The organism is Nonomuraea sp. NPDC050691 (assembly GCF_040654455.1).
Taxonomy (GTDB): domain Bacteria; phylum Actinomycetota; class Actinomycetes; order Streptosporangiales; family Streptosporangiaceae; genus Nonomuraea.
In genome coordinates, this window is record NZ_JBFAIA010000057.1 from 1 (window position 1) to 44,800 (window position 44,800).

A 44,800-nucleotide genomic window follows, 5' to 3' on the forward strand; every position below is an offset into this window, starting at 1 on the left:
GCCGGCACGGGCGTGGCGCGGCTGCTGGCCGCGCCCAAGCCGGCCGCCGCGCAGGACATCGCCTACTCCTGCCAGGAGTGGCCCATCACCGTCTGCCTCCACCCGGCCATGCGAGCCGGCCTGACCGAGCTGGGGGCGGCCTTCACCAAGATCGCCTCCCGGCTGGCGGGCACCCCGGCGGCGTTCACGCGAGTGGAGCAGCGGCCGCTGGAGGACGATCTGCGCCCGACGCCCGGGCTCGCGCCCATCCACGTGCGCGACCTGTCGGCGGGGTTCGCGGACGAGGCGTCGTACGAGTACGTCGAGTCGCTGGCGGCCAAGTGCCCCGGCACCTTGGCCGACGGCTACCGGGAGATCGTTATGGCGTGGCTGCGGGGCGAGCCGCTGCCCGGCGGGCCGCTGCCGGAGCACGAGTACGCGGCGGCGTGGTTCTCCGGGCTGAGCGAGCACCAGCGGCGCGAGTGGCTGCGCATGTTCTTCAGCGACTTCCAGTCGTGCCGGCTGTCGAGCACCCACTTCGGCGGCGGCCCCGGCGGGGGCGCGCGGCGCCGCTCGGGCGCGGCCCGGATCACCGCCACCGCGGGCTCGCCCCAGCAGGTGTACCCGGTCTATCCGGACGCGGGCGACGCGACCGTGACCGACTGGAGACCATAGGTCTCGCGAGCGGGGACCGCCGGATTGACCAGGCAGGGGATTCGTTTCCCTGATACCGTCCTCCCGCGCTCCTGAGGAGTGGCGGTCAGAGCTTGACCGTCGCCTCCTCCGGCCATCACAGCCGGAGAAAGCGAGAAGCCGCTCCCTTTCAGGTAGCAGAGGAGTCACAGATGTCACCAAACGGCTGGCAATGGTGATCGACATCCGGGTAGGCACCACGGTATGACGACATCCCGTACGGCGCCCGCCGCGGTCTCACCGGGGCGGCGCCGCAGGTGGCGATACGTGGCCGGGCTGCTGGTCCTCGTGGTTCTGCTCGTGGTCGGCGGCCGGCTGGCGTGGACGTGGCTGGACCCGACCGGCGAGCAGGCGATCGACCGCAGCCAGCCCGTCCTGCTCCAGTCCATCAAGGACCTCAGCCGTTTCGAGGCGGCGACCGGCAGCTTCCAGGTCGTCGTCGACCTGGAGAAGGACGCCAACTTCCTGCCCGACGCGGTCAAGGGCACCCGCACGCTGTTCGTCGGGGCGGGCGGCGTCGACGCGTACGTGGACTTCTCGGGCCTCGGGGCGAACGCCGTGACGGTGTCGCCGGACCGCACCCAGGTGACGGTCCGCCTGCCGCGCGCCCAGCTGGAGAAGCCCAACCTGGACAACAGCCGCTCGTACGTCTTCGCCCAGCAGCGCGGGCTGCTCGACCGGGTGCAGGACTTCCTGTCGTCCTCGCCGGGCGACCAGAGGGAGGTGTACGTGCTGGCCGAGAAGAAGATCGCCGAGGCGGCGGCCTCCAGCGACCTGCGCGCCCGGGCCGACACCAACACCAAGGCCATGTTGGAGGGGCTGCTGAAGTCGCTCGGCTTCACGAAGGTCGTGGTGAAGTTCAGCGACGAGCCATGACCTAGGTACCTCAGACGCGGCCGTCCCTCCCTAGGTATCCGGTCCGGGTGATTGTTTAGGGCATCCGCCCGATGTGGCCGGGCGGGCCTTAGGACGAATCTTGAGAGTGCAGGAACCAAGCACCTCAAGAACCTGGAGCGATTCGGATGAACGCCGAACTCGAGTACCTCGTCATGCGGAACCGCGCCGAGGAGCTGCAGCGCACCGCCGCCCGCCACCGCCTCGCCCGCGAGGCGTCCGGGCGTCGCCGCTCGTTCGTCGCGAAGCTGTTCTCGTGAGTGTCTGTTACGGCACCGCTGGTTTTTCTTCTTCTGTTACGGCACCGCCTGGCAGGCCCCAGTCGCCGCACGCGGCTGAGGGCCTCCAGGGAGACGGCCTCTGACCGGATGACGGCGGGCCGCCGTTACGGCGCCCCCTTGACCATGCCTTCCGTCAGAACCGGTCAGCGGCGTCGTGTTCACGGTCGAGTGTCGCGCCGGCACCCCCAGTGGGTGAGCGCGTCCTCGACGATCGCGTCCGGGTCCTCAGACCTCGTGCTGCCGCGGGACTCTGATGATCAGGGCGTCGCCCTGGCCGCCGCCGCCGCACAGGCCCGCGGCGCCCAGGCCGCCGCCGCGGCGGCGCAGCTCGTGGGCGAGCGTGAGCACGATGCGGGCGCCCGAGGCGCCGATCGGGTGGCCGAGCGCGATGCCGCCCCCGTTGACGTTGACCTTGTCCAGCGGCAGGTCCAGCTCCTTGGCCGACTGGTGCACCACGCTGGCGAACGCCTCGTTGATCTCGACCAGGTCGAGGTCGGCGACCGTGAGGTTCTGCTTGAGCAGGGCCTGCTTGATGGCGTTGGCCGGCTGCGACTGGAGCGAGGCGTCGGGCCCGGCCACGTTGCCGTGGCGGCCGATCTCCGCCAGCCACGGCAGACCCAGCTCCTCGGCCTTGGCGCGGGACATGACGACGACCGCGCAGGCGCCGTCGGAGATCTGCGAGGACGAGCCGGCCGTGATCGTGCCGTCGGCCGCGAAGGCCGGCCGCAGCTTGGCCAGCGTCTCCGCCGTGGTGTCGCCGCGCACGCCCTCGTCGTCCTTGACCACCAGCGGCTCACCGCGCCGCTGCGGCACCTCCACGGGCACGATCTCGTCCTCGAAGACGCCGTTCTTGATGGCCGCGGCGGCGAGCTGGTGGGAGCGGGCCGACAGGGAGTCCTGCTCCTCGCGGCCGATGCCGAGGCTGGAGTTGTACCGCTCGGTGGACTCGCCCATCGCGCACTGGTCGAACGCGCAGAACAGGCCGTCGTGGGCCATCGAGTCGACGATCTCGGCGCCGCCGTACTTGACGCCCTTGCGCAGGCCCGGCAGCAGGTGCGGCGCGTTGCTCATCGACTCCATGCCGCCCGCCACGACGATGTCGAACTCGCCCGCGCGGATGAGCTGGTCGGCCAGCGCGATCGCGTCGAGGCCGGACAGGCAGACCTTGTTGATGGTGATCGAGGGGACGGTCATCGGGATGCCGGCCTTGACGGCGGCCTGGCGGGAGGGGATCTGGCCGGCGCCCGCCTGGAGCACCTGGCCCATGATCACGTACTCGACGTCCTCGGGCGCCACGCCGGCCCGCTCCAGCGCCGCCTTGATGGCGATGCCGCCCAGCTCCACGGCCGGGAGCCCGGACAGCGCGCCCAGCAGCCTGCCGATCGGGGTGCGCGCTCCGGCGACGATGACGGAACCAGACATGGCGGTGGCCTCCTGTGCGGGCGAGGGGTTCTTTGACACCATACCCACGGGTAGACGCTCGACGGCTATGGAGGCTGGCCACACATGTTCATGCGGATCGACCACATCGGGATCGCCTGTCACGACCTGGAGGAGAAGATCGCGCTCTTCTCGCAGACGTTCGAGCTCACCGTGGTCGCGCGGGAGGTCAACGAGGAGCAGGGCGTCAAGGAGGCCATGCTCCACATCGCCGACGGCGAGGGCGGCGGCTCCTACATCCAGCTGCTCGAACCGCTGTCCCAGGACTCCCCGGTGGGCAAGTTCCTCGCCCGGCGGGGCGAGGGTGTGCATCATGTGGCATTCGGGGTTCCTGATGTGGCTGAGGCGATCGATAGAATCGGCGGTAAAGGCGTACGTGTCCTGGACGAGCGCCCGCGGCACGGGTCCATGGGCTCGCAGATCGCGTTTCTGCATCCGAAGGACGTGGGAGGAATGCTGACGGAGCTGGTCCAGGCGACCAGGCCGTAACAAACGCAAGAAACGTTCATATGTAACTAGTCGCGCAGAAAATTGGACGGGGCTTCAGACTCGGCACCAGCGGAGTACTCTGGCCTTCCACCGGACATGGAGCCTGCCGAGAGGCACAGGCTCCCGGCTCGGCTGCCCCCGAACCCCCCGTCCGGCCCGTGTAGCCGTCTCGACAACCCAGGATCGAGCCTCCATGCAGTCCGACATCGACGCCCAGCTCAACAACTTCTTCGAGGACGCCCCCGCCCGCGAGTTCGACGTGGTCCTCCGTGGCTATGACCGTCACCAGGTCCACGACCACCTGAAGCAGCTCGACGGCGAGCTGCGTCAGGCCCGCGAGCAGGTCTCCAACCTGCAGCGCGATCTGTCCGACTCCCAGCGTCAGCTGCAGGAGCAGGAGCGCCCGACCTACTCCGGTCTCGGCGCCCGCATCGAGCAGTTGCTCCGGCTGGCCGAGGAGCAGGCCACCGAGCTGGTCCAGGCCGCGAGATCCGAGGCTAACGAGATCAAGGCCGCCGCCAAGGTGGAGGCGGCCGACATGCGGGCCGCCGCCGAGGCCGAGGCCGCCGAGAAGCGCGCGCAGGCCACCCGCGAGAGCGACGAGATGCGCACCACCGCGGAGCGGGACGCCGAGGACATCCGCTCGACCGCGCGCCGCGAGGCCGACGAGCTGACCAGCACCACCGAGCGCGAGGTCGCCAAGCTGCGGGCCACCGCCGACCACGAGGTGGCCGAGAAGCGGGCCGACGCCGAGCGCGAGATCGCCAAGCTGCGCACCACCACCGAGCGGGAGGTCGCCCAGCTGCGGGCCTCCACCAAGCGTGAGCGCGACGAGGTGCTGACCACCGCCAAGCGGCAGGCCGACGAGATGCGGGCGCAGGCGCAGCGGGTCCTGGAGGAGTCCGAGGCCAAGCGGGCCCAGGACGAGGCGGAGTTCGAGATCCAGCTGGCGTCCCGGCGCGAGGAGGCGGAGCGCCAGGAGGCGGAGCGCCACGCCACCGCGCAGGCCGCGACGCAGAAGCTGGTCGCCGAGGCCGAGCAGCGCGCCGCGACGGCCGAGTCCCGGGCCACCAAGGCCACCCAGCAGGCCGAGCAGACCCGCCGCGAGGCCGACCTGCACGCCAAGCAGCTGGTCGCCAACGCCCGCAAGAACGCCGACCAGGTCGTGGCCGAGGCGAAGTCGAGCGCCGAGACCATCGTCACCGAGGCGAAGAACGAGGCCGAGCGCACCCGCACCGCGATGCAGCGCCAGGTCGACGAGCTCACCCGCCAGCGCGACAGCATCACCAGCCACCTGGCGCAGCTGCGCCAGCTGCTGGGCGGCGCCGCCCTGCCGGGCATGGACCCGGAGCCCGCGGTCACGGCGGCCCCGCCGAAGCCCGCGATCCCGGCGCCGGCCGCCGAGAAGCCGCTGACGCCCGCCCCGGCCGCCAAGCCGGAGGCCAAGGCCGAGGACGACGCGGAGTGGTGGCAGGAGTAGCCGCCCGCACGGGGGCCTGAGTGACGGCACGGGGAGAGCCTGGCGACCATGAGGTCGCTAGGCTCTCTTTCTGTTGCCGGGCCCCCTTCGCGGCGCCGGCGCCTGGTCCGCCCCCGACCTCCAGGAGCCTCGCTTGTCCGCCGACGTCACCCGTGACACCCCCCAGGACTCCACCGACGCCCCGTCCCCCGCCTCCTCCCCCTCTGACGCCCCGCCGGGCGCGGCCCGGGAGAACGCCTCATCCTCTGACGCCCCGCCGGGCGCGGTCCGGGGGGACGCCTCATCGGACCCGGCTCGGGGCGACGCCCGGCCGGGGAGAGCGGAGACGGCGGGGACGGCGGCGTACGGGATGCCGGGGCGGCCGTTCGGGCGCGGGCCGTTCCTGTTCGGGCTGGTCGGCGGGCTCGGCGTGCTCACGGCGATCGCCATCGCGCAGATGGTCGTCGCCTCCCTCAGCGTGATCATCCTCGTCGTGGTCGCGATGTTCCTGGCCGTGGGGCTGAACCCGGCGGTCGAGGCGCTGCAGCGGGCCGGGGTGGCCCGGCGCGGGGCGATCTCGATCGTGTTCGCCGGCGTCATCGTGTGCTTCGTGCTGTTCGGGCTGGCCGTCGTGCCGCCGGTGAGCAAGGAGCTGGCCGAGTTCGTCGCGGCCGCGCCCGGCTACGTCAAGGAACTGAGCAACCACCCCACCCTGCGCAGTCTCGACGCCGACTACCAGATCCTGCCGAAGCTGGCCGGTTTCGTCACGGGCACGCTCGCGCCGTCGCTGGCCAGCGGTGTCCTGGGGGCGGGGCTCGTCGTGCTGGACGGGCTGTTCACCACGGTGACGCTGCTCGTGCTCATGCTGTACTTCCTCGGCTCGCTGCACACGATCAAGGCGTACCTGCTCAGACTGGTGCCGGCCTCGCGGCGGGAGCGCACGGCGGCGCTGTCGGAGCAGATCCTGAGCGGCATCGGCGGCTACGTGGCCGGCAACGTGCTCATCTCGGTCATCGCTGGCGTGGTGGCGTGGATCTTCCTGTCGGTGCTCGGCGTGCGGTACGCGCTGGCGCTGGCGCTGGTGGTGGCGCTGACGGACCTGATCCCGCTGGTCGGCGCCACCATCGGCGCCGTGCTGGTCACCGGGGTGGCGCTGCTCCAGTCGCTGCCTCTGGGCATCGCGTGCGCGGCGTTCTTCCTCGTGTACCAGCAGATCGAGAACTACCTCATCTACCCGAGGGTGATGAAGCGCTCGGTGGACGTGACGCCCGCGGTGACGGTGATCGCGGCGCTGGTCGGCGGCGCGCTGCTCGGGATCGTCGGCGCGCTGCTGGCCATCCCGGTCGCCGCGGCCATCGCGTTGATCATCCGGGAGATCGTCCTGCCTCGCCAAGCTCAGTCCTGAGGAACTCCGCGACCGCCGCGTTGAACGCCTCCGGCTGCTCGACCGCGCTCAGGTGACCGGCCTTGGGGATGACCTCCAGCCGTCCCCCGGGTACGGCCCGCGCCATGGCCTCGGCCTCGGCGGGCGGCGCGAGCTGGTCCTCCTCGCCCACGATGACGAGGAGCGGCACCTTGAGGGCGGCCAGGGTGGCGGCGGAGTCGGGGCGGGCCGCCATGGCGCGCTGCGCCCAGGCCACCGCGCCCGGCGGCGCCGACTGGACGAGCCCCTTGACCCGGCCCACGACCATGGCCCGGCGCTCCTTGGTGGTCGTCCCGACGAGGCCGGGCAGCACGTCGGTGACGAGCACGTCGGTGTCGCCGGACAGCACCGCCCGGGCGATGCGCTCGCGGTTGTCGCGGGCCGGCTGCGGGTCGGGGGTCGCCTTGGTGTCGGCCAGGATGACGCCGAGGACGCGGTCGGGGTGACGCCGGCAGAAGGCCATCGTCACGTAGCCGCCCATCGACAGGCCGCCGATCACGGCGCGGTCGATGTCCTCCTGGTCGAGCAGCCGGGCCACGTCGTCGGCCATCACGTCGACGGACGGCTCGTCCTCGCCCAGCCGCGAACCTCCGAAGCCGCGCAGGTCAGGTGTGATGACGCGGCACGTGGCGGCCAGTCCCTCGCGTTGCGCCAGCCACATGGCCGAGGAGAGGGGGAAGGCGTGGAGCAGTACGACCGGCAGGCCGGTTCCCGCTGATCTTGTGTAGAGCTGCACGATCACACGGTAGACCGGTTCCCTGAGACAATCACTTCACGTCGTATACCGCGATACCGATATACCCCGATAAAGTCGTCCGCTTTCCGGTGGCCCACGCTCCGCGAACTCTCTGCCTGCGCCTTCCCGCCGTCCGGGGTTTCCGGAAGCCTGCCGCGTCGGGGGTCAGCTCAGGCCGATGGCCGTGGCGCCGCCGTCCACGAAGAGGACCTGGCCCGTGATGTACGCCGACGCGTCGCCCGCCAGGAACACCGCCGGGTGCGCCATCTCCTCCGGCGTGCCCCAGCGGCGCATCGGGACGCTCGCGACCGTGGCCCGGCTCGCCGTCTCGTCCTCCCACAGGTTGCGGTTGAGCTCCGTGGCCGTCCAGCCCGGGCACAGGGCGTTGACCCGGACACCCGTCCGCGCCCACTCCACCGCGAGGGTCTTGGTCAGCGCCACCAGGCCGGCCTTCGCCGCCGCGTACCCGGCGAGGAAGGGCGCGCCCAGCGCCGCCACCGACGCGACGTTGATCACCGAGCCGCTGCCCCGTTCGAGCAGGTGGGGAGCGATCGCGTGGCACACGACCATGGCCGAGTCGAGGTTGAGCCGCATGAGCTTGTCCCACCCGGACAGCCGCAGATCCTTGAACTCCACCATGAAGTTCGAGCCGCCGGCGTTGTTGACGACGATGTCGACGTGCCCGAGGCCCTCGACGGCCTGCCGGACGGCGTCGGCGGCGGCGTCGCGGTCCGTGAGGTCGGCCGGGATCACCAGGGCCCGGCCGCCCCGCGCCTCGACCTCCTTGGCGACCTCGGCCAGGGAGTCGGCCGAGCGGGACACGAGCGCCACGTCCGCCCCCGCCTCCGCGTAGGCGAGCGCGATGGCCCGCCCGATCCCCTTCGACGCCCCGGTGACCAGAGCCTGCTTACCGCTGAGATCGAACGCGCCCACACTTCCTCCTCAAGTCAGTACCGAACATGATTCTAGGGATATGGCGCCCATGAACGCCACCGGCGCGGGCCCCGCGAAGGGTCCCGCGCCGGTGTCCTGGTTCAGGGGAGAAGGGGCGTCAGCCGCCGCCGCCCAGTCCCCAGAGGATGATCTCGATCGCGTCGGCCAGTCCGCTCTTGTCCATGTAGCCGGTCACCCTGGCGCCGGTCTCGGCGACCGTGCCCGTCCTCGTGTTCTCCGGCTCGACCTTCTCCGGCCGGAAGATCTGCCGCTGGCCCTGGCCGGAGCCGGAGCCGATGGGCTGGTTGGGGGGCGGCGGTCCGTCCGGGTAGGTCCGGCCGTTGCGGTAGACGGTGTAAGACTGGGTCGGCTGCGTCGAGCCGTCGTTGCGGTAGACCTGGCTCGGCCGTGGCTGCATCGGCTGCCGGCTGTCCCTGGGCGGGGACTGCCGCTGCGTGGCCCGGTGGCTGGTCGGCCGCTGCGCCGGACGCTGCCGGGCCCGCTGGATCCCGCTGGGGAGCTTGCCGGCCCGCCGGTTGCGCGTCCTGGCCGCCGCGGACGCCCGCCGCTTGGCCGCCTGATCGGCCTCTTTCCTCTTGGCCTCTCTTCTCGCCTGGGCCGCGGCCCGCCGCTTGGCCCGTGCCGTCTCCGCCTTCCTGGCCCTCTCCTGGGCCTTCTTCTTCGCCTGTTCCTGGAGCTTCTTCCTGGCCGCGGCCGCGGCCCTCTTCTTCTCGATCTCCAGGGCCCGCCTCCGGGCCTCCGCGGCTCGCTTCTTCGCCTCCGCCAGGGCCCGGCGCCGTGCCGCGATGGCGGCCCGCCTGGCCGCCGCACGCGCCGCCGCGATGGCGGCCCGCCTGGCCGCGGCCGCCGCCAGCCTCCTGGCGATGATCTGCGCCGAGACCCGGATCACGACGGCCGCGACGAACCAGAACAGCTGGCCGTCGGGGTCGCTCATGGTGACGGGACTGTTGTTGGCGTAGGCGTAGGCGTTGAGCTGCTGCGGGTTGTGCTCCTCCAGGACGGGGTCGACCGACAGGAAGCGCCCGAGCTTGGGGTCGTACTCGCGGGCGCCGAGGTGGACCAGCCCGGTGGTGGCGTCCTGCGTGCCGCCCACGAATCCGCGCTGCCCCGGCCAGAACGCCGGCGGCGATCCCCGGTTCTCGCCGAACGGCGTCGTCCTCCGTACGGCCAGCTCGCCGGTCGCGGCGTTCACCGCCGCCTGCGAGGTGCCCTGGTGGTCGTTGGCCAGGAAGTAGACCTGGTTGTCGGGCGTGCGCACCGCGATGGGCTCGCCGCCGATGGTGTAGTAGCGGGTCTGCTCGACGGCGTCCTTGGCGAAGTCGAAGCGCAGCTCCATGTCGTCGACGAAGAGCGTGGCGTCGGTCGGCGTCTTGCGGATCAGCCGGTCGCCGTCCGCGCTGTAGACGAAGGACGTCGTCTTGCCCGCCTCCGTCACCGACTCCAGGTTGCCCTCGGCGTCCCAGACCAGGCTCTGGTCGGAGTTGCCGACCTTGCGCCTGGTGGTGTTGCCCGCGGCGTCGTACTCGAACAGGTCCTGCCCGACGCTCTGCAGCGCGTGCGGCTGCTTGCCGCCGGCGGCCGGGTAGGTGTAGTCGCGCGTGCTCTCACCCGCGCCACCCCAGGCGTGCTTGGTCTCCTTGGTCCGGTTGCCGGTGGAGTCGTAGGCGTAGCTGACCGCGTACGGGGCCACGCCGCCGATCTTGTCCGACTGCGGGCTGCCGCCGGCGCAGTCGTCGGTGGCGGTCCACGCCGAGGTCAGCCGGCGCAGGTGGTCGTACTTGAAGCACTGGGTGTCCTGGCCGTTCGCGCCCTTGTCGGCGATCTTGGTGATGTTGCCGACCGCGTCGTAGCTGTAGTTGAGGTCCAGGTCGGACGCCGCGGCGCCTTCCCTGTCCACCCGCATCCTGGACATCCTGCGGGTGCCCTCGTCGTGGGTGTAGGTCAGCCAGGTGCGCTTGCTTCCCGAGCCGAGCTCGTACTGCAGGGTCTCGCCGAGCTTGGAGTAGCGGGTCGCGCTCACGTACGCCGACAGGCCGGTGACCTTGACCGGCTGGCTGAGCTCGTCGTAGGTGTAGACGACCGATTCCTCGGCGAGCCCGCCGGCCGCCGGGAAGCTCACCGACTGCACCTGGTCGTCGATCGTGTAGCGGGTGTTGAGCACGTACGAGCCCGCCAGCTTGCCCTCCCGCTCGGGGACGGTGACGGTCTCGCGCAGCGGACGGTAGTCGGAGTCGATCGCGTTGATCTCGGTCTTGTACGCCTGCCCGCCCGCGTAGCGGATGCTGGCGTTCAGGTGGCCCTTGGCCAGCGCGTCGTACTTCCACTCGGCCAGCAGCGTGCCCGTCGCGGAGCCCTCGCGCAGCTCCTTCTTGCGGCCCAGCTCGTCGTAGACGTAGTACAACGTCTTGCCGCGCGAGTCAGTGGTGCTGAGCAGCTCGTCGGCGTCGTTGTACGTCATCGTCGTGACGCCCTTGTCGGGGTCCTCGGTCTTGATCTCGCGGCCGCGCATGTCGTAGTGGTGACGCCACACGTTGCCCGCCGAGTCGGTCACCGTGGACAGCCGTCCGGCGTGGTCGTAGGTGTACTTGGTGGCCTCGTACTCGCCCGTCGGGGTGGCGCCCTTGTACTGACGCAGCTCGATGAGCCGGTCGTCGGCGTCGCCGATGCGGGTCGTGGCCGTGCCTCCGGGCGGCGGGGTCACGTGGACCCGGTCGCCCTGCTGCGTGGTGGTGACCCGGAACTTCTCCTGGCCCTTCGTCCTGAGGATCTGGGCGTTGGCGTCGCCGGTGCCGTCGAACATCGTCACGACCTGGTTGGGCACGTCCGTGTCGGCCACGGCCAGCAGGTCGGTCGAGGGCGCCCCGGTGGCGAAGTAGCCGGTGTTGGACTTGGCCGCCTCGCCCAGCGAGTTGTAGAGGGTGTCGGTGATCGTGCGCCCGTCGCGCAGCGCCGGGTCCTGCGTCTGGTCGTCGCGCGGCGCGGGCTCCTGGGTCTGCCGCTTGCGCATCAGGCCGTCGTACAGCTCGTGGCTGGCGCTGTAGGTGCCGTCCGCGTTCAGCGTCCTGGTGGTGACGAAGCTGGGCCCGTCGGTGCGCATGGTGTAGGAGTACTCGGTGCTGGGCGACTGGCCCGCGGCCTTGTTCCGGTCGGCCTGCCACACCTTGACGAGGCGGCCGAGCGCGTCGTACTCCATGTCGACGCGGTGGTTGTTCGCGTCGATCTCGGCGTACGGCTCGCCCCAGGCGGGTTCGAGCAGGGTGCGCTCGACGTAGCCGAGCTGGTTGACCTCCTTGATCTCGGTCGGGGGCGCGCCGGCCGCCGGGCTGTAGGTGGTGGTGGACTTGGCGCCGAGCGCGTCGGTCTCGCTGGTCTCGCGGCCGTAGGCGTCGTAGGTGTGGGTGCTCTCGACGATCGTCGCGCCGTCCCCGGTGACGGTGTGCTCGACCGTGGTCACGTCGCCCTTGCTCGGCGCCTGGCCGTACGCCTTGTTGTCGTACTGGACCTTCTGGTCGGAGATGATCTCACCGGCGGCCAGCTTGGACACGGCGGTGCCGCAACCGGCGGCGACCTTCTGGATCCGGCTCGTGTAGTCGAGCATCCAGGCCGTGTCGTTGCGGGCGTAGGTGTAGCGGGTGCACTGGTCGTCGTCCGTGGTGGCCAGGTCGCCCTTCTCCTCCACCTGGGTGAGCAGGCCCTTGGTGTCGTACGCGCGCTCCTCGCCGGTACGCCGCCACTTGCCCCCTTCCAGCGCGGTGCGGGTGACCATGGACTTGGGCTCGACCACGTACGCGGCCTTGGTGACGCCGCCCTGCGTGGACTCGGCGGTCTTGAGGGACCAGGGCTCCTCGAGCGTGGCGGTCATGATGGCTCCGCCGTCGCCGTCGTAGAGGATCTCCTCGCGCTCGAAGCCCGCGAGCTGGTCGAGGTCGTCGAGCTTGACGCCCTCGGAGTCCGTGACCTGCGCGCTGCGCTTGGAGCCGTCGGCCTGCTTGTCGCCGTGCATGCCGCGGAAGTAGCGGAACTCCGTCAGCGTGCGCTTGGTGTCCTGCCCGTCGCCCTGGCGCACCCGCACCCGGCCGAATCCCCGGTAGTCGGACCATGTGCGGTGCGCGGGCTTGACCAGGTTGGTGTCGGCGTAGTGCCAGGCGGCGCCGTCGAGGTACTCGTAGTCGGTGATGACGTTCGGCGCGCCGCCGATCCGGTCCACCTCCATGGTCTGCGTGACCACGTACTTGTGGAACCAGTCGGTGACCTCGGCCTCGTTCGGCGGCGCCCAGCGCTGCGGGAAGCAGCGCCTGGTGTTCTTGTCGGCGGCGGGCACGTCGCCGGGCTTGCAGTCGGCGGCCGAGTAGTTGACGCGCAGCTCGCCGCCGGACTCGTTGTTGACGGCCTGCACACGCCACTTGACCAGCGGGGCGCGGCCCTCATTGGCGTCCACCCGGTTGGCGAGCTGGACGCCGGTGAACGTGATCTTCGGCAGGGTGATCGTGCCGCCCACGTGGCCGCTCTGCTGGATCGACGCCAGCCACAGCGCCGGGCTCATGCCGTCACCCGAGGCGGGGAACTGGTGCGTCAGGGTCCAGGAGTCGACCGGGTTGTACCCGCCCGTGGCGTTGAGGATCTGCGTGGTCACCTTGGCCAGGCGCTTGCGGGTGAAGAACGTCGGCGCGAGCCGGTCGGTGCACTTCACGCCGGCGTCGCAGATCTGGTCGAACGGGACGTCCGGCCAGTGGCTCGCGGTCTCCTTCTTGAGCTGGTCGGCGGCGCAGGTGATCGTGCCGCTGGGCAGGCACCGCTCGGCCGTCTCGAAGACGATCCGGGCGGCCGGCGCCTTGGTGAACAGCTCGTTCTGCAGGTAGCCGTAGTCGATGCGGGTGAGGTAGCCGGCGCGGTCGTACACGGTGCCCTGCTCGGGCTTCATGTTCCGGCCGTAGTAGTTCTTCTCCTGGGCGTACCAGTAGGTGGTGGCGTTGCCGTGGGTGTCCACCGCGTAGTCCAGGTTCCACCGGTACGCCTGCTGGCACCAGGCGTTGGCCGGGGTGCTGTTGTAGCAGGGCTCCCCGCTGTTGTTGCCGAACACCGGCACCGTCTGCACCGACCTGGTCTCCGGCTTGCCGGTGGCCCAGCCGGGCAGGCGGTTCAGGCCGAAGGTGTACTGGGTGCCGTCGGCGCTGGTGACGCGCCAGTACTCACCGTTGTTGTCGCCGTTGGTGGCCCCGGTGAGGTACTCGATCCGGGTGCCGTCGTCGCGCTTGGGCCGCCACTGCTTGGTCGTGGCGTCCTTGACCAGCTCGACCGCCGAGTTGCCGAGCGCCAGGGTGACGTTCTCCCCGTCCCAGCACAGGTCGCCGGTCTTCTTGCCGTCGATCATGCAGGACTTGTAGCGGCGCTCGACGTAGCCGCTGGGGTTGAGCTCGAAGCCCTCACCGACCCAGGACGGCTGGTTGTTGGTGGAGGCGGTGCGGCCGTCCACGCTCTGCGAGGAGTAGTCGATGGACAGCTCCGGCTCGTCGCCGCCGAGGGCCGGCGGCGAGCGCAGGTCGTAGTCCCAGTTGAAGTCACCGGACTGGGCGCCGACGCTCCAGCTCGCCGAGGGGGCGAGCGAGGTGGCGGCGTGGTCGCCCGCCGGGCCCGACGCCGCGGCCGTGACCGCGTACAGGGCGGAGGTGTCGAAGTCGGCGGTGAGCGTGCCGGACTTGGTGTCGTTCTCGGACGGCACCGGCTCCGGCAGTGGGCACGCCGCGCCGGCCGCGGTCCCCGTGGTGGGGGCCAGGGCGCAGTCCTGCAGCTTCACCACGCGCAGGCGGGAGCCGTAGTCGCCGCCGGACGCGTAGCGGAAACCCGAGTAGTCGATCTGGAGCCGGGCCTTGCCGGCCTTGGCCGCCACGCCCTGCCCGGGCGACACCCGCAGGGCGACGCCGAGCAGGCCGGCGCGCTGCACCTGCGCGGGGTCGAGCAGCTCGACGCGTACGGGACCGGATTCGGCCGCCTTGGCGGTCTTGGCGTCACCGCCCTTGGGCGCGGCCAGCCGTACGGGGAAAGAGGCGTCGGCCGCCTTGAGCTGGGCGGCGCCGCCCAGCTCGGCGGTCTGCGGTTTGGGCCAGGTCACCCCTGGTGGCGCCTTCCACGCCTGTTTCTCGGTCGGGTCGGGGAGTTCGGGCAGCACCGGCACGGGCTTGCCGGTGACGGGCTTCTCCTTCTGCACCGAGGGCGCCGAGCGGGGCGCGGCGCTCGCGGGCAGGGCGGGCACGAGCGGGGCGACGACGACGACGGCCAGGACGGCCGCCAGCCTGCGCGGCCACGCCGACTCGCGCATCGCGCCCTGAAAACGATTCCAGTAGGACTCTGGCAGATCTAACTCGGACGGTGTGTCCATGAAACACCCAATCTGTAGGGGGGATTATTGGGCGGCTTATGGCGAGATCTGAGTGGTCGTGGAAGGTCCCGGGGGCCCCGCGCCGAGGCCCCCGGGAAGATTCATTGGGCGGCGAGCTGAGCGATCTGCTCGGCGCTCAGGGGACCGTCGTAAAGGCGGACGTCGTCCACCGCCCCGGGCCAGTGACCGGTGTAGGCGCCCGCGCTCCTGGTCCGGCCGAGCTGGAGCGCGCCCACCGCGTTCCACGCGCTCACGTGGCTGGTGACGGTGGTCTCGGCGAGCCGGCCGTTGACGTAGACGCTGAGCTCACCCCGCACGGCGTCGTAGACGCCGGCCACGTGGGTCCACTCCAGCGGCACGGCGACGGCGTCCGAGCGGGTGCGCACCAGGGCGGCGGTGTCGGCGTCGGAGGCCGCCATGCCCAGCGTCCAGCGCGACTGCTCCTTGTCGAAACCGAGCTGGAACCCGGCCGCCCGGGTGCCCGGCTGGGCGACGGCCGAGGCGTCGCGGGTGGGCAGGTAGTCGAGCTGGGTCCAGGCGGCGACCGTGAACCCGGCCTTGGTGTTGACCGCCGGCGCGGTGGTCTGGGCGTACCCGCCCACGCCGTCGAGCGCCAGCGCGCCGTCCAGCCAGCCCGCGGTCCAGGAGGCGCCGCCGGTGAGCGTCGCCACCGTGCCCCGGCCGGAGGAGTCGGCGGCGCTCGTGCCGGATTCCTCGTCCAGCTTCCAGTGGCCCACCAGCGTGGCGGCGCTGTTGACCAGGTCCGCCACCTCCTCCTCGAACATGGCCCGGCCGTAGACGCGGACCTCGTCCACGTCGCCCGTCCAGGACTCGGCCGCGGCGCCGTTGACCTTGCCGCGGCCGATGGTGAGCGGCCCGGTGGCGTTCCACGGCTGGGTGAAGGCGACGGCGGACTGCAGCCTGCCGTTGACGTAGAGCGAGATCCGGCCCGCCGCGGAGTCGTAGACGCCGGCCAGGTGGGTCCACTCGTTCAGTCTCGGGGCCGCCGCGGACAGCGCGCGGACCACCGGGGCGCCGTCGGCGTCCGCGCCCGCGCGGGCCAGCGCCCAGCGGTCGTCGGACTTCGAGTACTGCAGCGAGAAGCCGCCGGTCCTCGCGCCCTCCTGGGTGACGAGGGTGGCGGTGGCGGTGTTGCCCGTAAGCCGGGCCCAGGCGGTGATGGTGAAGTTGCGGCTCGTGTCGGCGACGGGGCCCGAGGTCTGCGCGTAGGCGCCGGCCAGGCGCAGCCCCGTGCCGGTCTTGCCGCTCGTCCACGTGGCGCCGTTCAGCGTCGCGGGGTGGGCCTTCGCCGAGTCGCCGGCGACGGTGCCCTGGCCCTCGTCCATGGCCCAGTGGCCGCTGGGCGCCGTGCCGGCGTTGACGTTGAAGACGTACGTGCGGATCGGGCCGAGCTGGCCGGCGCGGTCCTTGCTGCGCACCGCCAGGACGTTGGGTCCGTCGTGGCGCGGGGTGAGCGCGATCGTGGCCCTGCCGTCGGCTTCCGGGGCGACCTCGGTCTTCGGCGTGGTGTCGAGCCCGTAGACGTACGCGGCGACGTCGGTGACGCCGTTGGGGTCGAACGTGAACGTGCCCGCCAGGCCGAGCCCGTCGCTCCAGGCGTTCTCGGTGTACTGGGGCGAGGTGACGACCGGTTCCCTGCCGGGGGCCGTGGCGTCCACGGTGGCCTCGCACCAGGGACTCCAGGCGCTGGTCGCCTTGCCGTCCTCGGCGCGGACGCGCCAGCGGATGAGTGCTCCGTCGGCGTACACGGCCGCCGGGATCGTCGCGTAGTAGGCGCTTCCCGACGAGCCCGTCGCGGTGACGTACTCACCGGTCTTGGTCCCGGCGGCGTTGTACCACTCGAAGCGGCCCTTGACCGAGTTGTCGGCGTCCTTCAGCTTGGCCCACAGCTTCGGCGTGGCGGTGCTGATCACGGGCCGCTCCTCGCCGGAGACGCAGGCGCCTCCCGGGTCGGACCACGCGTCGGCGGCCACGGGGGCTGACGGGATCGAGTTGTACTCGATGACGGCAGTCGGGTTGTTCTTGAACTTCTTCCACGCGTAGACATCGGTCTCGCTGGTGGCGTACAGGCCGATGGTCATGCTGTTCCACTTCTTGGCGGCGGCGTCGGCGGCCCATGACGTGACGTCGAACTCCACGCCGCCGGGAAGACAGGACGCCCCCCAGCCCTTGGCCACGTTCACCGTGGAGAGCAGCCTGGTCTTCGCCGGCGGGTTGCTCCACGTGGTGCTCTTGCTGATGGCTCCGGTCCCCCAGGCCTCCACCTTGCGGGCGCTGCACGAGTACGACCATGTCTCGTAGGTGCGCAGCGTCGCCTTGATGATCTGCTTGCCGTGGATGGCGGAACCGGTGGCCATCTGGAAGAACGAGCGGTTCGTCTGCCCCGAGACGTGGCCCACCCGGGCGACATCGCTGGAGTTGAGGTAGTTGGAGTTGGGCCAGTTGCTCCAGACCGCCGTCCACGACCCGCGCGCTGCCGAGAAGTACGGGTCCAGGTAGACCGGGAAGCGGGTCCTGGAGTCGGCCAGCATCTTCCGGTCCGGCGTGAGCCGGAGCTGCCGGCCGGCCAGCTCGACGCCCATCGTGGCCTGCCTGGCCTCCGGAGTGCGGCCTTCCTTGAACGCCTGCTGACTCGTGCTGCCCTCGGAGTCCCACATCTTCGGGGTCGGCGCGATGAAGATCGTGCCGCCGCCGCTGTCGCGGGCCTCCAGGTTGCCCGCCTTGTCCGCCTTCAGCGTCAGGCCGCGGGTGGCGAGCGGGTACGTCGGGTCCGGCAGGTTCGCCGCCGCCTGCCGCGACTTGACGACCAGGAGGTGCGAGAAGCCGTCCACGTCGGCGGTCACCTGGAGGTCCACTCCCGGCATGACCTCGGCGTAGGTGGCGGTGTCGCCGTTCAGCGTGGGCTTGGGGAGGGTGCCCTGCCAGCCGAGCTCCAGGGTCTTGGCGCCGCGTGACAGCCGGGCCAGCGGGCCGCTGCCGCCGCCGGAGAACGTGAGCCCGGCCGCCGTCGCGACCGGCTCGACCGCGCCGTCGGGGCGCAGGCGCAACGTGGTGTCCACGGGGACCCAGCCGCCGTCCTTGCGCACGCGGACCGGGCGGACGTTCTGCTCCAGGGTGAAGGTGCCGTCGGGCTTGGCCCAGACCTGGCGGGTCTCGGTGCGCAGCGCCTCGACCTCGACCTGCTTGCCGTCGCGGCGGGCGAGCGCCAGAGCGGCGTTCTCGGCCGGGTCGGCGCCGGGCCGGCCGCCGCCCGGTTCGATGAAGGCGCCCGGTTCGCGAAGCGCGTCGTCGGCGGCGCGGGCCGGCTGTTGTCGTACGCCGGCGACCGCGGCGGGTTCCTCCAGGGGCGCCGCCGCGACCGCCCCTGCCAGCATGACCACGATCAGCCCACGACCAACGCGCATCCGCCCTCGCAAGCGCCGAGGCGGGACGCCCCGCGGGTCAGACCCGCGCGGCGCCTCCACGATCTTCAGTTGCCGATCGGATTCTCATTCAGGACCGGCGTTCCGTCTAGATCCCCTGACAGATTTCATCAGAATTGAGTTCGGAGTGAAGAAAATTGCCACAAGATCGATACGGGGGCCTGGTTAGACATGCGTCGGCAGCGGGTACGCGGCCGGGTTGACCCGCTTGACGATCTCGTCCAGCGCGATGCGGACGTACGGCTCCCCCACCCACAGGTGCTTGGCCCCGTCCACCCCGATGACCTCTGCCTGCGGCACCCGCGCGAACCGCTCCCGCGCCTCCTCCGGCCGCAGGTAGTCGTCGAACTCCGGCACCAGCACGGTAAGCGGCCGGCCGAAACCCGCCCACGCGTCAAGGTCGTCGTCCGTCGCGCGGTGCAGCGGCGGCGAGAGCAGGATCGCGCCCTCCACCAGCGGGTCGTGCGCCCACTTCAGCGCCAGCTCCGTGCCGAACGACCAGCCGACCACCCACACGCGGGGCAGGTCGTGGTACTCGGCGTACTCCAGGGCGGCGGCCACGTCGAAGCGCTCGCCCTCCCCGCCGTCGAACGCCCCCTGCGACGTGCCGCGCTCGGACGACGTGCCGCGCGTGTTGAAGCGCAGCACCGCGAGGTCGGCCAGCGCGGGCAGCCGGTTGGCGGCCTTCTTGTAGACGTGACTGTCCATGAAGCCGCCGTGGGTGGGCAGCGGGTGCAGGGTGACCAGCGTGGCCACCGGGGGGCGGTCGAGGGGCTGGGCCAGCTCCCCCACCAGGGTCAGGCCGTCGCCGGTGTGCAGCTCGATCGGCTCCCGCCGGGCCGGCAGCTCGGTGCCCGCGCGAATTTCCACCTTGGTCCCTTCGAGTGTTCATGAGCAGGGGGCTGGGGGTGAGGGGGCTGGGGGTCAGTAGCGGCTGCGGCCGGGGCCGCGGTCGAGCCGCTTGCGCCAGCAGGCCGTGTGCCAGTGCCGCCGCTCCTCGTCGCCGCCCGGCCAGTTGGGCCAGGTCACCACGTGCGGCTTGCCGCCGGCGATCTCCTGGTCGCAGCCCGGGCAGCGGTAGCTCTTGGCGGAGGAGGCGCCCGTGAGGGCGCGCACCTTCCACTCGCCGTCGGGCCACTGCTCGACGTGGTCCATGCCCCGGGGGAAGCCGGCAGGGCGGGGCGGGGGCTCCCTGCGGCGGGCGCGGCGCGGGCTCATCTCGTCCCGGCCGCCACCCTGGGGAGGACCTCGGCTCCCACACTGTCGAACGCCATGCGTCCAGTTTTCCAGAGCCGATAGGGTGGACCGTCATGCGGTTGGTCATCGCGCGATGCAGCGTGGATTACATCGGACGGCTCACGGCGCACCTGCCGATGGCTCCCAGACTCGTTCTCATCAAGGCGGACGGCAGCGTCTCCATCCACGCCGACGACCGGGCCTTCAAGCCCCTCAACTGGATGAACCCGCCGTGCAAGCTCAAGGAGGACGGCGGCACGTGGACGGTCACCCATGGCAAGACCGGCGAGAAGCTGGTCCTGACCATGGAGGAGATCCTCCACGACTCCAGTCACGAGCTGGGCGTCGACCCGGGCCTGATCAAGGACGGCGTCGAGGCTCACCTGCAGGAGCTGCTGGCCGAGCACATCACGACGCTGGGCGACGGCTACACCCTCATCCGCCGCGAGTACATGACGGCGATCGGCCCGGTCGACATCCTCTGCCGTGACTCGGGCGGCGCGACCGTCGCGGTCGAGATCAAGCGGCGCGGCGAGATCGACGGCGTCGAGCAGCTCACCCGCTACCTGGAGCTGCTCAACCGCGACCCGCTGCTCGCCCCGGTGCGCGGCGTGTTCGCCGCCCAGGAGATCAAGCCGCAGGCGCGCGTGCTGGCCACCGACCGGGGCATCGACTGCGTCACCCTCGACTACGACACGCTTCGCGGCATCGAGCCGGAGAACCCCACCCTGTTCTGAGCGCTTCCGGGGCCGCCCGTGGTAAGCACCGGCTTACCGGTCTATCGTGACGCCATGACGACGCTGACGTTCGACTCCCTGAACCCGGCCACCGGCGAGGTCGTCGGCACCCACCCGAAACAGGGCGCCACGGCGGTCCGCGAGGTTGTGGGCCAGGCTGAGGAGGCGGCCGTCTGGTGGGCCGCGCTCGGCCCGGCCGAGCGCCGGCGGCGGCTGCTCGACTACAAGGCCGTGCTGGCCGGCCGGCTGCGCGAGCTGGCCGCGCTCGTCCACGAGGAGACGGGCAAGCCGGTCGGCGACGCCGCCCTGGAGCTGGTGCTGACGATCACGCATCTCGACTGGGCCGCGCGCAACGCCGACAAGGTGCTGCGCCGCCGCCGGGTCCGCACCGGCATGATCGGCGTCAACCTGGAGGCCACCCTCGAGTACCTGCCGCTCGGCGTCGTCGGCGTGATCGGGCCGTGGAACTACCCCGTCTTCACGCCGATGGGCTCGATCGCGTACGCGCTGGCCGCGGGCAACGCCGTCGTCTTCAAGCCGTCCGAGCTGACCCCGGGCATCGGCGTGCGGATGGCCGAGCTGTTCGCCGAGTCGGTGCCCGAGCGGCCGGTGTTCCAGGCGGTGACCGGGCTGGCCGAGACGGGCGCGGCCCTCGCCTCCGACCCGCGGGTCAAGAAGATCGCCTTCACCGGCTCGACGGCCACGGCCAAGCGGGTGATGGCGGCCTGCGCGGAGAACCTCACGCCGATCGTGGCCGAGTGCGGCGGCAAGGACGCGTTCATCGTGGACGCCGACGCGGACGTGCGGGCCGCCGCCGACGCCTGCCTGTGGGGGGCGCTGTCCAACGCCGGGCAGACGTGCGTGGGCGTGGAGCGGGTGTACGTGGTGGACGCCGTCTACGAGCCGTTCATGCGGGAGCTGGCCGAGCGCGTCGCCTCGGTGAAGGCCGGCCAGGACTACGGGCCGATCACCATGCCGGGGCAGCTCGACATCATCAAGCGGCACATCGACGACGCCGTCAAGTCCGGCCGGACCGTCACCGGCGGCCGGGAGTCGGTCCGGGCGCCGTACGTGGACCCGGTGATCGTCGAGGACGTGCCCGAGGACTCCCCCGCGGTGCGCGAGGAGACGTTCGGGCCGACCATCACCGTACGGCGCACCCGTGACGCCCAGGAGGCGCTGCAACTCGCCAACGCCTCCGCCTACGGCCTGGCCGGGACGGTGTTCTCGCGCAACACGCGCCGGGCCATGGAACTGGCCCGCCTCATGCGCAGCGGCATGACCGCGATCAACTCGGTGATCTCGTTCGCCGCGGTGCCCTCGCTGCCGTTCGGCGGCGTCGGCGACTCCGGGTTCGGCCGCATCCACGGCGCGGACGGGCTGCGCGAGTTCGCCCGGCCGAAGGCGATCGCGCGGCAGCGATTCGCGCTGCCGGGCATGAACCTCACCTCGTTCACCCGCAAGCCGGAGGAGCTTGAGCGACTGATCAGGATTGTCACGTTCTTGCACGGGCGACGTAGAAGGTAATCTTCGCGCCCTTTCCCAAAGCGGATCATCCGTCCATAATTGTGTGCTCTGGGGGCCACGATCATGTTGGACGGGTGGAATGTGAACCGGTCTTACCGGGGAATGTCAGCCGAGCAAAGGCTGGCGGACAGACGCGAGCGGCTGATGACAGCCGCCTACACGCTATACGCGAAGCCGGGTTTCGCGGCGACGACCATCGAAAGGCTGTGCTCGGAGGCGCGGATCTCCAACCGCGCCTTCTACGAATGTTTCGGGGGACGCGAGGAGCTGCTTCAGGCGTTACACGAGAGGTGCGTCGAGGAAAGCCTCGCCCACGTGGCCAAGGCCCTGCAGGAGGCCCCGCACAGCCTGGAGGGCAAGGTCGAGGCGGGGATTCGCGCGTACATCGAGTTCGCCACGGCCGACTGGCGGCGGGCCCGCATCATGCATCTCGAGGTGCGCAGGTCGGGCGACGTCCTGACGACCTCACGGCAGCGCGCGGTGGACGCGTTCGCCCGGCTGATCGAGGAGGCGGCGGCCGAATTCCCGGTGGCCGGACCGGTCAATCGCCGCCTGGTGGCGCTCGGCGCAATTGGAGCGCTACAAGAGTTGCTCATCGAATGGATCCTCGGCAGTCCGACGCCCGGCATCGACGAACTCGTCGATGTGGCGTCGCACATCTTCCGCAGGGCCCTCACCGGAGCGCGCTGATTACGGATTGTGCTTACTCTGCGGTGCGATACCAGGATAAAACACCCCCACTAATCGCCTTTTTGGTTGATGTTTTTCGGCGGACGTGCTCACGGTTTCCGGACACGAAGAGAGCGGGCGACGGCTGATCATCGCCCGCTCCGATATGTCGCGGCACGCGGCGGGTCCCCCGCCCGCCGCTGCCCCGTCAGGCCACCGCGGCCTCCTGCGCCTCGACGTTCAGGACCCGATTCAGCCGGGTCACCGCGAGAACGCGCATGATCCGCGGCGGCACCCCCCGGAGGACGAGGCGGCGCTCCCCACCTGACGCGCGCCGATGCGTGCCCACGAGAACTCCCAGACCGGTGGCGTCGATCATCTCCAGTTCGGACAGGTCGAGGATCAGATCACCTTCGCCGGAGTCCACCGCGTCGTGCAGCTGGGAACGGATCCCGGCCGACGTGCCCGCGTCGAGCCGGGCGCCGATCTGCACCACCTGGGCTTTCGGATTGCCCCGGACTCGCATGCCACCTCCTCATTCACACCACGCGACCTCACGCGGTGCCGTCGTACCCTGTGGCAGGGCGTTCGGGAGGGCCGAAAACTCCCTCCGATCTGTTTCCTCTACCCAGGAATCGGCAGTGACACGACCGCTTCAAGGATGAACTGCCCGTCTGCCCCATGACGGACCGTGACATCGCCGCCCACGGCGGCCATCCGCTCCCGCATCCCGTCCAGGCCGCTTCCCGCGTCGCCGTCCCGCTCACCGGCCGGGGCCCGGGGCGGCGCGCCGTCGTTGCGCACCTCCAGCTCCGCCCGCTCGGCGGTGAAGCTCAGGGTGATCGCGCAGAACGTGGCCACGCTGTGCTTGAGCACGTTCGTGACGGCCTCGCGCACGGCGTAGGCGAACACCGGCGCCACCTCCTCCGGCGGCTCCCGGTACGGCAGGCGCAGCTCGCACCGGACGCCGGCCGCCTCCAGCACCCCGCGCACGCTGGCCAGCTCGGCTCCGAGGTCGAGCCGCCGGTAGCCGCGCACGGCCTCCCGCAGCTCCCGCAGGGCCGTGCGGGTCAGCCCGTTCACGGAGGCCATCTCGTCGCGGGCCGCCCGCGGGTCGCCGTCCGACAGCCGCACGGCCAGCGCGGTCTTCACGGCGATGGCCGACAGCCGGTGCCCGACGAGGTCGTGCAGGTCGCGGGCGAAGCGCAGGCGCTCCTCCGCGACGGCCAGCCGGGCGTGCGCCTCCATGCCCTCGTGGGCCCGCACGGCCAGCCGGTAGATCCACACCCAGAGCCGGTTGGACACGACCGAGGCCAGCCCCAGCAGCGCGTACATGACGGTGTTCGCGACGGCCAGGGCGCCGAGCCACCCGGGTCCGTGCGCGTCCGGCATGTCCAGCAGGTGCCACCACCCGCTCGCCGCCGCGGCGACGCTCAACGCGACGCCCAGGAGCGTCGTGCCCGCCCCCAGCGCGAACGCCCGCCGACGCGAGACGCCGACGGCGACGACGGCCAGCCAGACCACCAGCGCCAGTCCCGCGCCGAACGGCTGCGCCCCGCCCGTCGCCGCCACCACCACCGCCAGGACCCCGCTCGCCACGATCTGCCGCACCGGGTGCCTCGCCTCGATCACCGCGTTCACCAGGCGCGGGTAGAGCGCCGTGAACCCGGCGGCGACGACCACGGACACGACCGGCAGCGGCCACGGCTGAACGCCCCGGCCGACCTCGGCCAGGGCGCTCAGCGCCATCCCGCCCCACAGCAACCCGAGGAACGAGGTCAGCATCCACCAGCACAGGCGACGTGCCCGCGCGATCTCCCCCACCTACGTCCCGCTACTTCGCGCGCAACACGTCGCCGAGCCGCACCCGCGCGCCGGTGCGCAGGACGGCCCGCTCGTAGACCTTCGCGCCGAGCGAGAGCACGGCCACCACGGCCCCCGCCATGAGCGCGAACGCCAGCCCGACCTCCCACAGCGGCACCTCCGCGGCGGCCATGCGCACCGGCATGACCATCGAGGAGAACGGCGGGATCATCGACATCACGGTGGCCAGCGTGCCGGTCGGCTCGGAGGTCACGTAGAAGGCGACGAAGTAGGTGATCATGATGAGCATGGTCAGCGGCGACAGCACGTTGCCGACCTCCTCCTGGCGGGAGACCAGCGAGGCGAGCATCGCCGCCAGCGTCGCGAAGAACGCATAGCCGAGGACGAACCAGACGACCACGCCGGCCACGATGCCCGGCATCCCCGGCGGGAAGTCGGTCGCCAGACCGGAGCCGACGGATGCACCGACGCCCACCGCGAGGATCGCCACCAGGTTGACCAGCCCGAGAGCGCCCAGGCCGACGATCTTGCCGCCGAGGAGCTGCCAGGGTCGGATCGAGGAGAGCAGGATCTCCACGATCCGGCTGCCCTTCTCCTCGACCACGCCCATCGCGACCATCGTCGCCTGGCCGATGAGCAGCATGAACAGCACGAGCACCAGCACCACGGCGATGCCCGTACGGGCAGCCTGGTAACGGGTGTCGGCGCCGACCGACTCGATCCGCAGCGGCTCGATCCGCACCCCGGAGGCGCCGAGCTTCACCTCGCGGTTGGTGCTCTGCAGGAGCACGCCGAGCTCCTGGTTGATCTTGCCGTCGGTCAGCACCTTGGCGTCGCCGACGAGCACCGCGTCCGCCTCACCGTCGAGCAGCGCCTTCTTGGCCGCCGCCTCGTCGGGGAACGCCTTCCAGCTGAACGTGATGTCGGGCGCCGCCGCCTCCAGCGGCAGCCGCTGCGCGTTCACGGTGCCCACCGTGTACTCGTCGGGGCCGTCGAACACTTTCGGCGCGAACGCCGCGGCGCCCACCAGCAGGACGGTCACCAGCAGGCTGACGATGAACGCCTTGGTCCGGATCCGGGTGCTGATCTCCCGGCGCGCCACCAGTACCAGCGCGTTCATGCCACGGCCTCCTTGAAGATCTCGGTGAGGGTCGGCTGCTCGACCCCGAAGTGCTCGACGTGTCCGGCCTTCATGGCCCGGCGCAGGATCTCCTGGTCGTCGCCGGCGGCGTCCACCAGCAGGACCTGCCGGCCGTCCTCGGCGTTCAGCTCACCGGGCAGGCCCTCCGCCCAGCCGGGAGCCGGGTCCCGCACCACGACGCGCAGCGTGCCGCCCTCCGCGGCGCGCAGGCCCGCGACCGTGCCGCTGGCCACCATCCGGCCGGACGAGACGATGCCGACCGAGTCGCACAACCGCTCGACGAGGTCGAGCTGGTGGCTGGAGAAGATCACCGGGACGCCGCCCCGACAGCGCTCCTGGAGCGCCGTGGCCAGCGTGTCCACCGCCAGCGGGTCGAGCCCGGAGAACGGCTCGTCCAGGATGAGGACCTCGGGGTCGTGCACGAGCGCCACCGCGAGCTGCACGCGCTGCTGGTTGCCCAGCGACAGGCCCTCCACGGCGTCGTCGCGCCGCTCCCCCAGGCCCAGCCGCTCGATCAGGGCGGAGGTGGCCTCGGCGGCCCGCGCCCCGCTCAGGCCGTGCAGGCGGCCGAAGTACTCGATCTGCTCGGCCACGCGCATCTTCTGGTACAGGCCACGCTCCTCCGGCATGTAGCCGAACCGGCGCCGGTCCTCGTACGTCAGCGGCCGGCCCTGCCAGCTCACCGAGCCGGAGTCGGCCTGGAGCACGCCCATGACGATCCGCATCGTCGTCGTCTTGCCGGCGCCGTTGGCGCCGACGAACCCGAACATCTCGCCCGGCCGCACGGCGAAGCCGATCCCGTCCAGGGCGAGCTTGCCCTCCGGCGCGCCGGGGCCGCCCGCGAAGCGCTTGCGCAGCTCGCTGATCTCGAGCATCAGGTCCTCTCCTTCGTCATGAGGCAATGGTGGCCTCTGCGGCGTTCGCCCTGGTAGTCGGAGAAATCATGGCTCCGGTATGCGCCCCGCGTCCCTTCCCAATGACATTTGTCATTACGCTGAGCCCATGACGCGCTCGGACAAGGACAAGCCGGTCGTCCTCTCCCGCATCTACACACGCACCGGCGACGACGGCACCACGGCGCTCAACGACATGAGCCGCGTCCCCAAGACCGACGCGCGGCTCGCCGCCTACGCCGACGTCGAGGAGGCCAACGCCCACCTCGGGGTGGCGCTCTCGCACGGCACGCTCCCCGCCGAGGTGGCGGAGGTGCTGGCCCGGGTGCAGAACGAGCTGTTCGACGTGGGGGCCGACCTCGCGACGCCGGTCGTGGCCGAACCGGAGTTCCCGCCGCTGCGGGTCGAGCAGGCGTACGTGGACCGGCTGGAGGCGCTCTGCGACCGCTTCAACGCCGACCTGAAGCCGCTGCGCAGCTTCATCCTGCCCGGGGGCGACCCGGCGACGGCGGCACTGCACGTGGCCCGGGTGACGGTCCGCCGGGCCGAGCGCACCACCTGGGCCGCGCTGGAGGCCCACGACGACATGAACCCGCTCACGGCCGCCTACCTGAACCGCCTGTCGGACCTGCTGTTCATCCTGTGCCGCGTGGCCCACCAGGGCCAAGAGATCCTCTGGAAGCCGGGCGCCACCCGCTGAACACTCCGGCGCCGGTCGACGGCTTGAACCCCTCAGACGGGTGCGGCGGGCCGTCACGGCGCCCGGCCCCGTGCGGGTCAGAGGCCGTCTCCCTAGAGGCCCTCGGCCCCGTACGCGGGGTGGCGGCCAGGCCGGCTGTGCCGTAGCAGAAGGAGATCTACGCGACGTCCAGGTACGCGCTCGGGGGAGCCGATTCGAGCCACGCGAGGAAACCGGTGAGCGCGTCGGCGCTCATCGCCAGCGAGATGTCCCGGGTGGAGCCGCCGCAGTCGATCGCGTACAGCCCGTTGTCCAGCTCGCGCCGGGAGGAAACGACGAGGCCGCGCCTCGCGATCGCGTGGCGCGGCCTCAGTCGCAGACCTATGAGCGGAATCCAGTGGAGCTCCCCGTCGGCGTAGCGGGCTACACCGCTGCGCCAGCCGTGGTCGGCTACCCGGATTCGACAGGGGACGCTGCCCCGCGAGCGGGCCAGCATGAAGCCGCGCAGGACCACCAGGGCGGCGAGCAGCAGCACGCAGATCAATACCGTCGCCACTACTGCCGCCCCCTAAGCCTTGGGTTGTTCAGACCTCTTCGCCCGCGGCACGCAGCCGTGCCCGGGCACGCTGGGCCTCGACCGCCGCGTCGGCGTCCTCCTGGTTGGCCTCGATCGAGGCCTGCGCCCGCTCCAGCGCGTCACGGGCGGCCGCGATGTCGACCTCGGAACCGAGCTCGGCCACCTCGGCGAGCACGGACACCTCGTCGTCGGCCACGGAGATGAACCCGCCGTGAACGGCCGCGACGAGTTCGCCCTCGCCCTCCCGCTTGACGCGCAGCACGCCGCCCTCGACCAGGACGCCGAGCACGGGTGCGTGTTGCGGCATAATACCGATCTCGCCGTCCACGGTCTTGGCAATCACCATGTCGGCCTCGCCCGACCAGATCTCACGCTCGGGCGAGACCACCCCTACGCGTAGCTTGGCCACTTGTGCAGGTTCCTTTCCGATCAGGTGGTGGCACGGCCTCGGCCGCACCACCACCGTATCTCCGGGCGGGCAACGCCCGCCCTATGGCCGGGGCGTCTAGCGCTCGAGTTCCTTCGCCTTGGCGATGGCCTGGTCGATGCCGCCGACCATGTAGAACGCCTGCTCGGGCAGGTGGTCGTACTCGCCGGCGCACAGACCCTTGAACGAGGCGATCGTCTCGTCCAGCGGGACGGTCTCGCCCGGCTGGCCGGTGAAGGCCTCGGCCGCGTACATCGGGTGCGACAGGAAGCGCTCGATGCGGCGGGCCCGCTGGACGGTGACCTTGTCCTCCTCGGACAGCTCGTCGATACCGAGGATCGCGATGATGTCCTGGAGCTCCCGGAACTTCTGCAGGATCCGCTTGGTCTCCTGGGCCACCCGGTAGTGCTCCTCGCCGACGATCTGCGGGTCGAGGATCCGGGAGGTGGAGTCCAGCGGGTCCACCGCCGGGTAGATGCCCTTCTCCGAGATCGGCCGCGACAGAACGGTCTGCGCGTCGAGGTGCGCGAACGCGTTGTGGGGGGCCGGGTCGGTGATGTCGTCGGCGGGCACGTAGATCGCCTGCATGGAGGTGATCGAGTGACCGCGCGTCGAGGTGATGCGCTCCTGGAGGACACCCATCTCGTCGGCCAGCGTCGGCTGGTAACCCACGGCGGACGGCATACGGCCGAGCAGCGTGGAGACCTCGGAACCGGCCTGCGTGAAGCGGAAGATGTTGTCGATGAAGAGCAGCACGTCCTGCTTCTGGACGTCGCGGAAGTACTCGGCCATCGTCAGGGCCGACAGGGCGACCCGCAGACGGGTGCCCGGCGGCTCGTCCATCTGACCGAACACCAGCGCGGTGTCCTTGAGGACGTCGGCCTCCTCCATCTCCAGCCAGAGGTCGTTGCCCTCACGGGTGCGCTCACCCACGCCGGCGAAGCACGAGGTGCCACCGAAGTTACGGGCGACGCGGCGGATCATCTCCTGGATCAGAACGGTCTTGCCGACACCGGCGCCACCGAACAGACCGATCTTGCCACCCTGCACGTACGGGGTGAGCAGGTCGATGACCTTGATGCCGGTGACGAGCAGCTCGGTGCGGGACTCGAGCTGGTCGAAGGCCGGCGACGGACGGTGGATGCCCCAACGCTCGGTGATCTTGAGCGAGGAGGTCGGCACGTCGAGCGTCTCGCCCAGCGCGTTCCACACGTGGCCCTTGACGACGTCGCCGACGGGCACCGAGATGGGCGCGCCGGTGTCGGTCACGGCCTGGCCGCGGACCAGGCCGTCGGTGGGCTGCATGGAGATGGCCCGGACGAGGTTGTCGCCCAGGTGCTGGGCCACCTCGAGGGTCAGGGTCTTGGTCTCGCCGCCGAGGGTCACCTCGACCTTGAGCGCGTTATAGATGTCGGGCATCGCCTCGACGGGGAACTCCACGTCGACGACGGCGCCGGTGACGCGCGCCACCCGGCCGGTGCCGCCCGCGGCACTCTCTACAGTCTCAACAGCCTCTGCAGTCATTTCACTCTTTCCCGGCTGCGGCGTCAGCCAGCGCGTTGGCGCCACCGACGATCTCGCTGATTTCCTGGGTGATCTCGGCCTGGCGAGCCTGGTTCATCTGCTGGGTCAGCACCCGCATCAGCTCGTTGGCGTTGTCGGTCGCCGACTTCATGGCGCGCCGCCGCGCGGCCTCCTCCGAGGCCGCGGACTGCAGCAGCGCCGTGAAGATACGGGACTCCACGTAGCGCGGCAGCAGCGACTCAAGCACGTCGCCCGCGGTCGGCTCGAACTCGAAGTACGGCGGGATCGTGGTGGACTCGCTCGCCTCGGTCTCCTCGACCTCCAGCGGCAGCACCCGCTTGACCACGACGTTCTGCGACAGCATCGAGACGAACTCGGTCGACACGATGTGGATCTCGTCGATGCCGTTCTCGTCCTTGAACGAGTCGATCAGCATCGCGGCGATCTCCTTGGCGTCGGCGTAGGCCGGCTTACGGGAGAAGCCGACCCAGCTGCCGCCCATCTCGCGGTTGCGGAAGGAGTGCCAGGTGACACCCTTGCGCCCGGTGACGAACGGCGTCACGGCCAGGCCGCGGCCCTCCAGCAGACCGCGCAGGGCCTCGGCCTCGCGCAGCACGTTGGCGTTGAAGCCGCCGCAGAACCCGCTGTCGCTGGTGACGATGAGGACGCCCGCCCTGGCGGGGTTGTCCTTCGCCACGGTCAGCGGATGGTCGACGCTCGCGGCGTTGCTGACGACGCCCGTGACGGCGCGAGTGATCTCACGCTCGTACGGCAGCGCCGCCTGCATCCGCTGCTGCGCCCTCACGATCCGTGAAGAGGCGATGAGCTCCTGGGCGCGCGTGATCTTCGCGGTCGACTTGACCGAGGTGATCCGCCGCCGCAGCAGCCTTAGCTGGGCACCCATGTCCTACTTCTTCTCCGCCGGGCGGACGACCTTCTGGATCTTCTCCTGGCCGACCTCGTCGGCGCCGAGCGGCGCCACCGGCTCGTCCCTGACCAGCAGCTCACCGGAGGAGGTGGTGAAGCCCTTCTTGAACTCCGTGATGGCGTCCTTGAGGGCGGTCACCGTGTCGTCCGACAGCTCGTTGGTCTCACGGATGGCGTCGAGGATGCCCTTGTTCGAGCTCTGGAGGTAGTCCAGGAACTCGCCCTCGAAGCGGCGGATGTCCTCGACCGGGACCTCGTCCAGCTCGCCGGTGGTGCCGCACCACACGGACACGACCTGCCGCTCGACGGGGAACGGGGAGTACTGCGGCTGCTTGAGCAGCTCGACGAGCCGCTGGCCACGCTCGAGCTGGGCGCGGGAGGCGGCGTCGAGGTCGGAGGCGAACGCGGCGAACGCCTCCAGGTCGCGGAACTGCGACAGCGACAGCTTCAGCGTGCCCGCGACCTTGCGCATTGCCTTGATCTGCGCCGAGCCGCCGACTCGGGAGACCGAGATGCCGACGTTGATGGCGGGGCGGACACCGGCGTTGAACAGGTCCGTCTCAAGGAAGCACTGACCGTCGGTGATGGAGATGACGTTGGTCGGGATGAACGCCGAGACGTCGTTGCCCTTCGTCTCGATGATCGGCAGACCGGTCATCGAGCCGCCGCCCATGTCGGCGGAGAGCTTGGCGCAGCGCTCCAGCAGACGGGAGTGGAGGTAGAACACGTCGCCCGGGAAGGCCTCACGGCCCGGCGGGCGGCGCAGCAGCAGGGAGACGGCGCGGTAGGCGTCGGCCTGCTTGGTCAGGTCGTCGAAGACGATCAGGACGTGCTTGCCCTGGTACATCCAGTGCTGGCCGAGGGCCGAGCCGGTGTAGGGGGCGAGGTACTTGTAACCGGCCGGGTCGGAGGCCGGGGAGGCGACGATGGTGGTGTACTCCATCGCGCCCGCCTCCTCCAGGCGGGACCTGACCTGCGCGATCGTCGAGCCCTTCTGGCCGATGGCGACGTAGACGCAGCGGACCTGCTTCTCCGGGTCGCCGGTGGCCCAGTTCTCGCGCTGGTTGAGGATGGTGTCCACGGCCACGGCGGTCTTGCCGGTGCCGCGGTCGCCGATGATCAGCTGGCGCTGGCCGCGGCCGATCGGCGTCATGGAGTCGATCGCCTTGATGCCGGTCTGCAGCGGCTGCTTCACGGGCTGCCGCTGGACGACCGAGGGGGCCTGGAGCTCGAGGGCGCGCACGCCCTCGCTCTCGATGGCGCCCTTGCCGTCGAGCGGGTTGCCCAGGGGGTCGACGACGCGGCCGAGGAAGCCGTCACCGACGGGCACGGACAGGACCTCGCCCGTCCGGCGGACCGTCTGGCCCTCCTCGATCTTGCTGAAGTCGCCCAGGATGACGACACCGATCTCACGGGTGTCGAGGTTCAGGGCCAGGCCGCGCGTGCCGTCCTCGAACTCCAGCAGTTCGTTCGCCATCGCCGAGGGAAGGCCGGAGACATGGGCGATGCCGTCGCCACAGTCGACGACGGTCCCGATCTCCTCGCGCGCGGCGCCTTCCGGTTCGTACGCCTGGACGAAGCGCTCAAGCGCGTCCCGGATCTCGTCCGGCCGGATCGTAAGCTCCGCCATCTCTACTCTGTCTCCCTCTTCGCCTAGCCGGCCAACCGGCGGCGGACTTCTTCGATTCGTCCCACAATGGTGGTGTCGATGATCTCGTCGCCGATGCGGACCGAGAAGCCACCGAGCACTCGCGGATCCACCTCGACGTTCAGGTGCACGTCGCGGCCGTAGGAGGTGCGCAGCCACGTCGCCAGGCGCTGCTTCTGCTCGCCGGTCAGCTCGACGGCGCTGCGCACCACTGCCACATAGCGCTGGCGCTGCTGCGCCACGAGCTGGCCGAACTCCTCCAGGCCTGCTTCCAGGCTACGTCCTCGCGGGTGGGCTGCCACCTGCGAGATGAGCCGCACGCTGGTCACCGCCGCCTTGCCGCTGAGCAGGTCGCTCAACAGCGCGCGCTTGCCCTCCTCCGGCGCGTCGGCGTCGGTGAGAGCGCGGCGCAGGGCGGGGTTGGCGGCGACGATGCGGCCGAAGCGGAAGAGCTCGTCCTCCACCTCGTCGATCGTGGCCCGGCTCTCGGCCTCCGCGGCGGCGGCGACGACGCCGAGCCGTTCGAGGACGTCGGCGAGGTCACCCGCGCGCGACCACCGGGCCGACACCGCGGCCTCGGCGGTGGCGAGCGCCGCCTCTCCGACCTTGCCCGCGAGCAGGGCCCGCACGGTGGCCGCCTTGGCCTCCGCCGGCCGCGACGGGTCGGACAGGGCGCGGCGCAGGCCGTGCTCGCGGTCGAGCAGATCGGTGATCGCGAACAGCTCGTCGGAGAGCTTGCCGAGGTCGGCGCTACCGGCGACCGCGTTGAAGCGCTCCTCGACCTCTGCCAGCGAGCTTCTGCTCAGGCCTCGCATTAGCGCACCGCCTGCGCGCTGGAGCTCTCGAGCTCGTCGAGGAAGCGGTCGACGGTGCGGCGCTGCCTGGCCTCGTCCTCGAGGGACTCGCCGACGATGCGGCCGGCCAGGTCGGTGGACAGGCGGCCGATCTCGGCCCGGAGCTGGGCGAACGCCTGCTGGCGGTCGGCCTCGATCTGGGCGTGCGCGGCCTCGATGAGGCGGCGGGCCTCGGCCTGCGCCTCTTCGCGGAGCTCCGCCTTGATCTGGGCGGCCTGCTCGCGAGCCTCCTCGCGGAGCCGGGCAGCCTCCTGCCGGGCCTCGGCCAGCTGGTCGCGGTACTGCTGCTGCAGCGCCTGCGCCTCGGCCTGGGCCTCCTCCGCCCTCTTGATGCCGCCTTCGATGGCGTCGGTGCGCTCGGCCAGCGTCTTCTGGATCCGCGGGACAAGCATCCGTCCGACGACGAAGAAGACGACGGCGAACGCGAAGATACCGACGACGAGCTCATAGGCATGCGGCATGAGGGGGTTGGCGCCCCCCTCCTCCGCGAGGAGCGTAGCTGCGATAGTCATGGATGCAGCCTTTCGTCAGGGATTCTTCTGGTCTTTAGAGGTTCGAGAAGATGAACGGCGCGACCAGACCGATCAGGGCGAGGGCCTCGGTGAGGACGAAGCCAAGGAGCATGTTCTGGCGGATCAGACCGTAAGCCTCGGGCTGGCGCGCGATGGCCTGCACGCCCTGACCGAAGATGATGCCGACGCCGATGCCGGGGCCGATGGCGGCGAGACCGTAACCGATGGCGGTGACGTTGCCGGAGACCTCAGCGAGAACGCTCATTGCTGTTTTCCTTTACTGGACGGCCGGTGAAGCGGAGTCTCACCGGTCATGGACATTCCGTTGGGTGGTTCTCAGTGCTCTGCGTGCAGCGAGCCGCCGATGTACATCGCGGCCAGCATGGCGAAGAGGAACGCCTGCAGGAACTGGATGAACATCTCGAAGCCGGTGAGGATGATGGTCATGACCACGCCGACGACACCGACGGGGGCGCCCAGGGGGGTCAGCTTCTCGAACAGGAACCAGAAGCCCACCATGCTGAAGAAGGCCAGCAGCATGTGACCGGCGAACATGTTGGCGAACAGTCGCACCGCGTGCGTGAAAGGTGCGATGATCATGTTCGAGAGGAACTCGATCGGGGCCAGCAGGAAGTAGATCGGCTTGGGCAGACCCGGCGGGAACATCATGTTCTTGAAGTAGCCGACGCCGCCCTGGTGCTTCACGCCCAGGTAGACCTTGAGGACGTAGATCGAGATCGCGAGGACGGCCGGGAAGGCGATGTGCGAGGCGACGGGGAACTGCAGGATGGGGATGACACCCATGAAGTTCCAGACCAGCACCAGGAAGAACACGCTGACCAGCAGGCCCATCCAGCGGTCGGCGTCCTTGCCCAGGAAGGGCCGCGCGACCTGGTCGCGGACGAACATGTAGCCGTACTCGACGACGTTCTGCACGCCCCTCGGTACGATCTTGGGGCTGGAGAAGGCTGCCCAGCAGAAGGCGATCACGAGGACCGAACTGAGGAGGGCGAGCAGCACCGGCTTGGTGAACCAGTCGACCCCGGGGATGATGGGGGGCAACTGGAACAGTTCTTCAGGCGTTGGCGCCCCGAACTCGTCGCCCGATGATGCCAGGACCGTCAGCGCACTCACGCGGCGTTCCCTTCAACGTCGTAGTGGATCACAACAGAAGTTTCTTCGGCGAGGCGGTCGCCGAACGGAGTCAGCGACCGTGCCGCCGGTAGACCGCGTAGCCGGCGAGCACCAGCCCAAGGACGATGCCTATGGGGAAGAACGCGGACATGTCGAGCCAGCGGTCCAGCAACCACCCGATGCCCCCGTAGACCGCCATCCCGGCGAGAAGATAGCTGGGGACCGCCCACATGGCGTCGGCGAAGTCGCGACCGTCTGACTCCGGCCGGCGTTCCTTTTCGCTCATCGCGCGCCCGACGATAGCAGGCGGACAGAGGACTAGTCATATCGGACCCGCCCGCCCGGCCACCGGCTCCATCAGTCGCCCTTCCCGGGGACCTTGGCCTCGGGGTCCACGTACAGCATCTTGGTCTTGACGAAGGCGCGGACCTCGAACGCCGTCCAGACGATGGTGCAGACCACTACGGACCAGGCGAACGCTTTGGGGTGCCACGCGCCGGTGTCGCCGAAGGCGACCAGCATCAGCATGACGGCCACCACCTTGACGAGGTAGCTGCCCATCGCTGCCATGGCCATGACTTGGGGGGAGACCTTTGCGGCATAGCTCACGGCTACCACGCTGATGCTGAAGAAAACCCCGACCAGCAAGGTCCCGACGACCGCTCCCAGCGCCCCCTTGCCGCCGACGACCACGAGGGCCACGACCGCGACGATCGCCCCCACCGCCAGGGTGGGAATCGCGGCGCTCTTGAGGACGCGCACGTCGTTGGCCTGCATCGGTGCTCCAGAAGGCAAGTTGTCAAGCGAGCGTTTGCTACCTACCGAGCATATGCATCGGAGGTCCCTGCTCGTGAAAGATATCACAAGCTCACGGAAGACCGCTTTTACCTGCCGTTTCTAGTTCGCGATCATGAACGGCCAGGAAAGGCGTGGATGACCGTTTCGCCGCCGCCGGCCTGCGCGCGCGCGTGCGGCGGCTCCTCCATCGGCCGGTTCGGCGGCCTGACCTCGCCCTTCGCCGGCAGGATCGGCGGCATGGGCCCGGTGGGCGGCCCGTCGTCGTCGGACGGTTCGCTGCCGCGCGTGTGCGCGCCGCCCCGTCCCCGCCAGCGCGGCGCGGCCATCAGCACCAGCACGCCGACCGCGAGCAGGATCACCACCGGGAAGAGCAGCACCGGCACACCCTGCCAGGACATCACGACCATGCCGAACGCGAACAGGAACGCCCAGGCGTACATGATGAGCACCGAGTGGCGGTGCGAGTGGCCGATGTCCATCAGCCGGTGGTGCAGGTGACCGCGGTCGGGCGCGAACGGCGACATGCCGTAGGAGGTGCGCCGCACGACGGCGGTGATCAGGTCGACCAGCGGCAGCACCAGGACGGCGGCGGGCAGCAGCAGCGGCAGCAGGACGGGGAACTTGTTCATCTCCTCGATGACGGCCGGGTCGAGCGGCGTGACCGTGACGATCGAGGAGGCGAGGACCAGGCCGATGAGCATGGCGCCGGTGTCGCCCATGAAGATCTTCGCCGGGTGGAAGTTGTGCGGCAGGAAGCCGAGGCAGGTGCCGATGAGGATGGCCGCGATGCCGGCCGTGGTGGTGATGTTGTCGCCGCTGATGCTCTTCGACAGGAAGATGGAGTAGGCCCAGGTCGCCATCGCGGCGATGCAGACGATGCCCGCGGCCAGGCCGTCGAGGCCGTCGACGAAGTTGACCGCGTTGATCGTGACGACCACCACCAGGATGGTGATGATCGTGCTCAGGGTGTAGTCGAGGCTGGTGGAGCCGCCCCAGTCCTTGGGCAGCGGTATGTAGACGAGCCGCAGGTCGAAGTAGACGAGGACGCCCGCGGCGGCGATCTGGCCGGCCAGCTTGATGAAGGGGTCCATGCCCCACCAGTCGTCCAGGAAGCCCGTGACGGTGATGAGGCCGCCCGCGATGATCAGGGCCCTCACCGGATTGCCCTCCGCCTCGGTGAGCGCCTTGCCGGTGTGGTCCAGTCCGCTGGCCACCAGCAGGCCCGCCACCAGCCCGCCGTACATCGCGAGGCCCCCCAGCCGGGGGGTCGGCGTCGTGTGCACGTCACGCTCGCGGATCTCCGGAGCGGCCCCTATGCGGATGGCGAAGCGGCGCACCAGCGGGACGAGGAGGTACGTCACCGCAGCCGCAATGAGCGCCATGAACAGGTATTCGCGCACGGTCCTAGTTTCGCGGATGCTCCGGGCCGCTGTGACCGGAAAACGACACAGACCGGCTTAATATTCGCTGAGATATGGCGGATGGATGGTCAGCAGCCCCGTCAGCAGCGCAGTCACGCGCTCCCGGATCCGCTCCGCGGCCCCGGACGCCGCAACGCCTCGGCCACCAGCGCGCCGATCTCGTTCAGCTCCTCCGGCTTCATGCCCTGGCTCGTGACGCACGACGTGCCGACGCGCACGCCCGGCGTCACCGCCGGAGGCTCCGGATCCTACGGGATCGCGTCGCGGTTCAGCGTGATCCCCGCCGCGGTTCAGCGTGATCCCCGCCGCGTCTCCGCCTCGGCGCCGAGACGCCGAGGCCGCGCAGGTGGCGCAGGTGGCGCAGGGCGACGAGCGCGAGGTGCGTGTCGGTGCCCCCGGACACCGGGCGCAGGCCCTCCGCGGCCGGCGCGTCGCACAGGGCCCGCGCGCCGGCGATGAGCTGGAGGCCGCCGTGGACCCGTCCGACCTCGTCCGGCAGCACGTGGGCCGGCGCAGGAGGCATCTTTCAGTCCTCTTGTGTGGTGGGCTCCCCCGTCACGTCCGTGGTGGATTCCCCCGTCACGAGAAGGCGTGGGGAGCGCCCGCCGAGCTCGGGATCCAGCGGGGTGTGTCGGCGGCCTCGTCGCTGATCGAGGTGAGCACCGCCTGACGGTACTGGGCGAGCCTGGAGCGCCACTCGGCGATGTCCTCGACGTACCTGGACCCCACGGGGGCGTCCCACGTCTGCGGGCTTCTGGCGAGCGTGTAGGCCTTGTCGAGGGCCTTTGTGAGCTCCTCCAGGAGGGGGTGGACGGTCTGCCAGGCGGTCACCAGGCGCTGGTATTCGGGATTGAACTCCCAGGCCCTCGGCTGGACGTCCAGCGGGTTGGTGCCGCCCGTCACGGGCGGGGTCTCCCCCGGGCGCATCGGCTGGGGGGCGGGCGGGTCGGCGAATGCCATCAGACGCTCCTGTACCGGGTGCCGGGGCCGTCGTGGTGGCCGTCGTCGTGGCCGTGGTGATGCGTCGTCGTCCCGTTGCCGCCGCCCCGGCCGTCCGGCTCCTGCCGGTCGCCGGTGGCGGGGAGGCGGTCGGCGTCCTGGGGGCCGGTGCTTGAGGGGGTGGTGTCCGGGGTGCCGGTGCCTGAGGGGCCGGTGTCCTGGATGCCAGTGCCCGAGGGATGGGCGTCCGGGAGGCCGGTGCCCGAGAGGCCGCTGTTGTACGGGGCGCCGGCGTCCGGGAGGGACGCGTCCGGGAGGCCGGGCTGACCCGCGTTGCCGATCTGGTCGAGGAGGGTGCGGAGGTCGTCGAGGCCGAGGGGCCCGGCGGGGACGGACACGACCTGGGGCGCACCGGCCGGGGTGAGCGGTTGGGCAGCGGTGACAGAGGTGGCCGCGGCCCCCGAGCTACCGGATGACGCGGGGGCCGTGGGGTCGATGACCACCGGGGAACCCTGGCCGGGCGTCGTGTCACGGCCAGGCGTGGTGTCGCGGATCACCCCGCCGTCACGGCCGGTCGTGGTGTCTCCACGGTCAGGCGTGGTGCGGTCGGGTGTCGTGTCGCGGTCAGGGGTGGTGCGGTCCGGTGTCGCGTCGCGGTCGGGCGAGGTGCGGTCGGGGGTGGAGTCGCGATCCGGAGGTGTGCGGTCGGGTGTCGTGTCGCGGTCCGGGGTGCTCCCGTCCGGGTCTCGGGGTGTGGTGGTGTCCTCACATCCGCTGTTGGTGCCGGTGCCGTCCACCTGACCAGGTGTGGTGCCCGTCGTACGGTCCGTCCCCGTACCGTCCGCGTGGCCGGGGGTGGTGTCGATCGGCTGGGCCGGGTGGGCACCGGTGCCGGACGTCGCGTCGGTCGGCTGGACAGGGTGGGCACCGCCGATCGGGGTCGCGTCGGCGGGCACCGTGCCGATCGGGTGAACCGGATGCGCACCACCGACCGAGACGCCTTCCGAAGGCACCGTGCCGATCGGATGAACCGGGTGCGCGCCACCTGGCGAGGCGCCGTCCGCGGGTGCGGCGCCGATGGGGGTGGACGGGGTCGCGGGTTGGGCGTCCCCCGAAGGGGCGGGCATCTCGATGGGCTGGACCTTGTCGAGGTTGTCCAGGATGTTGCTGATCTGCGCGGCCGTGGGCGGGTCGATGGGCACCTGGAGGACCTTCACACCGTCCACGACAACCACACGCGGTTTTTGCGGGTCGGAATCGTCGGGGTGGTCCTTGGCGGGGGTGTCGACGCGGTCGTCCGGGGATGTGGGGTCGGCCGGGGTCGCGGGATCGGCCGGAGTGGCGGGATCCGCCGGTGTGGCAGGAGTCGCCGGGTCCGCCGGAGTGGCGGGATCCGCTGGGGCGGTGGGGTTGACGCGGTCGCCTATGGGGTCCGGGGTGCCGGGGTCCGGGGTGCCGATGGGGTCGGCGGGTGTGAGGCCGGACGGGTCCGCGCCGGACTCGGCGCCACGATCGCGCCTGCTGCCCAGATCATCGTCCTTCGGCTCGTCCCGAGTGCCCGTGCCATCGCGAGTGCCCGTGTCGTCCCGAGCGCCGGCGTCCCTGGTGTCCGCGTCGTCCCGTGTTCCTGCGTCGTCGCAGGTGCCGGTGTCGCCGCCTGCGCGGGAGTCGCCGCGAGTGCCGCCGTCATCGCCTGTACGCGTGTCGCCACCAGTACGGGAGTCGCCGCGAGTGCCGCCGTCATCGTCGGTACGTGTGTCGCCACCGATGCGGGCGCCGTCACCGTCCTCGCAGGACCCGCCATCGTCTCGGGTTGTGCCGTCATCTCGGATCGTGCCGTCGTCCCGCGCCCTGTCGTCGGCGCCCCTCTTCGGGTCGTCGGCGGTCCTGGCGTCGTCCCGGCCGTCGTCCCTGGCGGGCCTGTCCTGATCGGTGGTCTTACCGTCGTCGCGGCCGTCCTCCCGGGCGGGCTTGGGGTCGTCGTCAGCCTTGGCGTCCGGTTTGGAGGGCTTGGGGTCGTCGCCCGTCTTGGCGTCGTCGCGGCCGTCCTCCCGGGCGGGCTTGGGGTCGTCGTCAGCCTTGGCGTCCGGTTTGGCGGGCTTGGGGTCGTCGCCCGTCTTGGCGTCCTCACCCTTCTTGGTGTCGTCGCCCTTCTTCGGCTGGCCGTCGTCCTTCGTGGGATGGTCGTCGGCCTTCTTCGGGGTGTCGTCCTTGGTGTCGGCGCCCACCGAGGGGCCGTGGTCACGGGGCTCGTCGGCGCGTTTCTCCAGCAGCCCGAGCCGTACCCGCACGTCCTTGACCATGGTGTCCGCGGCGTCCGCGACCTGGGCGGGGCGGTGCGCCGCGCGCGTCGGCAGGCCGGCGCGGGTCATGATCTGCGTGACCCGTCCCTCGGCGGCGCGCATCTGGGCGGCCGCGCGCCTGACCTCGGCCAGCAGGTCACGGACCAGCTCAGGATCCATGCCGTCGAACTTGCCCATGGGCTGCTCCCGGACGTCGTGGCCGCTCCGGAAGTCACCGTAGGCGTGAGTGGGGCGCGACCGCAGCCGGGATAAGCAGACGGTATACGTCAGTCGTCGGTGGCGACGTACCCGATGATGCCGCGCAGCTTCTCCACGGGGATCGCCCCGCGCCTCAGCAGCCGTGGCACCGCGGTGGTGAGGTCGAGGATGGTGGAGGGCGTGTTGTCGGTGGTCTTGCCGCCGTCGAGGTAGACGGAGACGGAGTCGCCGAGCTGCGCCTCGGCCTCGGCAGCGGTGACGGCGGCGGGCGCGCCCGAGCGGTTGGCGCTGGAGACGGCCATCGGCCCGGTCTCCTTGAGCAGGTCGAGCGCCACCGGATGGAGCGGCATGCGGACCGCGACCGTGCCCTTGGTGTCGCCGAGGTCCCACGACAGGGCCCGGTTGGCCTTGCAGACGAGGGTGAGCGGTCCCGGCCAGAAGGCGTCGATGAGGTCCTGCCCGTATGGCCCGAGGTCCTCGACGAGCGCCCCGGCGGCGCGGACCGTGCCGACGAGGACGGGCGGCGGCATGTCACGGCCCCGGCCCTTGGCGTCCAGCAGCGCCGTCACGGCCGCCGGCGTGAACGCGTCGGCGCCGATGCCGTAGACGGTGTCGGTCGGAAGGACCACCAGGTCGCCGCGGCGCACGGCGGAGGCGGCCTCGATCAGGCCCTCGGCGCGCTGTTCGAGGTCCGAGCAGTCAAAGGTTCTTCCCACGGCGTGCATCCTAGTCAGTCGGGCTAGTCGGGCTCGTCCTGGCCGAGCCTCGCGGTGACGAAGCGGTCCCTGCGGGTCAGGTCCTGGCGCAGGCGGACGTCGCGCCAGCCGCTGGACTCGGGGAACGTCAGGTAGACGGCGTTGCCCTGCTCGTCGGCGTGCTCGACGGCCACCCAGCCGCCGGGACGCAGCAGCCGCCGGGCCGTGCGCTCGACCGCGCGCACCTCGCCGAGGCCGTCGTCGCCGGTGCCGTACAGCGCCCGCGAGGGGTCGTAGTCGCGCACCTCGGGGTCGCGCGGGATGGCGCCGGGCGGGATGTAGGGGGGGTTGGAGATGACCAGGTCGACCTTGCCGTTGAGCTCGGGGAGCGCCTCGGCGAGGTCCTCCGGGTGCAGGTGGACGCGGCCCTGCCCGTGTTCGGTGATGTTGCGCTTGGCCCAGCCGTACGCGTCGGGATCGAGCTCGACGGCGTGGACCTCGGCGAGCGCGACCTCCTGGGCGATCGACAGCGCGATCGCGCCGGAGCCGGTGCCGAGATCGACGACCAGCGGCGCGGCGACGTCCATCGCCCGCAGCGTGTCGATCGCCCAGCCGGCCATGACCTCGGTCTCGGGGCGCGGCACGAACACGCCGGGCCCCACCTTGAGCTCCAGGTAGCGGAAGTAGGCGTGGCCGGTGATGTGCTGCAGCGGCTCACGCGCCTCGCGGCGGGCGATGCCCTCCCAGAACAGGGCGTCGAAGTCGGCGTCCCTCACCGTGTGCAGCTCGCTCCTGCGCACGCCGTGAACGAATGCCGCGATCTCCTCCGCGTCGGTGCGCGGCGAGGGCACACCTGCCTCGGCCAGCCGGGCGGTGGCGAGCGCGATCTCGTCCAGCAGAAATGTCATGAGTGTTGTGCGAGCTTCTCCGCCATCTCGGCGTCGATGAGTGCCTGGGTGACGGCGTTGAGCTCGCCGTCGAGGACCTGGTCGAGGTTATACGCCTTGAAGCCGACGCGGTGGTCGGAGATGCGGTTCTCGGGGAAGTTGTAGGTGCGGATGCGCTCGGAGCGGTCGACGGTGCGGACCTGCGACTTGCGCTCGGCCTGCGCGGCGGCGTCGGCCTGCTCCTGGGCGATGGCCAGCAGCCGGGCGCGCAGGATGCGCAGCGCCGACTCCTTGTTCTGGAGCTGGCTCTTCTCGTTCTGGCAGGAGACGACCACGCCGGTGGGCAGGTGGGTGATGCGGACCGCGGAGTCGGTGGTGTTGACGCTCTGGCCGCCGGGGCCGCTGGAGCGGTAGACGTCGACGCGCAGGTCGTTGGGGTCGATGTTGACATCGACCTCCTCGGCCTCCGGGTAGACGAGCACGCCCGCGGCGCTGGTGTGGATGCGGCCCTGCGACTCGGTGACGGGCACCCGCTGCACGCGGTGGACGCCGCCCTCGAACTTGAGCCTGGACCACACGCCCTCGTCGCCCTTGGCCTTGATGCCGACCGTGACGTCCTTGTAGCCGCCGAGGTCGGAGGGCTGGGTGTCGATGATCTCGGTCTTCCAGCCGAGCCGCTCGGCGTAGCGGAGATACATGCGCAGCAGGTCGCCGGCGAACAGCGCGGACTCCTCGCCGCCCTCGCCCGCCTTGATCTCCATGATGATGTCCTTGTCATCATTGGGATCGCGCGGGATCAGCAGGTGCTTGAGGCGCTCCTCCAGCTTGGGGACGCGCTCCTCCAGCTCGGCCGCCTCGGCCGCGAACGTCTCGTCCTCGCCCGCGAGCTCCTTGGCCGTGGCCAGGTCGTCGCGGACCGACTCCAGCTCGCGGTAGGTCGCGACGATGGGCGTGAGCTGGGAGTAGCGCCTGCCGAAGGTGCGGGCCTGGTGCTGGTCGGCGTGCACGGCGGGGTCGGCGAGCCGCAGCTCCAGCTCGGAATACTCCTTGAGCAACTCGTCGAGGTTCACCGTGGGTCCTTCTGCTTGGTTTTCCGGCCGTTCACCAACAACGCCGACCCGGCCGCACCCTTGCGTGCGTCCGGGCCGGCGTCGGTGAAGCTACTTGCCCGAAGGCTTCTTGCCGAAGCGCTTCTCGAAGCGGGCCACCCGGCCGCCGGTGTCGAGGATCTTCTGCTTGCCCGTGTAGAACGGGTGGCAGGCCGAGCACACGTCGGCGTGGATCACGCCGTTCTTCGCGGTGCTGCGCGTCGTGAAGGTGTTGCCGCAGGTGCAGGTCACCTGGGTCACGTTGTAGTCAGGGTGGATGTCGCGCTTCATTGCTGTCCTTTCGGGGTGCGGCCGCCGGGTCGCCTGATAACGCGCCGAGCGCGTCGGCGGGAGCCGGAACCGCTACGGGTCAGCTACCAGTGTGCCAGATCCTTCAACCAGCCCAGGCCACACGGCATTCCCCGCCGGTATGGCAAATCCTTATGACGCGGTCATGACCGTCACACTAGGCTCCAGCGCACAAACCATCACTTACGTCTCATAAGGATTGCGATCAGATGATGAAGGGGATGCGGCTGCTCATAGCGGCCGCCACGGGGGCTGCGCTTCTCCTCGGAGGTGTGCACCTCTCGGCCGCGAACGCGGCCACGGCCGGTCCGGACTTCTCCGGCGCGGTCTCGTCCGACGCGTTCATCCCGCTCGACAGGGACGTCGAGGTCACCGTGACGCTGCAGCTGAAGGACCCGGGGACCGTCAGCGCCGTCAGCGGCACCATCACGCCGCCCGGAGGCTCCGAGCGGCCGGTGGGCTTCGGCTTCCAGCCGTCCTCCGCGGCGGAGACCCCGGTGACCGGGCGTTTCGGCATCGGCAAGGACGATCCCGCCGGCAGCTGGCGGATGACCGTCAAGGTCACCCGGAGCGGCGCCACCCGGGACAACGCCTTCGTGATCGACGTCTCGGCCTCGCAGGGCATCCGCGACGCGTCGGTCCGGCCGAACCCCGTGCAGCTCGTCAAGGGCAAGGACGTCAAGGTCTCGGTCCGAGCGGGGGTCACCGACGCCACGTCCGTGTCGGCCAAGCTGATCAGCGACGAGAGCAACGAGGCGTTCGATCTGGGCGACCTCGCGCTCTACTCCGACGGCTCCTACCGCGGCGAGACGTACTTCGCCGACGACACCGCGCCCGGCTCCTGGACGCTCGAGGTCGTCGCCACCCGGGGCGGGCAGTCACTGAAGGGCGTCGCCTCGTTCACCGTGAAGGCCCCCACCGGAGGCGCGTCCAAGAAGGCGAAGACCAGGGTGACGATCAGCGCCCCGGCCAAGGTGGCCAAGGGCCGTTCGGTCAAGGTCCAGGGCAAGGTCTACCGCGGCTCCAAGGCGTACCCGGGCAAGCGGCTGGAGGTCTACTTCAAGGCCAAGGGCTCCAAGACGTACAAGCTGCTGGGCTTCACCAAGAGCAACGCCTCGGGCAAGTACGTCAAGACGTACACGGCCCGCAAGGACGGCTACTTCCGCGTCAAGGCGCCGGGCACGGCCACGGCCCGCAGCGCCCTGTCGCCGCAGGAGTTCGTGGACGTCCGCCCCTGAGCGTCACCGCCCCGGGTGACGTCCGTCCCTGAAGCTCGCCCCTTCTCGCCTACCGGCCCAGGCAGGTGAGCACGGCGAGGACCCGCCGATGGTCCTCGGGCGCCGGCCCGAGGGCCGGCTTGGCGAAGATGCTGGAGACGTGCTTCTCCACGGCGCCCTCCGTGACCACCAGCCGTGAGGCGATGGCGGTGTCGGGCCTCGCTGGCCGCCGCGTGCTTGGCCAGGTTCGCCGGCGCCTCGGCCACGATGAAGTACGCAATGCTCTCCACGGCCGCCGGCGGCCGGTCCTTCACCTCCAGCGACACGTCCACACGGATCGGGGCGCGGGCGGCCGGCGCCGACAGGGCCGCGGCCCCGCTTGCTGCACGAGTCGCTTCATTCCAGCTCCTTCCGTGACGAATAACGCGGACGCCGCCCAGAAGAGCAGTGATCCCGACGCCACGGCCAC

41 protein-coding genes and 1 pseudogene are annotated in these 44,800 nt (G+C 70.7%); 11 read left to right on the forward strand and 31 right to left on the reverse strand.

Annotated elements, in window-relative coordinates; all coding sequences use genetic code 11:
- From AB0H81_RS21370 to AB0H81_RS21380, 3 genes and pseudogenes are all read left to right on the forward strand, one after another.
- Window positions 1-654: pseudogene (locus AB0H81_RS21370) on the forward strand (hypothetical protein); the annotation flags it as partial.
- 222 nt (window positions 655-876) lie between these two features.
- Window positions 877-1,548: a DUF4230 domain-containing protein gene (locus AB0H81_RS21375; RefSeq protein WP_358377083.1), complete on the forward strand. Its 672-nt coding sequence runs from the start codon at window positions 877-879 to the stop codon at window positions 1,546-1,548.
- A 146-nt stretch (window positions 1,549-1,694) separates the two neighbouring features.
- On the forward strand, window positions 1,695-1,826 hold the full coding sequence (locus AB0H81_RS21380; protein ID WP_358377086.1) for a hypothetical protein: 132 nt from the start codon (window positions 1,695-1,697) through the stop codon (window positions 1,824-1,826).
- A 246-nt stretch (window positions 1,827-2,072) separates the two neighbouring features.
- On the opposite strand, the gene AB0H81_RS21385 is transcribed toward AB0H81_RS21380, so the two are convergent.
- Window positions 2,073-3,269: an acetyl-CoA C-acetyltransferase gene (locus AB0H81_RS21385; RefSeq protein WP_358377089.1), complete on the reverse strand. Its 1,197-nt coding sequence runs from the start codon at window positions 3,267-3,269 to the stop codon at window positions 2,073-2,075.
- 84 nt (window positions 3,270-3,353) lie between these two features.
- On the opposite strand from AB0H81_RS21385, the gene mce reads away from it, so the two are divergent.
- The 3 genes from mce (at window position 3,354) to AB0H81_RS21400 (ending at window position 6,640) form a co-directional block, all read left to right on the forward strand.
- Window positions 3,354-3,776 carry a methylmalonyl-CoA epimerase gene (mce, locus tag AB0H81_RS21390; protein ID WP_358377092.1) on the forward strand — a complete coding sequence of 141 codons (423 nt, stop codon included), beginning with the start codon at window positions 3,354-3,356 and terminating at the stop codon, window positions 3,774-3,776.
- Between the two features lie 193 nt (window positions 3,777-3,969).
- On the forward strand, window positions 3,970-5,256 hold the full coding sequence (locus AB0H81_RS21395) for a DivIVA domain-containing protein (RefSeq protein ID WP_358377095.1): 1,287 nt from the start codon (window positions 3,970-3,972) through the stop codon (window positions 5,254-5,256).
- A gap of 133 nt (window positions 5,257-5,389) precedes the next feature.
- Entirely contained in the window at window positions 5,390-6,640 is a 1,251-nt protein-coding gene (locus AB0H81_RS21400) for an AI-2E family transporter (protein ID WP_358377098.1), read from the forward strand.
- Here the strand turns inward: AB0H81_RS21400 and AB0H81_RS21405 are convergent.
- From AB0H81_RS21405 to AB0H81_RS21430, 6 genes are all read right to left on the reverse strand, one after another.
- A complete protein-coding gene (locus tag AB0H81_RS21405; protein WP_358377101.1) occupies window positions 6,600-7,394 on the reverse strand; it encodes an alpha/beta fold hydrolase in 795 nt (264 codons plus the stop codon). The genes AB0H81_RS21400 and AB0H81_RS21405 overlap by 41 nt on opposite strands.
- 165 nt (window positions 7,395-7,559) lie before the next feature.
- Window positions 7,560-8,327, reverse strand: a complete 768-nt coding sequence (locus tag AB0H81_RS21410) for an SDR family NAD(P)-dependent oxidoreductase (protein ID WP_358377104.1) — start codon at window positions 8,325-8,327, stop codon at window positions 7,560-7,562.
- Window positions 8,328-8,445: 118 nt separating this feature from the next.
- Window positions 8,446-14,664 (reverse strand): RHS repeat-associated core domain-containing protein, encoded by a 6,219-nt coding sequence (locus AB0H81_RS21415; RefSeq protein WP_358377107.1) that lies wholly within the window; start codon window positions 14,662-14,664, stop codon window positions 8,446-8,448.
- A 161-nt stretch (window positions 14,665-14,825) separates the two neighbouring features.
- A complete protein-coding gene (locus AB0H81_RS21420) occupies window positions 14,826-18,149 on the reverse strand; it encodes a LamG-like jellyroll fold domain-containing protein (protein WP_358377110.1) in 3,324 nt (1,107 codons plus the stop codon).
- A 183-nt stretch (window positions 18,150-18,332) separates the two neighbouring features.
- Window positions 18,333-19,037 carry an alpha/beta fold hydrolase gene (locus AB0H81_RS21425; protein ID WP_358377113.1) on the reverse strand — a complete coding sequence of 235 codons (705 nt, stop codon included), beginning with the start codon at window positions 19,035-19,037 and terminating at the stop codon, window positions 18,333-18,335.
- 54 nt (window positions 19,038-19,091) lie between these two features.
- On the reverse strand, window positions 19,092-19,385 hold the full coding sequence (locus AB0H81_RS21430; protein ID WP_358377116.1) for an ATP/GTP-binding protein: 294 nt from the start codon (window positions 19,383-19,385) through the stop codon (window positions 19,092-19,094).
- A 92-nt stretch (window positions 19,386-19,477) separates the two neighbouring features.
- Between AB0H81_RS21430 and nucS the strand changes: the two genes are divergently transcribed.
- From nucS to AB0H81_RS21445, 3 genes are all read left to right on the forward strand, one after another.
- Window positions 19,478-20,140, forward strand: coding sequence for an endonuclease NucS (gene nucS / locus AB0H81_RS21435; RefSeq protein ID WP_358377119.1), 663 nt, complete (start codon window positions 19,478-19,480; stop codon window positions 20,138-20,140).
- Window positions 20,141-20,194: 54 nt separating this feature from the next.
- Window positions 20,195-21,667 (forward strand): aldehyde dehydrogenase family protein, encoded by a 1,473-nt coding sequence (locus AB0H81_RS21440; protein ID WP_358377122.1) that lies wholly within the window; start codon window positions 20,195-20,197, stop codon window positions 21,665-21,667.
- 144 nt (window positions 21,668-21,811) lie between these two features.
- Window positions 21,812-22,357, forward strand: a complete 546-nt coding sequence (locus AB0H81_RS21445) for a TetR/AcrR family transcriptional regulator (RefSeq protein WP_358377125.1) — start codon at window positions 21,812-21,814, stop codon at window positions 22,355-22,357.
- 187 nt (window positions 22,358-22,544) lie between these two features.
- Here the strand turns inward: AB0H81_RS21445 and AB0H81_RS21450 are convergent, their stop codons facing one another.
- The 4 genes from AB0H81_RS21450 to AB0H81_RS21465 all read right to left on the reverse strand — a co-directional run bounded on the left by AB0H81_RS21450 (window position 22,545) and on the right by AB0H81_RS21465 (window position 26,176).
- Window positions 22,545-22,862 (reverse strand): STAS domain-containing protein, encoded by a 318-nt coding sequence (locus AB0H81_RS21450; protein WP_358377128.1) that lies wholly within the window; start codon window positions 22,860-22,862, stop codon window positions 22,545-22,547.
- A 98-nt stretch (window positions 22,863-22,960) separates the two neighbouring features.
- Window positions 22,961-24,160, reverse strand: coding sequence for a histidine kinase (locus tag AB0H81_RS21455; RefSeq protein WP_358377131.1), 1,200 nt, complete (start codon window positions 24,158-24,160; stop codon window positions 22,961-22,963).
- A 10-nt stretch (window positions 24,161-24,170) separates the two neighbouring features.
- On the reverse strand, window positions 24,171-25,280 hold the full coding sequence (locus tag AB0H81_RS21460) for an ABC transporter permease (RefSeq protein WP_358377134.1): 1,110 nt from the start codon (window positions 25,278-25,280) through the stop codon (window positions 24,171-24,173).
- Entirely contained in the window at window positions 25,277-26,176 is a 900-nt protein-coding gene (locus AB0H81_RS21465; RefSeq protein WP_358377137.1) for an ATP-binding cassette domain-containing protein, read from the reverse strand. Before AB0H81_RS21465 ends, AB0H81_RS21460 begins: the two co-directional genes overlap by 4 nt.
- A gap of 127 nt (window positions 26,177-26,303) precedes the next feature.
- Between AB0H81_RS21465 and AB0H81_RS21470 the strand changes: the two genes are divergently transcribed.
- Window positions 26,304-26,894: a cob(I)yrinic acid a,c-diamide adenosyltransferase gene (locus AB0H81_RS21470; RefSeq protein ID WP_358377140.1), complete on the forward strand. Its 591-nt coding sequence runs from the start codon at window positions 26,304-26,306 to the stop codon at window positions 26,892-26,894.
- A 157-nt stretch (window positions 26,895-27,051) separates the two neighbouring features.
- Here the strand turns inward: AB0H81_RS21470 and AB0H81_RS21475 are convergent, their stop codons facing one another.
- The 20 genes from AB0H81_RS21475 to rpmE all read right to left on the reverse strand — a co-directional run bounded on the left by AB0H81_RS21475 (window position 27,052) and on the right by rpmE (window position 43,096).
- Window positions 27,052-27,429: a DUF2550 domain-containing protein gene (locus AB0H81_RS21475; protein ID WP_358377143.1), complete on the reverse strand. Its 378-nt coding sequence runs from the start codon at window positions 27,427-27,429 to the stop codon at window positions 27,052-27,054.
- Window positions 27,430-27,457: 28 nt separating this feature from the next.
- On the reverse strand, window positions 27,458-27,859 hold the full coding sequence (locus AB0H81_RS21480; protein WP_358377146.1) for a F0F1 ATP synthase subunit epsilon: 402 nt from the start codon (window positions 27,857-27,859) through the stop codon (window positions 27,458-27,460).
- Between the two features lie 96 nt (window positions 27,860-27,955).
- Complete coding sequence (atpD, locus tag AB0H81_RS21485) at window positions 27,956-29,401, reverse strand: F0F1 ATP synthase subunit beta (RefSeq protein ID WP_358377148.1); 1,446 nt, start codon at window positions 29,399-29,401, stop codon at window positions 27,956-27,958.
- Between the two features lies 1 nt (window position 29,402).
- Window positions 29,403-30,305 carry a F0F1 ATP synthase subunit gamma gene (locus AB0H81_RS21490; RefSeq protein ID WP_358377151.1) on the reverse strand — a complete coding sequence of 301 codons (903 nt, stop codon included), beginning with the start codon at window positions 30,303-30,305 and terminating at the stop codon, window positions 29,403-29,405.
- Window positions 30,306-30,308: 3 nt separating this feature from the next.
- Complete coding sequence (gene atpA, locus AB0H81_RS21495; RefSeq protein WP_358377154.1) at window positions 30,309-31,958, reverse strand: F0F1 ATP synthase subunit alpha; 1,650 nt, start codon at window positions 31,956-31,958, stop codon at window positions 30,309-30,311.
- 23 nt (window positions 31,959-31,981) lie between these two features.
- Window positions 31,982-32,791: a F0F1 ATP synthase subunit delta gene (locus AB0H81_RS21500; protein WP_358377157.1), complete on the reverse strand. Its 810-nt coding sequence runs from the start codon at window positions 32,789-32,791 to the stop codon at window positions 31,982-31,984.
- Entirely contained in the window at window positions 32,791-33,342 is a 552-nt protein-coding gene (locus AB0H81_RS21505; RefSeq protein ID WP_358377160.1) for a F0F1 ATP synthase subunit B, read from the reverse strand. The genes AB0H81_RS21500 and AB0H81_RS21505 overlap by 1 nt, the downstream gene beginning before the upstream one ends.
- A 34-nt stretch (window positions 33,343-33,376) precedes the next feature.
- Window positions 33,377-33,607, reverse strand: coding sequence for an ATP synthase F0 subunit C (atpE, locus tag AB0H81_RS21510; RefSeq protein ID WP_253766913.1), 231 nt, complete (start codon window positions 33,605-33,607; stop codon window positions 33,377-33,379).
- Between the two features lie 71 nt (window positions 33,608-33,678).
- Entirely contained in the window at window positions 33,679-34,476 is a 798-nt protein-coding gene (gene atpB / locus AB0H81_RS21515) for a F0F1 ATP synthase subunit A (RefSeq protein WP_358377163.1), read from the reverse strand.
- Between the two features lie 70 nt (window positions 34,477-34,546).
- The gene (locus AB0H81_RS21520) at window positions 34,547-34,762 is read right to left on the reverse strand and encodes an AtpZ/AtpI family protein (RefSeq protein WP_357626363.1); all 216 of its coding nucleotides are present in this window, start codon (window positions 34,760-34,762) and stop codon (window positions 34,547-34,549) included.
- A 71-nt stretch (window positions 34,763-34,833) separates the two neighbouring features.
- Window positions 34,834-35,253 (reverse strand): hypothetical protein, encoded by a 420-nt coding sequence (locus tag AB0H81_RS21525; RefSeq protein WP_358377166.1) that lies wholly within the window; start codon window positions 35,251-35,253, stop codon window positions 34,834-34,836.
- 131 nt (window positions 35,254-35,384) lie between these two features.
- Complete coding sequence (locus AB0H81_RS21530) at window positions 35,385-36,674, reverse strand: MraY family glycosyltransferase (protein WP_358377169.1); 1,290 nt, start codon at window positions 36,672-36,674, stop codon at window positions 35,385-35,387.
- A gap of 113 nt (window positions 36,675-36,787) precedes the next feature.
- Window positions 36,788-36,925, reverse strand: a complete 138-nt coding sequence (locus AB0H81_RS21535; RefSeq protein WP_358377172.1) for a hypothetical protein — start codon at window positions 36,923-36,925, stop codon at window positions 36,788-36,790.
- A 38-nt stretch (window positions 36,926-36,963) separates the two neighbouring features.
- Window positions 36,964-37,218, reverse strand: coding sequence for a hypothetical protein (locus tag AB0H81_RS21540; RefSeq protein ID WP_358377175.1), 255 nt, complete (start codon window positions 37,216-37,218; stop codon window positions 36,964-36,966).
- 56 nt (window positions 37,219-37,274) lie between these two features.
- The gene (locus AB0H81_RS21545) at window positions 37,275-37,655 is read right to left on the reverse strand and encodes a hypothetical protein (protein ID WP_175594066.1); all 381 of its coding nucleotides are present in this window, start codon (window positions 37,653-37,655) and stop codon (window positions 37,275-37,277) included.
- Entirely contained in the window at window positions 37,655-40,114 is a 2,460-nt protein-coding gene (locus AB0H81_RS21550) for a hypothetical protein (RefSeq protein ID WP_358377179.1), read from the reverse strand. Before AB0H81_RS21550 ends, AB0H81_RS21545 begins: the two co-directional genes overlap by 1 nt.
- 89 nt (window positions 40,115-40,203) lie before the next feature.
- Entirely contained in the window at window positions 40,204-40,851 is a 648-nt protein-coding gene (locus AB0H81_RS21555) for an L-threonylcarbamoyladenylate synthase (RefSeq protein ID WP_358377182.1), read from the reverse strand.
- A gap of 23 nt (window positions 40,852-40,874) precedes the next feature.
- Window positions 40,875-41,738, reverse strand: a complete 864-nt coding sequence (gene prmC / locus AB0H81_RS21560) for a peptide chain release factor N(5)-glutamine methyltransferase (protein WP_358377185.1) — start codon at window positions 41,736-41,738, stop codon at window positions 40,875-40,877.
- Complete coding sequence (gene prfA / locus AB0H81_RS21565) at window positions 41,735-42,787, reverse strand: peptide chain release factor 1 (protein WP_358377188.1); 1,053 nt, start codon at window positions 42,785-42,787, stop codon at window positions 41,735-41,737. Before prfA ends, prmC begins: the two co-directional genes overlap by 4 nt.
- A gap of 90 nt (window positions 42,788-42,877) precedes the next feature.
- Window positions 42,878-43,096, reverse strand: a complete 219-nt coding sequence (rpmE, locus tag AB0H81_RS21570; RefSeq protein ID WP_175594071.1) for a 50S ribosomal protein L31 — start codon at window positions 43,094-43,096, stop codon at window positions 42,878-42,880.
- Between the two features lie 227 nt (window positions 43,097-43,323).
- Between rpmE and AB0H81_RS21575 the strand changes: the two genes are divergently transcribed.
- Window positions 43,324-44,352: a hypothetical protein gene (locus AB0H81_RS21575; protein ID WP_358377191.1), complete on the forward strand. Its 1,029-nt coding sequence runs from the start codon at window positions 43,324-43,326 to the stop codon at window positions 44,350-44,352.
- The last annotated feature ends 448 nt before the right edge of the window (window positions 44,353-44,800 follow it).

Bases quoted from the DNA above. Each gene is read 5' to 3' on its own strand.
- AB0H81_RS21375 (WP_358377083.1), top strand. From the start codon at position 877: ATGACGACATCCCGTACGGCGCCCGCCGCGGTCTCACCGGGGCGGCGC.
- AB0H81_RS21380 (WP_358377086.1), top strand. From the start codon at position 1,695: ATGAACGCCGAACTCGAGTACCTCGTCATGCGGAACCGCGCCGAGGAG.
- AB0H81_RS21385 (WP_358377089.1), bottom strand. From the start codon at position 3,269: ATGTCTGGTTCCGTCATCGTCGCCGGAGCGCGCACCCCGATCGGCAGG.
- mce (WP_358377092.1), top strand. From the start codon at position 3,354: ATGTTCATGCGGATCGACCACATCGGGATCGCCTGTCACGACCTGGAG.
- AB0H81_RS21395 (WP_358377095.1), top strand. From the start codon at position 3,970: ATGCAGTCCGACATCGACGCCCAGCTCAACAACTTCTTCGAGGACGCC.
- AB0H81_RS21415 (WP_358377107.1), bottom strand. From the start codon at position 14,664: ATGCGCGAGTCGGCGTGGCCGCGCAGGCTGGCGGCCGTCCTGGCCGTC.
- AB0H81_RS21420 (WP_358377110.1), bottom strand. From the start codon at position 18,149: ATGCGCGTTGGTCGTGGGCTGATCGTGGTCATGCTGGCAGGGGCGGTC.
- AB0H81_RS21430 (WP_358377116.1), bottom strand. From the start codon at position 19,385: ATGAGCCCGCGCCGCGCCCGCCGCAGGGAGCCCCCGCCCCGCCCTGCC.
- nucS (WP_358377119.1), top strand. From the start codon at position 19,478: ATGCGGTTGGTCATCGCGCGATGCAGCGTGGATTACATCGGACGGCTC.
- AB0H81_RS21440 (WP_358377122.1), top strand. From the start codon at position 20,195: ATGACGACGCTGACGTTCGACTCCCTGAACCCGGCCACCGGCGAGGTC.
- AB0H81_RS21445 (WP_358377125.1), top strand. From the start codon at position 21,812: ATGACAGCCGCCTACACGCTATACGCGAAGCCGGGTTTCGCGGCGACG.
- AB0H81_RS21450 (WP_358377128.1), bottom strand. From the start codon at position 22,862: ATGCGAGTCCGGGGCAATCCGAAAGCCCAGGTGGTGCAGATCGGCGCC.
- AB0H81_RS21460 (WP_358377134.1), bottom strand. From the start codon at position 25,280: ATGAACGCGCTGGTACTGGTGGCGCGCCGGGAGATCAGCACCCGGATC.
- AB0H81_RS21465 (WP_358377137.1), bottom strand. From the start codon at position 26,176: ATGCTCGAGATCAGCGAGCTGCGCAAGCGCTTCGCGGGCGGCCCCGGC.
- AB0H81_RS21470 (WP_358377140.1), top strand. From the start codon at position 26,304: ATGACGCGCTCGGACAAGGACAAGCCGGTCGTCCTCTCCCGCATCTAC.
- atpD (WP_358377148.1), bottom strand. From the start codon at position 29,401: ATGACTGCAGAGGCTGTTGAGACTGTAGAGAGTGCCGCGGGCGGCACC.
- AB0H81_RS21490 (WP_358377151.1), bottom strand. From the start codon at position 30,305: ATGGGTGCCCAGCTAAGGCTGCTGCGGCGGCGGATCACCTCGGTCAAG.
- atpA (WP_358377154.1), bottom strand. From the start codon at position 31,958: ATGGCGGAGCTTACGATCCGGCCGGACGAGATCCGGGACGCGCTTGAG.
- AB0H81_RS21500 (WP_358377157.1), bottom strand. From the start codon at position 32,791: ATGCGAGGCCTGAGCAGAAGCTCGCTGGCAGAGGTCGAGGAGCGCTTC.
- AB0H81_RS21505 (WP_358377160.1), bottom strand. From the start codon at position 33,342: ATGACTATCGCAGCTACGCTCCTCGCGGAGGAGGGGGGCGCCAACCCC.
- atpE (WP_253766913.1), bottom strand. From the start codon at position 33,607: ATGAGCGTTCTCGCTGAGGTCTCCGGCAACGTCACCGCCATCGGTTAC.
- AB0H81_RS21520 (WP_357626363.1), bottom strand. From the start codon at position 34,762: ATGAGCGAAAAGGAACGCCGGCCGGAGTCAGACGGTCGCGACTTCGCC.
- AB0H81_RS21525 (WP_358377166.1), bottom strand. From the start codon at position 35,253: ATGCAGGCCAACGACGTGCGCGTCCTCAAGAGCGCCGCGATTCCCACC.
- AB0H81_RS21540 (WP_358377175.1), bottom strand. From the start codon at position 37,218: ATGCCTCCTGCGCCGGCCCACGTGCTGCCGGACGAGGTCGGACGGGTC.
- AB0H81_RS21545 (WP_175594066.1), bottom strand. From the start codon at position 37,655: ATGGCATTCGCCGACCCGCCCGCCCCCCAGCCGATGCGCCCGGGGGAG.
- AB0H81_RS21550 (WP_358377179.1), bottom strand. From the start codon at position 40,114: ATGGGCAAGTTCGACGGCATGGATCCTGAGCTGGTCCGTGACCTGCTG.
- prmC (WP_358377185.1), bottom strand. From the start codon at position 41,738: ATGACATTTCTGCTGGACGAGATCGCGCTCGCCACCGCCCGGCTGGCC.
- rpmE (WP_175594071.1), bottom strand. From the start codon at position 43,096: ATGAAGCGCGACATCCACCCTGACTACAACGTGACCCAGGTGACCTGC.
- AB0H81_RS21575 (WP_358377191.1), top strand. From the start codon at position 43,324: ATGATGAAGGGGATGCGGCTGCTCATAGCGGCCGCCACGGGGGCTGCG.